General features: G+C 68.3%; 48 protein-coding genes (1 of these 48 running past the window's edge). 18 read left to right on the top strand and 30 right to left on the bottom strand.

The genetic code is table 11. The features are described 5' to 3' along the window. The 3 genes from ABD172_RS07110 to dprA all read right to left on the bottom strand — a co-directional run. On the bottom strand, window positions 1-68 hold the 5' end (the start) of the coding sequence (locus tag ABD172_RS07110) for a helix-turn-helix transcriptional regulator (RefSeq protein WP_344308257.1). 808 nt of this gene lie to the left of the window's left edge; 68 of the gene's 876 nt are visible here — the first part of the coding sequence; the start codon lies at window positions 66-68; its stop codon lies off the left edge, out of view. A gap of 109 nt (window positions 69-177) precedes the next feature. Then, window positions 178-1341, bottom strand: coding sequence for a Cmx/CmrA family chloramphenicol efflux MFS transporter (locus ABD172_RS07105; protein WP_344308255.1), 1164 nt, complete (start codon window positions 1339-1341; stop codon window positions 178-180). Window positions 1342-1602: 261 nt separating this feature from the next. After that, entirely contained in the window at window positions 1603-2604 is a 1002-nt protein-coding gene (gene dprA, locus ABD172_RS07100) for a DNA-processing protein DprA (protein ID WP_344308254.1), read from the bottom strand. Window positions 2605-2815: 211 nt separating this feature from the next. On the opposite strand from dprA, the gene ABD172_RS07095 reads away from it, so the two are divergent. The 3 genes from ABD172_RS07095 to ABD172_RS07085 are packed head-to-tail and all read left to right on the top strand — an operon-like array spanning window position 2816 to window position 7284. Then, complete coding sequence (locus tag ABD172_RS07095) at window positions 2816-3145, top strand: sulfate permease (protein WP_344308252.1); 330 nt, start codon at window positions 2816-2818, stop codon at window positions 3143-3145. A gap of 57 nt (window positions 3146-3202) precedes the next feature. Beyond that, window positions 3203-3982, top strand: a complete 780-nt coding sequence (locus ABD172_RS07090) for a hypothetical protein (protein WP_344308251.1) — start codon at window positions 3203-3205, stop codon at window positions 3980-3982. Further along, window positions 3979-7284 carry a DEAD/DEAH box helicase gene (locus ABD172_RS07085; RefSeq protein WP_344308250.1) on the top strand — a complete coding sequence of 1102 codons (3306 nt, stop codon included), beginning with the start codon at window positions 3979-3981 and terminating at the stop codon, window positions 7282-7284. The genes ABD172_RS07090 and ABD172_RS07085 overlap by 4 nt, the downstream gene beginning before the upstream one ends. Before the next feature lie 857 nt (window positions 7285-8141). On the opposite strand, the gene ABD172_RS07080 is transcribed toward ABD172_RS07085, so the two are convergent. After that, complete coding sequence (locus tag ABD172_RS07080; RefSeq protein WP_344308248.1) at window positions 8142-8750, bottom strand: MarR family winged helix-turn-helix transcriptional regulator; 609 nt, start codon at window positions 8748-8750, stop codon at window positions 8142-8144. Window positions 8751-8774: 24 nt separating this feature from the next. Next, the gene (locus ABD172_RS07075; RefSeq protein WP_344308246.1) at window positions 8775-10145 is read right to left on the bottom strand and encodes a cysteine desulfurase-like protein; all 1371 of its coding nucleotides are present in this window, start codon (window positions 10143-10145) and stop codon (window positions 8775-8777) included. Between the two features lie 157 nt (window positions 10146-10302). Between ABD172_RS07075 and ABD172_RS07070 the strand changes: the two genes are divergently transcribed. The 3 genes from ABD172_RS07070 to ABD172_RS07060 all read left to right on the top strand — a co-directional run bounded on the left by ABD172_RS07070 (window position 10303) and on the right by ABD172_RS07060 (window position 14924). Next, complete coding sequence (locus ABD172_RS07070) at window positions 10303-12306, top strand: alpha/beta-hydrolase family protein (RefSeq protein WP_344308245.1); 2004 nt, start codon at window positions 10303-10305, stop codon at window positions 12304-12306. 160 nt (window positions 12307-12466) lie between these two features. Then, window positions 12467-13657 (top strand): M20 metallopeptidase family protein, encoded by a 1191-nt coding sequence (locus ABD172_RS07065; RefSeq protein ID WP_344308243.1) that lies wholly within the window; start codon window positions 12467-12469, stop codon window positions 13655-13657. Window positions 13658-13733: 76 nt separating this feature from the next. Beyond that, a complete protein-coding gene (locus ABD172_RS07060) occupies window positions 13734-14924 on the top strand; it encodes a hypothetical protein (protein ID WP_344308241.1) in 1191 nt (396 codons plus the stop codon). Between the two features lie 101 nt (window positions 14925-15025). Here the strand turns inward: ABD172_RS07060 and ABD172_RS07055 are convergent, their stop codons facing one another. After that, entirely contained in the window at window positions 15026-16243 is a 1218-nt protein-coding gene (locus tag ABD172_RS07055; protein WP_344308239.1) for a metal-dependent hydrolase family protein, read from the bottom strand. Between the two features lie 182 nt (window positions 16244-16425). Between ABD172_RS07055 and ABD172_RS07050 the strand changes: the two genes are divergently transcribed. After that, window positions 16426-20388, top strand: a complete 3963-nt coding sequence (locus ABD172_RS07050) for a Pls/PosA family non-ribosomal peptide synthetase (RefSeq protein ID WP_344308237.1) — start codon at window positions 16426-16428, stop codon at window positions 20386-20388. A 16-nt stretch (window positions 20389-20404) separates the two neighbouring features. Next, window positions 20405-21844, top strand: a complete 1440-nt coding sequence (locus ABD172_RS07045; protein WP_344308235.1) for a M1 family metallopeptidase — start codon at window positions 20405-20407, stop codon at window positions 21842-21844. Window positions 21845-22068: 224 nt separating this feature from the next. On the opposite strand, the gene ABD172_RS07040 is transcribed toward ABD172_RS07045, so the two are convergent. The 10 genes from ABD172_RS07040 to ABD172_RS06995 all read right to left on the bottom strand — a co-directional run bounded on the left by ABD172_RS07040 (window position 22069) and on the right by ABD172_RS06995 (window position 34352). Then, window positions 22069-22719 carry a GNAT family N-acetyltransferase gene (locus ABD172_RS07040; RefSeq protein WP_344308234.1) on the bottom strand — a complete coding sequence of 217 codons (651 nt, stop codon included), beginning with the start codon at window positions 22717-22719 and terminating at the stop codon, window positions 22069-22071. A gap of 53 nt (window positions 22720-22772) precedes the next feature. After that, window positions 22773-24083 carry an MATE family efflux transporter gene (locus tag ABD172_RS07035; RefSeq protein WP_344308232.1) on the bottom strand — a complete coding sequence of 437 codons (1311 nt, stop codon included), beginning with the start codon at window positions 24081-24083 and terminating at the stop codon, window positions 22773-22775. Window positions 24084-24149: 66 nt separating this feature from the next. After that, window positions 24150-25808: a class I adenylate-forming enzyme family protein gene (locus ABD172_RS07030; protein ID WP_344308231.1), complete on the bottom strand. Its 1659-nt coding sequence runs from the start codon at window positions 25806-25808 to the stop codon at window positions 24150-24152. Between the two features lie 208 nt (window positions 25809-26016). Further along, complete coding sequence (locus ABD172_RS07025; RefSeq protein WP_344308230.1) at window positions 26017-27690, bottom strand: class I adenylate-forming enzyme family protein; 1674 nt, start codon at window positions 27688-27690, stop codon at window positions 26017-26019. 121 nt (window positions 27691-27811) lie between these two features. Then, window positions 27812-29011, bottom strand: coding sequence for an acetyl-CoA C-acyltransferase (locus ABD172_RS07020; protein WP_344308229.1), 1200 nt, complete (start codon window positions 29009-29011; stop codon window positions 27812-27814). A gap of 152 nt (window positions 29012-29163) precedes the next feature. Beyond that, window positions 29164-30321: an acyl-CoA dehydrogenase family protein gene (locus ABD172_RS07015; RefSeq protein WP_344308227.1), complete on the bottom strand. Its 1158-nt coding sequence runs from the start codon at window positions 30319-30321 to the stop codon at window positions 29164-29166. Then, entirely contained in the window at window positions 30318-31517 is a 1200-nt protein-coding gene (locus ABD172_RS07010; RefSeq protein WP_344308225.1) for an acyl-CoA dehydrogenase family protein, read from the bottom strand. The genes ABD172_RS07015 and ABD172_RS07010 overlap by 4 nt, the downstream gene beginning before the upstream one ends. After that, on the bottom strand, window positions 31514-32266 hold the full coding sequence (gene fabG / locus ABD172_RS07005; RefSeq protein ID WP_344308223.1) for a 3-oxoacyl-ACP reductase FabG: 753 nt from the start codon (window positions 32264-32266) through the stop codon (window positions 31514-31516). Before fabG ends, ABD172_RS07010 begins: the two co-directional genes overlap by 4 nt. Before the next feature lie 74 nt (window positions 32267-32340). Beyond that, complete coding sequence (locus tag ABD172_RS07000) at window positions 32341-33549, bottom strand: acyl-CoA dehydrogenase family protein (RefSeq protein ID WP_344308221.1); 1209 nt, start codon at window positions 33547-33549, stop codon at window positions 32341-32343. Between the two features lie 2 nt (window positions 33550-33551). Beyond that, window positions 33552-34352: an SDR family oxidoreductase gene (locus tag ABD172_RS06995; protein ID WP_344308219.1), complete on the bottom strand. Its 801-nt coding sequence runs from the start codon at window positions 34350-34352 to the stop codon at window positions 33552-33554. A gap of 418 nt (window positions 34353-34770) precedes the next feature. Between ABD172_RS06995 and ABD172_RS06990 the strand changes: the two genes are divergently transcribed. The 8 genes from ABD172_RS06990 (at window position 34771) to ABD172_RS06955 (ending at window position 42200) form a co-directional block, all read left to right on the top strand. Continuing rightward, on the top strand, window positions 34771-35964 hold the full coding sequence (locus ABD172_RS06990; RefSeq protein WP_344308218.1) for an ABC transporter substrate-binding protein: 1194 nt from the start codon (window positions 34771-34773) through the stop codon (window positions 35962-35964). A 4-nt stretch (window positions 35965-35968) separates the two neighbouring features. Then, window positions 35969-36835, top strand: coding sequence for a branched-chain amino acid ABC transporter permease (locus ABD172_RS06985; RefSeq protein ID WP_344308217.1), 867 nt, complete (start codon window positions 35969-35971; stop codon window positions 36833-36835). After that, window positions 36832-38043: a branched-chain amino acid ABC transporter permease gene (locus ABD172_RS06980; protein WP_344308215.1), complete on the top strand. Its 1212-nt coding sequence runs from the start codon at window positions 36832-36834 to the stop codon at window positions 38041-38043. The genes ABD172_RS06985 and ABD172_RS06980 overlap by 4 nt, the downstream gene beginning before the upstream one ends. Beyond that, window positions 38040-38903, top strand: coding sequence for an ABC transporter ATP-binding protein (locus ABD172_RS06975; protein ID WP_344308213.1), 864 nt, complete (start codon window positions 38040-38042; stop codon window positions 38901-38903). The genes ABD172_RS06980 and ABD172_RS06975 overlap by 4 nt, the downstream gene beginning before the upstream one ends. Beyond that, window positions 38903-39610, top strand: a complete 708-nt coding sequence (locus ABD172_RS06970) for an ABC transporter ATP-binding protein (protein ID WP_344308211.1) — start codon at window positions 38903-38905, stop codon at window positions 39608-39610. The genes ABD172_RS06975 and ABD172_RS06970 overlap by 1 nt, the downstream gene beginning before the upstream one ends. A 6-nt stretch (window positions 39611-39616) precedes the next feature. Further along, window positions 39617-40327 carry a TetR/AcrR family transcriptional regulator gene (locus tag ABD172_RS06965; RefSeq protein WP_344308209.1) on the top strand — a complete coding sequence of 237 codons (711 nt, stop codon included), beginning with the start codon at window positions 39617-39619 and terminating at the stop codon, window positions 40325-40327. 146 nt (window positions 40328-40473) lie between these two features. Then, complete coding sequence (locus ABD172_RS06960) at window positions 40474-40803, top strand: transposase family protein (RefSeq protein ID WP_425546660.1); 330 nt, start codon at window positions 40474-40476, stop codon at window positions 40801-40803. Then, complete coding sequence (locus ABD172_RS06955) at window positions 40734-42200, top strand: type I restriction-modification enzyme R subunit C-terminal domain-containing protein (protein ID WP_344308207.1); 1467 nt, start codon at window positions 40734-40736, stop codon at window positions 42198-42200. Before ABD172_RS06960 ends, ABD172_RS06955 begins: the two co-directional genes overlap by 70 nt. A 154-nt stretch (window positions 42201-42354) precedes the next feature. Here the strand turns inward: ABD172_RS06955 and ABD172_RS06950 are convergent, their stop codons facing one another. From ABD172_RS06950 to ABD172_RS06915, 8 genes are all read right to left on the bottom strand, one after another. Then, a complete protein-coding gene (locus ABD172_RS06950; protein ID WP_344308205.1) occupies window positions 42355-43275 on the bottom strand; it encodes a zeta toxin family protein in 921 nt (306 codons plus the stop codon). A 47-nt stretch (window positions 43276-43322) separates the two neighbouring features. Further along, the gene (locus tag ABD172_RS06945) at window positions 43323-43592 is read right to left on the bottom strand and encodes a hypothetical protein (protein ID WP_344308203.1); all 270 of its coding nucleotides are present in this window, start codon (window positions 43590-43592) and stop codon (window positions 43323-43325) included. Between the two features lie 50 nt (window positions 43593-43642). Beyond that, a complete protein-coding gene (locus tag ABD172_RS06940) occupies window positions 43643-44263 on the bottom strand; it encodes an L-threonylcarbamoyladenylate synthase (protein ID WP_344308201.1) in 621 nt (206 codons plus the stop codon). A 116-nt stretch (window positions 44264-44379) separates the two neighbouring features. Beyond that, entirely contained in the window at window positions 44380-45690 is a 1311-nt protein-coding gene (locus ABD172_RS06935) for an AI-2E family transporter (protein ID WP_344308199.1), read from the bottom strand. After that, window positions 45687-47210, bottom strand: coding sequence for a ribosome biogenesis GTPase Der (gene der / locus ABD172_RS06930; RefSeq protein ID WP_344308197.1), 1524 nt, complete (start codon window positions 47208-47210; stop codon window positions 45687-45689). The genes ABD172_RS06935 and der overlap by 4 nt, the downstream gene beginning before the upstream one ends. Next, window positions 47203-47904 carry a (d)CMP kinase gene (cmk, locus tag ABD172_RS06925; protein ID WP_344308195.1) on the bottom strand — a complete coding sequence of 234 codons (702 nt, stop codon included), beginning with the start codon at window positions 47902-47904 and terminating at the stop codon, window positions 47203-47205. Before cmk ends, der begins: the two co-directional genes overlap by 8 nt. Next, a complete protein-coding gene (locus tag ABD172_RS06920; RefSeq protein WP_344308193.1) occupies window positions 47901-49064 on the bottom strand; it encodes a prephenate dehydrogenase in 1164 nt (387 codons plus the stop codon). Before ABD172_RS06920 ends, cmk begins: the two co-directional genes overlap by 4 nt. Continuing rightward, the gene (locus ABD172_RS06915) at window positions 49061-49900 is read right to left on the bottom strand and encodes a pseudouridine synthase (protein ID WP_344308191.1); all 840 of its coding nucleotides are present in this window, start codon (window positions 49898-49900) and stop codon (window positions 49061-49063) included. Before ABD172_RS06915 ends, ABD172_RS06920 begins: the two co-directional genes overlap by 4 nt. A gap of 259 nt (window positions 49901-50159) precedes the next feature. Here ABD172_RS06915 and ABD172_RS06910 point away from each other — a divergent pair, with 259 nt between their 5' ends. Together ABD172_RS06910 and ABD172_RS06905 are read left to right on the top strand one after the other, a co-directional pair. Further along, window positions 50160-50906, top strand: coding sequence for a hypothetical protein (locus ABD172_RS06910; protein WP_344308190.1), 747 nt, complete (start codon window positions 50160-50162; stop codon window positions 50904-50906). 260 nt (window positions 50907-51166) lie between these two features. Then, on the top strand, window positions 51167-51757 hold the full coding sequence (locus ABD172_RS06905; protein WP_344308189.1) for a PKD domain-containing protein: 591 nt from the start codon (window positions 51167-51169) through the stop codon (window positions 51755-51757). A gap of 96 nt (window positions 51758-51853) precedes the next feature. Here ABD172_RS06905 and scpB read toward each other — a convergent pair whose 3' ends face one another. From scpB to pyrG, 6 genes are all read right to left on the bottom strand, one after another. Next, complete coding sequence (gene scpB / locus ABD172_RS06900) at window positions 51854-52516, bottom strand: SMC-Scp complex subunit ScpB (protein WP_344308187.1); 663 nt, start codon at window positions 52514-52516, stop codon at window positions 51854-51856. Then, window positions 52513-53271, bottom strand: coding sequence for a segregation and condensation protein A (locus ABD172_RS06895; RefSeq protein ID WP_344308185.1), 759 nt, complete (start codon window positions 53269-53271; stop codon window positions 52513-52515). Before ABD172_RS06895 ends, scpB begins: the two co-directional genes overlap by 4 nt. 17 nt (window positions 53272-53288) lie before the next feature. Beyond that, on the bottom strand, window positions 53289-54170 hold the full coding sequence (locus ABD172_RS06890; RefSeq protein WP_344308183.1) for a ParA family protein: 882 nt from the start codon (window positions 54168-54170) through the stop codon (window positions 53289-53291). A gap of 84 nt (window positions 54171-54254) precedes the next feature. Beyond that, window positions 54255-55217 (bottom strand): site-specific tyrosine recombinase XerD, encoded by a 963-nt coding sequence (gene xerD / locus ABD172_RS06885; RefSeq protein ID WP_344308181.1) that lies wholly within the window; start codon window positions 55215-55217, stop codon window positions 54255-54257. Further along, window positions 55218-55868, bottom strand: a complete 651-nt coding sequence (locus ABD172_RS06880) for an NUDIX domain-containing protein (RefSeq protein WP_344308179.1) — start codon at window positions 55866-55868, stop codon at window positions 55218-55220. Window positions 55869-55876: 8 nt separating this feature from the next. Next, window positions 55877-57538, bottom strand: a complete 1662-nt coding sequence (gene pyrG / locus ABD172_RS06875; RefSeq protein WP_425546667.1) for a CTP synthase — start codon at window positions 57536-57538, stop codon at window positions 55877-55879. Between the last annotated feature and the right edge of the window lie 133 nt (window positions 57539-57671).

Here is a 57671-nt window from a genome sequence, read left to right as displayed (position 1 = left end):
CTGCCGTCGCGAACGACCGTCACGGTCACGCAGTTGAATGCCAGAGGCGCGACGGCTGCGCGGATCACTCTGGTTCGAGCTACGACTGGCTCGAACCAGAGTGATCCGCCGTGAGGACGTGACATCGTGCTGTCTAACCCCGTCGGTGCACGACGGGTCTTCTTTCCGCGGCCTGTCCTAGATGCTGGTTGCTTGGCGTCGGTTTGCGCTGCACAACCACAGGAGCAGCGCGATGCCGATGAGTACTGCGCTGGTCAGGGCGATGCCGTGGGTTCCGACGAGGTGGAGGGCAAGGCCGCCTGCGATGGGGCCGACGAACGCTCCGATGTTGAGTGCTGCGGTGGAATATGCCCCGGACATGGTTGGAGCCGACTCCGCTTCGGCCATGATCCGAGCGATCAGGGTGCTGCCGACGGCGAAGGACAACGCGCCCTGCGCGAATGCGAGCGTCCACAGCAGGGCGGGGCTGACGGGCGCGAGGCCGAGGGCGACCCAACCGACGAGCAGGATGGGACTCGCGATCCCAAGCAACGGCCGCCAGTGACGGTCCCCGAGCCGGCCGGTCACGGTGACGCCGAGAAAGGCGCCGATCCCGAACAGCGCTAGGAGTCCGGGCATCGCGGCCTCGCTTACGCCCGCCGGTTGGATAGCGATCACCGCCAGGTAGGTGAATGTGCAGAATGTCGCTGCGTTGACCAGTACCGCCAAGGTGATAGCGAGCTGTAGCGGTCTCCGGCGCAGTGCCGACAGCTCGGCGCCAAGTGTTGCCGGGGTGTTGGCTGTGGCACCGGGTTCGGTCCGGGCCGGCGTCGCCACCAGCACGGCCGCCAGCGCGGGTAGACAGATGACAGCGATCGCCCACAGGGTCATACGCCACCCCAGCATCTCGCCGACGAGAGCGCCGAGGGGGACGCCAGCGATGAGTGCAAGGGTGGTGCCGCCGAGGATCACGGCCAGAGCGCGGGCGCGCTGGCCGGCGGGCACGATCCGGCCGACCGTCGACAAGGCGACGGCGAGGAACCCGGCGTTTGCGAGAGCGGCGACGAATCGGGTCAGCAGGAGGATTGCGAAGGAGTCGGTGACAGCCCCGACGACGTGAGCGATCACGAAGATGGCGAGGAACCCGGTCATCGTCCATCGCGGCGACAGTCTCCGGCCGCCGGCGGCCATCGCGGGCGCGCCGATTACCATGCCGACCGCGAATGCGGAGGTCAGCAGACCGGCTTGGCTCAGCGACACGCCGAGTTCAGCGGCGATCGCCGGCAGCAGGCCGGCCAGGACGAACTCGGAGGTTCCCTGGGCGAAGACAGCCAGGGCGAGCAGATACAACAAGAAGGGCATGAGTGTGCTTCCGAAACATGAGAGAGCGGGTACGGGTGCGTATGGCACGACCGGTGTTTCGGATGCGCGAGCTCACACAGACGCGGCGCGAAGGAGCGCGCGAGAAGAGGATGAGGGAAAACGCCAGCATCACGGGCTACCGGTGTACCGGTAGCCCCGCTCTGTCTGATTCAGGCGATCCCATGCCGATAAGACTACCGGAGAAGCATCGCCGACACCTCGACGCCGAAACCACAACGCCTTGATGCAGGGTGACGGAAGTCAGAGCGAGGGTCCCGGTGCGCCCGAGGACGGCCGCCGGTAGCCGAGGTTCCGTCCAAGCTCCGATCGCGCAACAACGCGGTTTGGGGCGTTGGAATCGAGCAGAGCGAGCACGTCGCTGGGCTGAGCGACGAGCACGGCGAAGCCTTGCTTGATGAGTTCGTTCGGCCCCGCGCTTGTGACGCTGGTCACCGGGCCGGGCACCGCGCAGACGCCCCGGCCGAGTTCGCGTGCGGCGAGCACGGTGGTCATCGACCCGGACCGAGGGCTGGCCTCGGGGATCACGGTCGCCCCTGAGAGCGCCGCCAGCAGGCGGTTGCGAGCAAGGAACCTATGCCTGGTCGGTGCTGCGCCCGGCGGGAGCTCGCTCACCAACAGCCCGACATCCCCGATGCGACTCAGCAGCTCGCTGTGCCCGGCCGGGTAGGGGCGATCCAACCCGCCGGCCAGAACAGCGATCGTCTGACCGCTCGCGGCGAGCACGCTCTTGTGCGCGGCCCCCTCGATCCCGTAGGCGCCGCCGGAGACGACGACTCGTTCCTCATCGGCAAGACCTGTCGCCAGCTCGCCGGCGACGTACTCGCCGTAGGAGGTCGCGGCGCGTGAGCCGGTGATCGTGGCCCGATCGCTCAGCGCCGTCGTCAGGAACGAGACCGTGCCGCGTGACCACAGCAGGTACGGCGCACGCTCGCCCAGGTCGTTCAGACCGGCGGGCCATTCCTTGTCGGCCGGGATGAGCGTGCCGAACCCGTGCCGCTCCGCCTGCGCTACCTGATCCAGCAGGCCGGGCACGACCCGCGCCGCCAGCCGTTCGCGCCACAACAGCACGTCGGCGCGGGCCAGGCCAGGCATCTCATCGTCGGACTCGATCAGCCGCAGCGTCTCGACCCCGCCGTGACGAGCCAGGACGTACCCCGTGGTCGGATCATTCGGCTCGGCGATCATCGACAACGCAATCCGCGCCATCCGCTCACCCTGCACCTGCTCCGCCAACGTCGCCATGATCGGTGTCCCTTCCGCTCCAAGGTCACCGACGAGGTACACGCCCGCCTGCCGCCGGGGTTCCCTCTGTCGCGAGTCAGTCGTAGACTCGGTAGCGAGGCAGGTTCAGCAAACTACGCGGGTCCTTCGGGACGGCCCCTCGCGGGCACTCGGTTCATAGCCGCCTCCACGACGGAACACCGTCGCGCTATGACGAGAAAAGAGGCCCGCGATGCTTCGTATGTCTGTGGCGCTCAGCGCACGAGGCTATGGCGTACTCCGCTACGCACCCACCAACCTGCTGCTCAACGCCATCCGTACCAGACGCGGCCTGAAATGGGGCGTCCCTGCGATGCTCCTGGCAGTGGGCTACTTCTATGCGGCCTCGATCTGCACCACGATCATCAACGACGGCGGTCCCGGCTGGCTGTACCTGCTGGTCCTGCTGTTCGTCTGGAACGCCTTCAAGTTCCTCTGGATCGGACCGGTCAGTCTGCTCCTACTGCTTACGTCGAGGACTCGCGGGTGCCGGGAAGACTGTCTGTCGGAGGGAGCCAAGTAGACTGGCGCCAGCGGAGCCTACCCTTCCGCGCGTGGGGAGCAAGGGAGAGGTGGTGCAGTGGTCGGATCGCTGGCGTACACCGTCGATCACGGCGCAGTCTCCGCGACCGGTCACCTCCTTGAAGAGTCGGATGTCGCCGACATCGCGCCTAGTGTGCAATCGATTCTGCGAGATGACACTGGTGTCCAAGAAGCGCGCGAGGCGCTCGCCGACCTGGCAAAGACCGACTTCGAGAACCAGCGTTTGGAGAGCATCCTCACTTCTCCTGACTCCTTCGATGAATGGCGAGTAGGGGAGGCACTCGCCGAACATCATCTGGTCACGGAAGTCGGATGCGAGTTCCCATGGCCGGATAGTCGATCGACGCGAAATCCCAACAGCAGCGGAGGGGGCGTGGACCTTATTGGATTCCACGCGAGCGATCGAGTTCGATTCGTTCTTGCCGAAGTGAAGACCAGCCATCAGCAGGCATGGCCTCCCGGCTTGCTGACGAGCCGAAGCCACGGGCTTCATAGTCAGTTGTCCGGACTCAACGCGGGCGACGACCGTAGCAGGTGGGCGATTCGATATCTGACGATGAACTCGGTGGGCAAATCGTGGCTGGATAGTTTCCGTCAGGCGCTTGCGACTTACCTAGCGGACAGCATGGATGTCGTCATTTACGGCGTTCTCATCCATGCGACCGCACCAAACCAGGCAGACCTTCGTGCCAGAGCGTCCAGCCTTGCCCAATCTGTGAAAGAACCAACCAGCATGGCGCTCGTCGCGATCTACCTAACCGCCGAGCTACTGGCTCAGGTCGCAGACGCTTCGGTCGTATTGGAGACCGCGGCATGACCATCTCCCGCGAGGCAATCAGTCGTCTCAGGTCACACTGGGCAATCGAAGCCCTCGGCGCCGACCGGGTGAAGGCCGCCCACGACGCGGCTGCCTCCATGTACGTCGACTCGAACCTTGGTCGCCAGCTTCACCGCGAAGGCTCTCACGACGCCGCGACCGAGACTCTCATCCAGGACGTCGCTTTCGCCTACGAGATTGTCGCGAGCGAAGGCATCGAGGCCCTCGCCCAGGTGTCGCTGCATTCGGGCGCAGCAGAAGCCGCGGTGGCGGAGGCCGCTGCCCACGAGGCGTTCGCTCTACTTCGTGCGCTTCCGTTGAAGCTCGACTCGTTGGAGGCGCTGGTACATCAAGTCCTCCAGCTCGGCGCGCTCGCGTACTGTTCAGACCGCTGGGCGGAGTTCCGGGCCTGGATGCGCGAGCGCGAAGTCACCCCGGAACTCTTCCAGTCCGACGGCTCATGGGACACACGTGTCCTAAGTGACCTCGGGCAGGTTTGGACTCGGCTACTTCGCAAAGACGGATGGCATGACCTTGAAGGCGTTGCAGAAACCGTGGCGCGGCTGCGAGCCGAACAGAAGGAGAACGAGGAGCTTCTCTTCAACGCGCAATCACGGCCCGAAGACCTGCAAGTCGCCGGGTGGCGCCTCGTAGCCCTGTACCACTGGGCCAGGCTTTCGGAGATGGTTGCTATCTACCTGATGCAGGGGGAGCCAGCCGATGTCGCTACACAACTTGACTTCCACTTCGACCGAGCGATTTCCGCGGCACAGCAGTCTGCCGATCCAGCATTCGTAGTAGTTCTCCAGTGGCAGCGCGCGATGGCTCAGCGCATGGTGGCGGGTGCACTGTGGTCTGTCACGCGAATCGGTCCCGAGATTCGGAGCATCGTCGAAGTTGCGACCCGACAACGCTCCATGTTCGAGATGCTGCCGCCGCAGCGCATAGCGATTCAGGAACAGGGACTCTTGGACCCGGCAAGCGCGGCGGTAGTTGTCGATCTGCCTACGAGCGCGGGCAAGACCATCCTCGCCGAGTTCAAGATTGTTCAAGCGATTAGCCAGTTCAAGCAGGACAAGGGCTGGGTCGCATATGTGGCGCCGACAAGGGCGCTCGTATCGCAGATCACTCGACGGCTGAGGCGAGACCTCGGACCCAGCGGCATTCGGGTCGAGGAACTAACCTCCGCTGTGGAGATTGATGAAATCGAAGCTGGAATGCTCAACGAGTCTCCATTTGACGTGCTGGTGGCAACTCCAGAGAAGCTCCACCTGGCAATCCGCAATGCGGCAATCGATCGCCCCCTCGCGTTGTTGGTGCTCGATGAGGCGCACAACATTGAAGATTCCGACCGCGGCATCCGTATCGAGCTACTGTTGGCGACTGTCAAACGAGACTGCACCCAGGCGAACTTCTTGTTGCTCATGCCTTATGTGCCGAACGGCGACGACCTCGCCCGATGGCTGGCTCCGAGAACTGGAAAGAGCATCAGCCTTGCAACAACCCCTTGGCAGCCCAACGATCGGCTGATCGGCCTTGTATCAGCAGTAGCTCCGCCCTCTGGGCGGGGGAGAGACTGGCGACTGTCTTTCGAGCCCATGCTGACAAGCGGCTCATCAATGAATGTCTCCGGCCTTTACCAGATTGGCGACGCGCCCCAACTTGATCTTACGTTTTCTGGTATCAAGAACAGCCTCAGTAAGATCGCTGGAGCATCAGCGCTAACGCTGTCTGAGCGGGGAACCGCGATCGTTATCTGCCCCACAATCCCTACCGTTTGGACCATTGCCGAGGAGTTGTCAGGAGAGCTTCCGGAAGTCGATGATCCCGACATTGCCCTGGTGCAGCGCTATCTGGCCGCAGAAATCAGCGAGGACTACGCACTCATTGGCATGCTTGCTCGTCGGATCGGGGTGCATCATGCAGGACTCTCCGACGAAACGCGCGCACTGACGGAATGGCTCGCCGAGCAGGGAAAGCTGCGGATTCTAGTTGCCACTACGGGACTTTCGCAGGGCCTGAACTTCCCGGTCTCGTCCATCTTCCTCGCAAGCCGGAATCTCCCCAGCGGCAAGTTCAACCGTCCTATGACGGCCCGCGAGTTCTGGAACCTCGCGGGCAGAGCAGGCCGCGTGGATCAGGACAGCATCGGCGTCGTCGGGATTTCCAGCAAAGAAGGCGATCGAGAGTCGCTAGCGCAGTTCTTGTCAGAACAAGCAGGAGCGCTTGTTTCTAGGCTTGTCGTTCTCCTGGATGAACTAGAAGACGCTGGCCGACTGCTCAACCTAGAACGATCGCTCTACAACGACCAATGGGCGGACTTCCGCAGTTACGTCGCACACCTATTCGCTCAAAAGAAGAACCTTGACGCTGTTCTATCCGAAACAGAGCTGCTACTGCGTAACACGTTCGGATACTCGTCCCTAGCAGAGGCGAGTCCCGCTGAACGACAGAAGGGTCTTAGGCTTCTGGAGGCGACGCGGGCTTATGCTGCTGAGCTTGCACAGAACGTTGAAACAACGACGCTCGCCGATAGCACGGGATTCACTCCCGAGGGCATCCGTTCTGCTATGGGCGAGATGCGTCGGATGGACAAGTCTCTCGATGCGAGTGATTGGCAACCGGGCAGCTTGTTTGGCGATGTCACATCGAGTGCGCTCCCTGACCTCATGCGGGTCATGCTTCAGCTACCGCAGATCAGAGACAGCATCGATGAGCTGAGTGGCGTCGGCGCTGGGATCGGCGAAAGGGCAGCGAAGATTGCTGCCGACTGGGTTGCGGGCGTCTCCATCAAGTCCATCGCCGAGCGATACTTCGGCGATGCGGCGAGCCCGACCGCCGCACTTACGGAGGCGACGAAGGCCATCTACCGAAACCTTGCGACGGCTGGTACGTGGGGCATTACGGCCCTGTCCAAGTTGCCCACAAGCGGTATCGATTTTGAGAACGTCAGCGAGAGCGACCTGCGAAGCATCAACTTGCTCGGTGCGATGCTCTATCACGGGGTCAACACCGAGGCAGGCGTGGTGATGCGGATGAGTTCAGTTCCGAGAACGGCAGCTAACTCGCTCGGGGCGGAGTTCGCACAGGGTCACGAACCAGGGTCCCTTCGTCCGTCAGAGGCGCGTGATTTCCTTTCGCAACTGTCTGACGCTGATTGGGGTCGGCACGTTCCGCGCGGGTCAGACCTAGCCGGTTCTGACCTGAGAGACCTGTGGCAAGTGCTCTCAGGCAGCACCGGCGATCCCGGCGCTCGGTCTGCGGTTGGCACCGCGGAGCAACCTCGTTCAGGATCTTCGTGATTGATGAGGGGGACCAGAAGGGGACCAGAATCATGCAAACCATGCATCCCATGAGGTGTTCTGCATGATCTGACGCCCGGAATCACGCGGAATCCGGTCCGGCCGAAGTCTTCTGGACGCCTGGGGGTCAAGAGGTCGTGGGTTCGAATCCCGCTAGCCCGACAATCGAGATAAACACGCAGGAAGTCCCGAGACATCGTTCCGACGGTGTCCCGGGACTTCGTCGTTCCCGGGCGATTCCGGGTGAGTCTCTCAGCATGGTGTCACTTCCCACGGGGATCTCATCGTCGTCGACAGAGAAGAGCCGGGTTGAAGGCCGGAACGTGTGTACAGCCCGGGCGCGCCACCTGCCTCCAGCGAGTACCCCTCCTCCGCGATCCCTCTGACGGTTCCGGTTCGATGTCCCCCTGACGGTTCCGGTCCTCGCGTCGAGATCGCGATTCCCTGCTGCCGCGGCGTTCAGATCGCATTGGAATGTGCCGTTTCGCCGAAACCCAGCAGCCAATCGCTCTATGAAAGTCGACGGCCGCAGCCGATCGCTCACTGAACGCCGACGACCTCAGCCGATCGCTCACTCGACGCCGGTTGCAGGGGCCGGACGAGTTCTGCGCTACGGGCTACCGGGCAGGAGGAGCATCCTTCACCCACGTTCTGGCCTTCACCCCGCGCTTCCGTCGCAACATCGCCAAGGGATTCGCCCGGGGAAACCGATTCTCTTTCCTTCTCGCGAAACGGAAAAGGAATCTGTTTCCCTCTTCGAATCCTCGGGCGAACCGCATTCGGTGGCCGGATCACACGGCTGAGGGGCTCGGGGCCGCGGCGCCGTCACCCTTCAGTCCCCGCTGTCACCCCCGCCGTCATTCCTCGGCGCGGGACTCCTGCATCCGTGCGGTGACGGAGTCGAGCCAGGACGTCGAGAGTTCGAGCATCTGCGGGGTCACCTCGGGCGGCAGGCCCTCCCGAACGGCGTCCGCCCACACCTGCAGGAGGAGTCGGAGGTCCTCCTGGGCGAGCGAAGTGCACGAGATCCGCGCACTCCGGGCGTCCTCGAGGTCCGTCTCCCGGACGACCATGTCCTTCTTCATGAGCGTCGCGATCGCCGCGCTCACGTTCGGCCGCCGCAGCCCCGTTCCCCGCGCGATGTCCGAGGGCGAACACGTGGGATTCCGGTCGACGTGCCGGAGCACGAGTTGTTCGGTCGGGGTGAGACGGCCGAGCCCCTCGACGGCGTCGTGCCGCAGGCCGATCTCCCGGGCGAGCGCGAGCACCGAGTGGGCGAACATCGCCGCGATCCGCGTCCCGGAGTCGATGCCGTCCGTCGAATCCTTCCGGGCAGCCGCGGCCCCGTCCCCGGTAGCCGCGCTCCCGGTAGCCAGGTCACCGGAGGTCCCGTCCCCGGACAACCGCTCCCCGGCGGTCCCGGTCGTGCCGTTCCCCGTTGCGTCGTTCCCGGTCGTGCTCGTCATGTCGTCGTCCGTTCGTTCGTTCGATCATCGTGCAGCCCTCGTCCCCGCGCCGTCGGCACCGGCACCGTCGGCACCCGCGCCGTCGGCACCCACGTGCGCCGGCGGAGTCGCCTCGAGGAACGTGCGCAAACCGGCGAGCAGGCGCTCGACATCGCGGGAATCCGTGTACGGGGCGATCCCCATCCGCAGTCCCCGCAGGTCGGGCAGGCCGAGGCGCTGCACCGTCTCCCATGCGTAGAAGTCGCCGGCCGGAGCGAGCACCTCGTGGTCGCGGGCGAGAACCCGGTACGCCTCCGTGACGTCCCGCCCCGGCAGGGTGATGAGGAGCGTCGGAGTGCGTTCGTGCGCCCGCGACCAGAGCACGACCTCGTCGCCGAGGTCGCGCAGACCCTCCTCGAGCGTCGCGAGCAGGGCGTCCTCGTGGGCGTGCAGCGCCGTGAAGGACTCGCCGAGGCGGGCCCGCCGGGAGAATTCCCGCCCGGCTCCGGAGGGCGGCGCCTCGGCCGTTCCGACCGGCGTTCCGACCGGCGTTCCGGATACCCCCGGTCGTCCCCCGGTGAGGTCCGCGAGGCCGGCGAGGAAGTCGACGGCCGCGGTGACGCCGGCGAGCGTCTCGTAGGGCAGGGTGCCGCGCTCGAGCGCCTCGGGAACGACGGAGGTCTGGGGCACGAGCTTGTCGGCGCGCAGCCCGGCGAGGCGCTCCGGGTCCGCCGCGAGCACACCGCAGTGGGGCCCGAGGAACTTGTACGGGGAGCACACGAGGAAGTCCGCACCGAGCGCACCGCGGTCCGGCAGGAGGTGTGCCGCGTAGTGCACCGCATCGACCCACACGAGTGCGCCGTGCTCGTGTGCGAGGTCGGCGATCCACCGGACCGGCGCGATCGTTCCGAGGAGGTTCGAGGCGGCACCGACCGCGACGAACACCGTCGACGGACCGATCGCGTCCTCCACCGAGGCCGGATCGACCTCGGTCGTCGCGGGGTCGAACTCGATCCACCGGACCGACGCCCCGACCCGTTCGGCCGCCTGGATCCAGGGACGGACGTTCGAGTCGTGGTCGAGCCGGGAGACGACGACCTCGTCACCGGGCCCCCAGGACCGCGAGAGGTGCGCGGCGAAGTCGTAGGCGAGCGCGGTCGCCGACCGGTTGTGGACGATCCCGCCGGGATCGGAGGCGAGGAAGTCGCCCATCGCCTCCCGGAACGCGGTGATGGCCGCCGTCGCATTGCGTTCGGAGAGGATACCGACACCCTTGTTCGACACCGGCCCGGTGAGGGTGCGGGCGATCGCCTCCCCGACCTCCCGCGGCGTCTGGGTTCCGCCCGGTCCGTCGAAGTGGGCGATCCCGCTGGCCAGCGAGGGGAATTGGGCCCGCAGCCCGGTCACGTCGTACACGGTGCCTCCCGATCGGTGCTCGTCGACAAGACGGAACGCGAGCGACGGAAGCCTCGGTGATGCAGGGTGCCGGGCAGTGGTCGTGCTCACGTTTCCTGAGGAAAAGAGTAGACGCTTAGGGTGGTGCCCGGACGATCACCCCGCGGATGATCACCACGTGGCGGATCACCACCCGGCGGACGGCGGAAGGACGGACGTGAAGCGGATCGTGGCAGCGACTGCCTCGGCGGCCTCGTGGATCGCGCTCGCGCCCAGCCTCGTCCCCCGCACGTGGTGGATGACGGCGGTGAACGTCGCGGTGAACGCCTACGGCGGGCAGAAAGCGGCCGAGGCGCTCGACGGCCTCGCCGGCCCCGCCCTCGTCCGCGCCCGGTCGGTCCGTCGGTACCTCCGACCGGAGGACCCTGCGGCCGCGCTCGATGCCGCGCTCGCGCCGCACACCACGGATCCCGCGACTCCCCCGCTCGGCCTCTCCCCTGCGCAGGCCCGCCGCTGGCGGCGCCACACGCTCGCACTCGCGGTGTCCGCCGTCGGCACCGCCCTCGCCCTCCACCGGTCCATGGACCGACAGAAGGAGGTCACGCGGCTCACCGGCGGCCTCGAGTCCGACTCCGAGCTCGAACAGCTGCTCGGCTACCTCGTCGGCCTCGGCGGATGGTGGGCCCTCGGGACCGCCGCCCGCCTGTCCGCGGGATCCCGTCGGCTCCTCGAACGCCGGGTGAAGAAGCTCGCCCCCTTCGTTCCGTCCCTTCTCATCTCCGCGGGTGCCGGACTGCTGTGGTGGAGCACGTACCGGTGGCTCCTCACCGGCACGCTCACGTCGATCGCGGAGAAGGCCGTGATCTCGGACTTCGCCCGGGAATCCACCGTCGTCCCGCCGGCGGAACCCGAACGCTCCGGTTCGCGGGAGTCCCGGGAGTCCTTCGCCACGCTCGGCTTCCACGGCCGCGGTTTCGTCGCCGGCGGTCCCCGTGCCGGGCGCATCGCCGAGGTGCGGGCCCGGTTGGCCCGGCGCGGGCACCTCGGCGAACAGTCCCCCGGCGAGCGCCGCCCCGCCGAACATTCCCCCGGCATCGCTGCGCGGACCCCGATCCGCGTCTTCATCGGGCGGCTCGCCCACCCGACCCTCGAGGAGGCCGCCGAGGCCGCGGTCGCCGAGCTCGAACGCGCCGGCGCCCTCGAACGGGGGGCGATCCTCCTCGTCACCAACACCGGGTCCGGTTGGATCCCGCAGTGGTCCGTCGAGGCCTTCGAGTTCCTCACGGGAGGGAACTGCGCCTCGGTCGCCGTGCAGTACTCCTTCGCCGGTTCGTGGCTCAACTTCCTCATCGGTCGGGGCCAGGCGATCGATTCGTCCCGGTTGCTCCACGCGGCGGTCACCCGTCGCCTCGCGGCGATCCCGGCGGATCGCCGTCCGAAGCTGTACGCGACCGGCGAGTCGCTCGGTGCGCTCGGCGGCAACGGTGCGTTCGTCTCCACCGAACACATGCGTGCGGTCCTCGACGGCGCCGTGTGGACGGGCACCCCGCGCGCGACCCCGCTCGTCGGACGGCTCATCTCCTCCCGCCGGTACGGGTCCCCGGAGATCCACCCGATGATCGGCCGCGGGGACCGGGTGCGCTTCGTCGTCGGACCCGAGGACCTCGACCGCGATCCGTTCGGCGACGAGTACCCCGCATGGGAGTTCCCGCGCATCCTCTACGCCCAGCATCCGTCCGATCCGATCGTGTGGTGGGAACCGCGCGTCATCTGGCAGCGCCCCGACTGGTTGCGCGAACCCCGGGGAGCGGACGTGAGTCGGCACATGCACTGGCTGCCGTGGGTGACCTTCTGGCAGCTCGCCTCCGACATGCCGCGGTCCGTCAAGCTCCCCGGCGGCCACGGACACAACTACCACGCGGAGGTCGTCCACTACTGGAACGCGGTCCTCGGTTCCGGGGTGAGCGCGGCCGGGTGCGCCCGGATCGCCGATGCGATCGCCGCGGACATGGGTACCCGTTCCGGATCCCTGCCGCTCACCGACCCCGCCCCCTGGCAGGCCGGTGCCCAGGAGGACCGCCGCCGTAACCTCGTCCGGGCACTGCGGGAGAATCTCCGCGAGGGACTGCGCCGGCTCCGCCGTGGAATGGCGCAGGGAGCACCTGGGGATCCGACCCTCTGAGTTCGGCCGACCGCGGACGGGACGACCCCCGTGCCGGACGCTTGCGGCCCGGGCGGTGTTCCACCATGTGAAACGCGTCTCCTGCGGGTGCTAGCCTGTTCGTTTGTTGTGATCCGGGGAACACATTCCCGGGTCGGATTCCCACCGCGAAAGCAGCACCGTGACCCCTTCGTTCACTGCGGAAGCAGCCGCGTTCCTCCCCGATCTGCAGAATCTGCGCCGGGACCTCCACCGCAACCCCGAACTCGGCCTCGACCTGCCGTACACGCAGGGACGCGTCCTCGACGCCCTCGAGGGCCTGCCCCTGCGCATCATCACCGGTGATGCGCTCAGTTCGGTCGTCGCGGTGCTCGAGGGCGGCAGGCCCGGTCCCACGGTGCTGCTGCGCGGGGACATGGACGCACTCCCGGTGACGGAGGAGACCGGACTCGACTTCGCCTCGACGAACGGTTCGATGCACGCGTGCGGTCACGACCTCCACGTGTCCGGACTCGTCGGTGCGGCCCGCCTGCTCGCGGCTCACCGCGAGGACCTGCCGGGGTCGGTCGTCTTCATGTTCCAGCCGGGCGAGGAGGGCCCCGGCGGTGCCGCACCCATGATCGCCGAGGGACTCCTCGAGGTCACGGGCGAGAAGCCGGTCGCCGCCTACGGCATCCACGTCGCCCCCGGCCCGCGCGGAGTCTTCTCCTACCGCCCCGGCCCCGCGATGGCCGGTTTCGGTGCCCTCGACATCACCGTCCGCGGCAGGGGCGGGCACGGGTCGAAGCCGTACATGGCGGTCGATCCCGTCGCCGTCCTCGTCGAGATCGCCCAGGCGCTCCAGACGATGGTGACCCGGCAGTTCGACGTCTTCGACCCCGTCGTGCTGTCGATCGGGAAGATCCATGCGGGTACCGCGAACAACGTCATCCCGGACACCGCGCATCTCGAGGCCGCGGTCCGCATCCTCTCCCCCGCGAACGAGGTGCGGTTCGGTGAGGCCGCCGAACGCCTGGCGGCGGGCATCGCCTCCGCCCACGGCGCCTCGGCCGAGGTGTCCTGGCGCATGGAGTATCCCGTCACGATGAACGATCCGGAGGAGACGGCGTTCGTCGCCGACACGCTCGGCGGGATGTTCGGTCCCGAACGTCTCCTCCCCATGGAGCAGCCCCTCATGGGCTCCGAGGACTTCTCCTTCGTCCTCGCCGAGGTGCCCGGCTGCTTCTTCTTCCTCGGCACCAGCCCCGACGGCGTCGACCCGGAGACCGCGGTGTGGAACCACGCCCCGCAGGTGCTCTTCGACGACGCCGTGCTCGGCGATCAGGCGGCCGCGCTCGCGCGGCTCGCCTGGGACCGCCTCGCCCGCGGCTGAACCCGCGCCGCCATCCGGCCCCGCTCTCACATCCGCCGCATCACCCCCACCCCCGATCCGAAGGTTCCCTTTCCTCATGAGTGCAGTCCTCGCGACAGCCATCGTCCTGGCGTTCATCGCGCTCGGCGAGATCGTCTCGATCGCCACCCGCGCACGCGTGCCCGCCCTGCTCGTCGCCATGCTCTCCCTCTTCGTCCTCGCGAAGATCGGCATCATCCCCACCGAGATCGTCGAGGTCTCGACCATGGTGAGCGTCGGCGCGCTCATCCAGCCGGCGATCATGGTCCACATGGGTTCGCTCATGCCGCTGCGGACGATGCTCCAGCAGTGGCGGTCCGTCCTCATCGCGGGCGTCGGCATCATCGTCGCGACCGGCATCATCCTCGCCACCGTGTGGCCGCTGTTCGGCTTCGAGTACGCGGTCGCCGGTGCCGGTCCGATCGCCGGTGGCATCGTCTCCACCGCACTCACGACGGAGGGACTCACGGAAGCCGGGATGATCGGCGCGGTCGTCGTCATCCCCTCGCTCATCCTCATGCTGCAGTCGCTGCCCTCGATGCCGCTCACGAACTTCTTCCTGCGTCGCTACGCCGCGAAGCTCATCGCTTCCGGTGAACTCGCCACCGGCGCCGACGGCGCCGACGGTGCCGCGACAGCCGGTACCACCGCCGAGGAGCCGGTCGAGAAGAAGAAGCTCGTGCGCCTGCCGCAGGTCCTCGTCGACAACCAGCTCTTCCTCCTCTTCCTCGTCTTCGCCGCCGGTGCGCTCGCGTACTGGATCGGTGAGCTCACCGGCATCTCCTACTCGATCTGGGGCCTCCTCGTGGGTATCGTCCTCACCGCGCTCGGCGTCATCCCCGACAAGGTGATGGAACGGTCGAACTCCTTCACGATCGCCATGGCCGCGATCATCTTCATCGTCGTCGCCCCGCTCATGACCGCCTCCGTCGCGGACGTCATCGCCTCGCTCGTGCCGGTCGCATGCATCCTCGTCATCGGCCTCCTCGGCATCTGCATCGGTGGCTTCGTCGTCACGAAGCTCGTCGGCTGGGACCCGAACCTCGGCATGGCCGTCGCCCTCACCGCGATGTACGGCTTCCCCGCCGACTACCTCATCACCCAGGAGGTCGCACGCTCGACCGGCCGCACCCAGGAGGAGAGCCAGGCGCTCCTCGACAAGATGCTGCCGCCGATGCTCATCGGTGGTTTCACCTCGGTGTCCGCCGGTTCGATCCTCGTGGCCTCGGCTCTCGTGTCGTTCCTCTGACACGGCCCGCAGGAACGGACAGCGGGGCCGCACCTCCCGAGGTGCGGGGCCGCTGCCGTATTCCGGTCGCCTCCGGACGTGTCCGGCGCCGGCGCCGTGGCTCAGACGCGCACGCCGGCCTGGAACACCGCCTCGACGGTCCGCCGGATCGTGCCGACCCCGACGGCCGAGAGATCCGCGTCGTGGAGCACGAGGTCCGCGACCTTGCCGACGGCGAGGGTGCCGAAGGACTCGTCACCGATGAGAGAGGCGGCCACCGAGGTGCCGGCGGCGAGTGCCTCCTCCGCGGACAGGCCGACCTGGGCGAGAAGCTCGATCTCCTCGAGGTTCTCGCCGTGGGGGCCGACGCCGGCGTCCGTGCCCATCGCGATCCGCACTCCGGCCTCGTGGGCCTTCCGCACGGACTCGAAGTGCACCTCGGCGACCATGCGCGCCTTGTCGACGAGCGCCTTCGGCAGGGCCGCGCCGGCCTCCGCGCCCTTGATGACGGCGAGCGGTGCCTGGAGGGTGGGGACGAGGTAGACACCGCGGTCGACCATCATCGTGATCGCTTCGTCGTCGAGGTAGATGCCGTGCTCGATCGACTTCACACCGGCCCGGATCGCGTTCTTGATGCCTGCGGTGCCCTGGGCGTGGGACATGACGTACTTGCCCTGCGCCTCGGCCTCCGCGACGATGACCGCGATCTCCTCCTCGGTGAACTGGGAGTGGCGCGGGTCGTCGGCGGCCGAGAGCACGCCACCGGTCGAGCAGATCTTGATCTGGTCGGCACCGGCACGGAGGATCTCGCGGGCCTTCGTGCGCACGCCGTCGATCCCGTCGGCCACGCCCGAGGGACGACCGATGTGCGGGGTCGTCATCGGGGAGCACTGGCCGGAGGGCTGGAAACCGTCGCCGTGTCCGCCGGTCTGCGACATGATCGACACCGCGGTGAAGGTCCGCGGGCCGCGCACGAAGCCGCGTTCGATCGCGGCCTTGAGTCCCGCATCGGAACCACCCGCGTCACGCGCGGTCGTGACGCCCGCCGCGAGCGTGCGCTCCATGTGGGCGACGGACTTGTAGAACTGGAGCGTGAAGGGCTCGGTGAAGGCCTCGAGGGAGCCGGCGCCCTCGGTCGTGAAGTGGACGTGGCAGTCGACGAAGCCGGGGGTGAGGGTCTTCCCGGTCGCGTCGACGACCTCGGCGTCGGCGGGGATCTGCGCGCTGCCGGCGGGCACGATGTCGGAGATGAGGCCGTCCGTGACGAGAACGTCCTTGAGTCCGCGGACGAACTGGGTGCCGTCGTGGAGGAAGGCCTGGGTGAAAACTGTGGTGGTCATCATGTCTTCTTCATGAGGGGATATCGACCACCTCACTCTATTGCCCACGCACCCGATCGTTCACCCGCCGGTTCCCCGTCACCGCCCGTGTGTACGACTACCCTGAGAAGGTCCTGCGCCGCTCGGCCCGTGCTCACCCGGTCGCAGGACATCGTCCGCTCCACCGAACCCGTGAGGTCCGTTTGACGCACGTCGCCCAGTTCCCCGCAGGCCACCTGGCCCCCGCTCCGCGCACCCTCGTCGACATCGTCCTCGAGATCACGGCGCAGTACCCGGAGGCCCCGGCGCTCGACGACGGTACGACGGTCCTGTCGTACACCGAACTCCTCGAGGCGATGCGGGCGATGGCCATCCGGCTCGCCCGCGCGGGTGTCGGCCCCGGTGACAAGGTCGGCGTCCGCGTCCCCTCGGGCACCGTGGACCTCTACGTGAGCATCCTCGGCACCCTCATGATCGGTGCCGCCTACGTCCCCGTCGACGTCGACGACCCGGACGAGCGCGCGGAGACGGTGTTCTCCGAGGCCGCCGTCGCCGCGGTCGTCACCGCCGGTCCCGTGGAGGAGTCCGCCCCCGCGCCCGAGGCGCTCCCCGGCCACCGCGCGCAGGTCACCATCACGACGACCACCACCCGCGACTTCGCGGACCGTCCGGCGCTGCGTGCACCGGAACCGGAGGACGACTGCTGGGTGATCTTCACCTCGGGATCCACCGGCAAGCCCAAGGGCGTCGCGGTCACCCACCGTTCGGCCGCCGCGTTCGTCGACGCCGAGGCGCGGATGTTCCTGCAGGACGAACCCCTCGAGCCCGGCGACCGGGTGCTTGCGGGGCTCTCCGTCGCCTTCGACGCGAGTTGCGAGGAGATGTGGCTCGCGTGGGGGCACGGGGCGTGCCTCGTGCCGGCACCGCGGTCCCTCGTGAAGTCCGGGACGGACCTCGGCCCGTGGCTCGCGAGCCGTCGGATCACGGTCGTCTCCACCGTCCCGACGCTCGCCGCCCTGTGGCCGGCCGAATCGCTCAGCAACGTCCGTCTCCTCATCTTCGGCGGTGAGGCGTGCCCGCCCGAACTCGCCGCGCGCCTCTCCGACGGCACTCGCGAGGTGTGGAACACCTACGGACCGACCGAGGCGACCGTCGTCGCATGCGGCTCCCTCCTCACCGGCGAGGGGCCGGTCCGCATCGGGCTGCCGCTCGACGGCTGGGACCTCGCGATCGTCGACCCGGCCACGGGGATCCCGGTGCCCGAGGGCGCGACGGGAGAGCTCATCATCGGGGGTGTCGGCCTCGCCCGCTACCTCGACCCGGAGAAGGACCGCGAGAAGTACGCACCCCTCCCGACCCTCGGCTGGGAGCGGGCGTACCGCTCCGGTGACCTCGTCGTGAATGATCCGGAGGGCCTCGTCTTCGTCGGGCGTGCCGACGAGCAGATCAAGCTCGGCGGCCGCCGCATCGAACTCGGTGAGGTCGACGCCGCTCTCCAGTCCCTGCCCGGCGTCCGCGGCGGTGCCGCCGCGGTGAAGACGACCCCGGGCGGCACCCAGCTGCTCGTCGGGTACCTCGTCGCCGAGGTACCACCGGCGGACACCGAGACCGAGGACGCCGCGAAGAAGGAGTGGACCGACCGGCTCCGGGAGTCCCTGCCCCCGGCGCTCGTCCCGCGCCTCGCGCTCGTGGACGACCTGCCGACGAAGACCTCGGGCAAGGTCGACCGGAACGCCCTGCCCTGGCCGCTCGCCTCGGTCGCGGACGACTCCGCTGCCGGTGACCTTCCGGAGAACGCCCGGTGGCTCGCAGGCCAGTGGGCCGACGTCCTCGGTGGCACCCCCGGCCTCGACACCGACTTCTTCGACGCCGGCGGCGGTTCGCTCGCCGCCGCTCAGCTCGTCTCGAAACTCCGCGTCCGGCACCCGCAGGTGACGGTCGGCGATCTGTACGCCCGGCCGCGCTTCGGGGCCCTCGTGGAGATGTGCACGGGTGAGGACACCTCCGCCGAGGCGCCCGCCCCGGTGCACCCGCGGACGGTGGAGCCGGTCCTGCGTCGCACCCGGTTCTGGCAGACCGTCCTCGGGATCCCGCTCCACGTGCTCGCCGGGATGCGGTGGGTCGTCCTCGTCCTCATCGGCTCGAACCTCGCTGCGTGGGCGGGAGCCGCGACCCCGCAGGTGTCCTGGTGGTGGGTGCTCGGCCTCGGCCTCGTGTTCGTCACCCCGTGGGGCCGGATGCTCCTGTCCGCCCTGGCGGCCCGGGTCCTCCTCGCGGGTCTGCGGCCGGGCACCTACCGGCGCTCCGGCGGCACGCACATGCGCCTGTGGTTCGCCGAGCACGTCCAGGACCTCCTCGCCGCGGTCTCCCCCGCGAGCGCCCCGTGGGTCACGTGGTACGCCCGACTGCTCGGCAACGACATCGCCGACGACGTCGACCTCCACTCGGTGCCGCCCGTCACCGGCATGCTCACCCTCGCCCGCGGTGCCGCGGTCGAACCCGAGGTCGATCTCAAGGGGTGGTGGGTCGACGGCGACCTCGTGCACGTCGGCACGATGGAGGTCGGCGAATACGCGACCGTCGGAGCCCGGACGACGCTCATGCCCGGCGCGAAGGTCGGTGCCGGGGCGGTCGTCGAGGCCGGTTCCGCCGTCACCGGGAAGATCAAGAAGAACCGACGGTACTCCGGCTCCCCGGCCGTCCGCGTCGGCAACGCCCGCGGCGACTGGCCGGACCCGCCGCAGCGACGTGCCCATCTGCCGTTCCTCCTCTATGCGCTCGGTTCGCTCGTCCACGCCGCGATCCCGTACCTCGCCGCACTGCCGGCGCTCGCGCTCGTCGCTCTGGTCTCCGGGGTCGAGGTCTTCGCCCGGCCCCTCGTCCTCCTCGCGTGGAGCCCCGTCGCGGCGCTCGTGTGGTTCGCCTCCTGTGCCCTGCTCGTCCTCCTCGCCGTCCGGTCCCTCGGGATCGGGCTCACGGAGGGCGTGTATCCCGTGCGGTCCTTCATGGCGTACCGGGTGTGGGCGACCGAACGACTCATGGACCTCGCCCGGGACCTCCTCTTCCCGCTCTACGCCGGCATGCTCACCCCCGTGTGGCTGCGCCTGCTCGGGACGAAGGTGGGCCGCGAGGTCGAGGCGTCGACGGTCCTCCTCATCCCCCGCATGACACAGATCGCCGATGGCGCCTTCCTCGCCGACGACACGATGATCGGCTCCTACGAACTCGGGCACGGGTGGATGCGGATCGGCCGGGCGAAGGTCGGGAAGCGGGCGTTCGTCGGCAACTCCGGGATGACCGCGGCCGGTCGCAAGGTCCCGAAGAACGCGCTCGTCGCCGTGCTCTCGGCGGCCCCGGCGAAATCACGCAAGGGTTCCTCGTGGGTCGGCTCGCCGCCGGTCGAGATGCGCAGGACCGAGGTCGCCGCCGACGAATCCCTCACCTATGCGCCGCCCACCCCGCTCAAGGTCCTGCGCGGCATGTGGGAGACCCTCCGGGTCCTCGCGGTCCTCGCCGCCGGCGTCCTCCTCGTCGGCGTTCTCGTCGTCCTCCTCGAACTCCTCGAACTCCTCGGGGCGCCGCTCACCGTCGCGGTGTCCGGGATCGTCATGATGGCCGCCGGTGCGGTCGCGGCGGGACTGGCCGTCCTCGCGAAGTGGGTCTTCATCGGCCCGATCCGCTCCGGCGACCATCCCCTCTGGTCGGCGTTCATCTGGCGCACCGAGGTGGCCGACTGCTTCGTCGAACTCGTCGCCGCGCCGTGGTTCACGCGACTGGCATCCGGCACCCCCGCACTCGTGTGGTACCTCCGGGCGCTCGGCGCGCGGATCGGCCACGGGGTCTGGTGCGAGTCCTACTGGCTGCCCGAGGCGGACCTCGTCCACCTCGACGACGCCTCGACCGTGAACCGTGGTTGCGTCGTCCAGACCCACCTCTTCCACGACCGTGTGATGTCGCTCGACACCGTCCACCTCGCACCCGGCTCGACGCTCGGCCCGAACTCCGTCATCCTCCCGGCAGCCGAACTCGGCGAGTCCGCGACCGTCGGCCCGGTGTCGCTCGTCATGCGCGGGGAGTCCGTGCCGGCACACACGCATTTCACCGGGAATCCGGTCGTCCCGTGGACGGACGCCCCGCGCCGACACGTCCTCGACACACAGAACTGAGAGTGTTCTTCCCACGATGCCTACCTCCACACCGCTCGATCCCTATACCCCGCAGTCCGGTACCACGGCCTTCGCCGTCCGGCACTACGACCTCCACCTCGACTACAAGGTGCTGCCGAACCGGCTCGCCGGAACCGCGACGCTCACGCTCGAGGTGCGCGAGGCCTGCCGGTCGTTGAACTTCGACCTGCGGGGCCTGCGGGTGTCGAAGGTGCGCGTGAACGGAAGGCGGTCCCGCTTCAAGCAGACCGAGGCACATCTGAACGTGAAGCCGGAGTCGGCCCCGGAGATCGGGGACGTCCTCGAGGTCGCGGTGGAGTACGCGGGGAACCCGGCACCGGCCGCCGGTCCCTGGGGCGATGTCGGCTGGGAGGAACTCGAGAACGGTGTCCTCGTCGCCGGGCAGCCCAACGGCGCCGCGACGTGGTTCCCCTGCAACGACCATCCGAGTGACAAGGCGACGTGGCACCTGAAGATCCTCGTCGACACCGACTACACGGCGATCTCGAACGGCGTGCTCCTCGGCACGAAAAGGCGGGCGGGGCGCACGCTCTGGGAGTGGCGCTCGACCGAACCCCTCGCGACGTACCTCGCGACGGTGCAGATCGGTCAGTACCGGACGGACGTTGTGGAACCGGGCACCGACCGGTCCGGTGAACGGTACCCCGAGTCACCGGTCCCCCTGAGTGCTGCGGTCCCGGCCCAGCTGTGGGACCGTGCGAGTACGCACCTGGGCTCCCAGCACGGGATGATGACGTTCTTCTCCGAGGTCTTCGGCCCTTTCCCCTTCGACCGGTACTCGGTCGTCGTCACCGAGGACGAACTCGAGATCCCGCTCGAATCACAACCGCTGTCGATCTTCGGGCCCAATCACCTCACGGCCCAGTGGAGCGCCCAACGGCTCGTCGCCCATGAGATGGCCCACCAGTGGTTCGGCAACTCCCTCACCCCGGCCCGCTGGCAGGACATCTGGCTCAACGAGGGGTTCGCGTGCTACGCCGAGTGGCTGTGGAGCGAGCACGCCGGCGAGGGGACGGCCGAGAAGCGGGCGACCGAGTACCGGAAGCGGCTCACGAAGGCGGGCTCGTCGAAGGCCGAGGCTGCGAAGGTGGGCTCGTCGAAGGCCGAGCGAGCGGGTGGGGGCGCGGCGGCCGGCGTCGGCACGTACCGGGAGGACCACGGGATCGGTGCGCCCAGCGGTGCCGTCCTCGCGGATCCGGGGCCGGACCACATGTTCGACGACTGGGTCTACAAGAAGGGCGCGCTCACCCTCCACGCGCTGCGCGGACACACCGGGGACGAGGCGTTCTTCGACCTCGTGCGCGGCTGGACCGCCGCGCACCGGCACGGTTCGGTGACGACCGAGGACTTCCTCACGCACGTCGAGGAGTCGGCCGATCGCGCGGCCGCGGACCTCGTGCGCCGGTGGGTGTACGAACCCGGTCTCCCCGACTGAGGTCTCGGCACGGCGCCGTCTGCTGTGCAATTCGGAACGAATCCGGCATCAGCTGTGCGATCCGGCACGACGCTTCGATCAGTTGTGCGATCCGGCACGACGCTTCGATCAGTTGTGCGATCCGGCACGAAAATCCGGCTCGGAATCGTGCCACATCGCGCAGTTGATCGCGCGCGGGCGTGCGGCGGCAGTTGCGGAGCGAGGATGCGGCTCCGCCGGTGCGGTCAGTCCGTGAGTGAGCGGAGCATGAGGACCTCGTCGTGGCCGCCCCGACCGATCGAAGCGAAACCGAGCTTCTCGAAGAGCGCGAGGGCACCGTTGGCCTCGTCGACCGCGAGGCTCACCGCCTCGACACCCGTGAGCTTCGCGAGTCCGAGGAGCGTCTGCACGAGTTTCCGGCCGAGGCCCTCCCCCTGATGTTCCGGGTGCACCGCGACGAGGAGTTCGGGAACGTCCGCGGACACCCAGCCGGCTCCGGCCTCCTCGGCCGGGAGGCGACGGATCCAGGCCGCGCCGACGGGCGCCTCGGCGGAGGAAGTGGCGGGGCCTTCAGCGGTGGGTTCCGCTGAGCGCTCCGTGGTGGGGGCAGCGGAGTCGTTCTCGCCCTCTTCCGGAACCGAGTACCCGAGCACTGCGAGGTCACCCTCCCGGCCCCAGTCGGTGACGTACCGGGCGAGCGGCCCGGCGAGGACCGGCTCTTCTCCGGCGCTCGGGGAATCGAGCGACCAGCCGTCGACGAGGACGAGGAACGGCAGGAGATCGGCTGTGCCGAACGAGGGAGCGCCGAAGGAAGCGGTGCCGACAGGGTTACCGTCGGAGGCACCGTCGGAGGGGGCAGGCGATGCGGGCGCGGGAACGATACGGAAGTCACTCACGGAGGGGAAGTCTAGTCACCGAGGCACCCCACCCGGTCCAGCGCCCAGCGCTATCACCCCAGCGCCTCCGCCCGGACGATCCATCGCTCACCGCGCACCCGCCACCACAGGCCGACCGCGCGCAGGAGCATGAAACCGATGCTGAAGCAGCCCCAGAGAACGGCGGCGCTGCCGGTCGCGGGGACGAGGACGAGCATGAGCGCGACGGACCCGAGCATCGCGAGGAACATGGCGATGCCCAGATATCGTTGGTCCTCCGCGCCGACGAGGATCCCGTCGAGGGTGAAGACGTAACCGGCGACCGGCAGCCCGAGCGCGAGGACGAGGACGAGCCCGGTGACGGTCGCCCCGACCGCGGCGTCCGAGGTGAAGAGCCGCCACAGGACCGGTGAACTCGCGGCGAGGAGCACCCCGACGAGGACACCGAATCCGATCCCCCACTGCACGAGGCGCCGTGTGATCCGGAGGACCTGCCCCCGGTCCCGGCGTCCGAGTTCGAGCCCGATGAGTGCCTGCCCGGCGATCGCGAGGGAGTCGAGGACGAGGGCGAGGGAGTTGAAGAGCGTCTGCGCGACCTGGATCGCCGCGAGCGAGGCGGTCCCCATCGCGGTCGCGAGGACGACGAGCGTGATGATCGCCCCGCGCAGGCCGAGGCTGCGCAGCAGCAGCCACCCGGACTTCCGCGCGGAGAACCACACCCCGTCCCAGTCGGGCTTGAGCGAGGCCCGGTGGCGGGCGGCGGCCCGCCCTGCGGTGACGAGGTAGACGGCGCACATCGCGACGTTCGCGAATGCGGAACCGAGCGCGGATCCGGCGACGCCCATGTCGAAGCCGTAGATGAACACCGCGTTGAGGACGATGTTGAGGCCGAATCCCCCGACCGCGACGACGAGCGGGGTCCGCGTGTCCTGGAGGCCGCGCAACAGTCCGGTCGCCGCCACGACCATGAGCATGAACGGCAGCGCCCACCACGAGATCGTGAGGTAGTCGCGGGCTCCGGCGCTCACCGCCTCGGATGCACCGAACCACCCGACGACGGTCGGCAGCAACGGCAGCCCGACGACGAGGAGCACCGCGGACGTGAGGAGCGCGAGCCAGATCCCGGAGAATCCCGCCGTGATCGCACCCGGGGTGTCCCCCGCCCCGAGGCGCCGGGCCACCCGCGGAGTCGTCGCGTACGCGAGGAACACCATCATCCCGAGGACCGTGCTCATCACCGTCGTCGCGATGGCCATGGACCCGAGCGCGTCCGGCCCGAGGTGCCCCACCATCGCGGTGTCGGCCATGAGGAAGAGGGGTTCGGCCGCGAGGGCCCCGAGGGCCGGGACGGCGAGGCGGAGGATGTCTCGATCGAGCGTGCGCACGGGACGGAACACTACCGCGCGTGTGTTTCCGCCGGGGCCGAGGCGTTCCTCACCTCCCGGCGCCCCTCACCTCCCGGCAGCGGCTGCCTCGCGCATCTCGCGGCGGAGGATCTTGCCCGAGGCGGTCTTCGGCAGCGCGTCGACGATCCGTACCTCGTGCGGTGCCTTGTAGGCGGCGAGGTGGGCACGGCAGTGGGCGACCACCGCCTCGGGGGTGATCTCCTGCCCCTCACGCAGGGTGATGTACGCGACGACGCTCTCGCCGCGGTACTCGTCGGGAACACCGACCACGGCGGCCTCGAGCACCTCGGGGATCCCGTAGAGGGTGTCCTCGACCTCGCGCGGCCACACCTTGAAACCGGAGGCGTTGATCATGTCCTTCTTGCGGTCGACGATGAAGAGCCATCCCTCGGGATCCATGAAACCGACGTCGCCGGTGCGCAGTTCGCCGCCGGGGATGTTCTCCGCGGTGGCCTCGGGGTTGCCGATGTACTCCTTCACGACCATCGGTCCGGACACGCAGATCTCACCGACCTCGTTCGGACCGAGCTCGGTGCCGTCCTCGTCGCGGATCCGGATCATCGCGGTCTCGAGCGGCAGTCCGCACGAGAGGTTGCCACTGTCCGGATCGACCGGCGCCCGCAGGCCCCGTGGGACGGCGGCGCACTGGGCGGTCGTCTCCGTGAGGCCGTAGCCCTGGCCGATGTACCGGTCGGCCTTCGCCTCGAAACGTTCGACGATCGCCTGCGGCAGCGCGGCTCCCCCGGACATCGTCGAGATGAAGGGAGCGAACACCTCGGGCCCGAAGTCCGGGTGGGCGAGCAACGCCATGTACGCGGTCGCCGGGCCGGCCATGTACTGCGGTCCGTACTGCCGGAAGAGGGCGAGCGCGGTCCCGGTCTCGAAGCGGTAGTTCATCACCAGACCCGCGCCGGAGGCGATGGACGCCATGAACTGCGCGACGAATCCGGTGATGTGGAAGACGGGTGCGAGGGTGAAGATCCGCATGTCCGCGGTGAGACCCTGGTTGCGGGCGACGAGCCCGGCGTTCGAGGACAGCCCGCGGTGGAGGACCGCTGCGCCCTTCGACCGTCCCGAGGTGCCGGAGGTGAAGCCGATGAGTGCCGCGTCGTCGGCGGTGAGCACGGCCGGTTCCACGGTGCGTCCGGAGTACTCCTCGAGGACGGTGCGGAAGTCGGGGCAGCCGGTGGCGATCTCCTCCGGGAAGGACCCGAAGACGGCCTCGGGCAGATCGGTACCGAAGTCCCTCTCCCCCGTCGTCACGACGAGGTCGAGTCCTGCGGTGAACGGCTTCACGCGGGACGCATAGGCCGCCGAGGAGACGACGAGCGCCCGGACGGACGCGTCCTCGAACACGTGGACGAGTTCGTCCTTGTACATGGGGTTGAGCGGAACGACGACGCCCCCGAGCTTCCACGCCGCGAAGGTCGCGATCGCGTAGTGCGGGACGTTCTGCAGATAGATGCCGAGCCGGTCCCCGCGGCCGAACCCCTGGTCCTGCAGGTACGCGGCGAATGCGTCCGTGAGCCGGTCGAACTCCTCCCACGTCGCGCTCCACCCGAAGTACTCGAGTGCGGGGCGTTCCGGGTGTGCGGCCACCGTCCGGGTGAGCACCTCGAGCATCGAGGTCTCGGGCACCGGGACGAGGGTGTCGAGGGATTTCCCGGCCGTCGCCAACCAGGGTCGTTCGTCGAACCAGCTCATGTACTTCCGTGTCCTTCCACATCATCGTGAGTCCCTCGTCGTCGAGGGAGACCTTCGGATCCTACGCCCGTGTCCCGCGGCGGGAAGAATCCGGCGGGCGCGGTCGGGGAAGGTTTCACACGGAGGACACACACGCCCGAGGCGCCGGCCCCCGGGCGGGGTCCGGCGCCTCGGGCGCGGGGATGCCGGGCAGTGTGCCCGGCGCGGATCAGGCGGAGGCGGTCTGCGCCTCGGCGGCGGCGACCTGCCTCATCTCCCGGCGGAGGATCTTGCCGGAGGACGTCTTCGGCAGGGCCTCGACGAACCGGACGATCCGCGGTGCCTTGTACGCCGCGAGGTGCTCGCGGCAGTACGCGACGATGTCGGCCTCCGTGACGGAGGCGCCCGGCTGGAGGGAGACGAAGGCGACGACGTTCTCGCCCCGGTACTCGTCCGGGACACCGACGACGGCGGCCTCGAGGACGGCCGGGTGGGTGTAGAGGGCGTCCTCGACCTCGCGCGGCCACACCTTGAAACCGGAGGCGTTGATCATGTCCTTCTTGCGGTCGACGATGAACACCCAGCCGTCCTCGTCCATGAACCCGACGTCACCGGTCTTCAGCTCGCCGTTCGGGATGTTCTCCGCGGTCGCCGGCGGGTTGTTGATGTACTCCGGTACGACCATGGGGCCGGTCACGCAGATCTCGCCGACCTCGCGGGGCCCGAGTTCCTCCCCGTTCTCCCCGCGGACACGGACCATGACCGAGGACAGCGGCAGACCGCACGAGAGGTTGCCGCTCTCCGGGTCCACCGGGGCACGCATGCCCTTGGGAACGACGACGCACTGTGCCGTGGTCTCCGTGAGCCCGTAGCCCTGACCGATGTAGTGCCCGGTGCGTTCCTCGAACTTCTGGACGATCGCCTCCGGCAGGGGTGCGCCGCCGGACATCACCGAGGTGAACGACGCGAAGGCGTCCGCGCTGAAGTCCGGATGCGCGAGGAGCGCCATGTACGCGGTCGAGGGACCTGCCATGTAGTTCGGCTGGTCCGTGCGGAAGGTGCGCAGGGCGCTCGCGGGGTCGAAGCGGTAGTTCATCGACAGGGCCGCCGCACACGCGGTCGCGGCGAGGAACTGACAGACGAATCCGGTGATGTGGAAGACCGGGGCGAGGGTGAAGATCGTGTTCGTCTCGTTGTAGCCCTGGTTGATCCCGAGCATCTGCGAGTTCACGGACAGTCCGCGGTGCGTCACCTGCGCACCCTTCGACCGGCCCGAGGTGCCCGAGGTGTAACCGATGATGCCCTCGTCGTCCGGAGTGAAACCGGGGTCCGGGACGGACTTCCCCGTGTACTCGGTGACGACCGTCGCGAGGTCGGGGCAGCCGGTCGTGTAGGTGTCCGCGAAGGCGTCGAAGATCGCTTCGGGGAGGTCGACGCCGTAGTCCTTCTCGTTGCACGTGACGACGAGGTCGAGGCCCTCCGTGTAGGGCTTCACCCGGTCGAGGTACGCGGCGGCGGAGACGACGATCGCCTTCGCTCCGGAGTCCTCGAGGACGTGGGCGAGCTCGTCGCGGTACATGGGGTTGAGGGGGACGACGGTGCCGCCGGCCTTCCAGATCCCGTAGCAGGCGATCGAGTAGTGCGGGACGTTCTGCAGGTAGATGCCCACCCGGTCACCGCGCGTGATCCCGCGGTCCGCGAGGAACGCGGCGAAGGCGTCCGCCATCGTGTTCAGTTCCGACCACGTCGCGGTCCAGCCGTAGTACTTGATCGCGGGGCGGTCGGGGTGGTTCTGCACGGCCCGGTCGAACAGTGCGGTCGTCGTGCTCTCGGGAATGGGGCGCAGGAGTTCTTCCCTGTCCCCGTAGGTCTTCATCCAGGGACGGTCGTCGAACCAGCTCATGGTGTCCTCCACGTCGTTGTGGTGTTCAGGTGGGAGAAGAGTAACCGAAGCGGCAGGTCCGTGGCGCCGATGCCGCGGACCTGCCGTCCGGGGGCGGGGCGGGGGTGGTACGGGGTGCGGGTCAGAGGACCTCGAACAGACCCGCAGCGCCCATGCCGCCGCCGACGCACATCGTGACGACGACGTACTTGTCGCCCCGGCGCTTCCCGGCGAGGAGTGCGTGACCGACGGCGCGGGCACCGGTCATGCCGTAGGGATGGCCGATCGAGATCGCGCCACCGTCGACGTTGAACCGTTCGGGGTCGATACCGAGACGGTCACGGCAGTAGAGCGCCTGGACCGCGAAGGCCTCGTTGAGCTCCCACAGACCGATGTCGTCGATCGTGAGTCCGTGCTGCTTGAGGAGCTTCGGCACCGCGAACACCGGGCCGATGCCCATCTCGTCCGGCTCACAGCCGGCGACCGCGATCCCGCGGTACACGCCGAGCGGCTCGAGGCCACGCCGGGAGGCCTCGGCGTCGGACATGAGGACCGAGGCCGAGGCGCCGTCGGACAGCTGCGAGGCGTTACCCGCGGTGATGCTCGGGTGCGTCGAGGCGACACCGGGCTCGAGCACCGGCGTGAGGGAGGCGAGGCCCTCGAGGGTCGTCGAGGGACGGTTGCCCTCGTCCTTCGTGAGGGTGACGACCTCCTCGGAGACCTCCTTCGTCTCCTTGTTCATCACGAGCTTCGTCGACTCGAGCGGGACGATCTCGTCGTCGAAGTAACCGGCTTCCTGGGCAGCGGCGGTGCGCTGCTGCGAGAGGAGCGAGAGCTCGTCCTGTGCCTCACGGGAGACGCCGTAGCGTTCGGCGACGATCTCCGCGGTGTGGAGCATCGGCAGGTAGAGGCCGCGGACGTTCTCCTCGAGCCACGGATCCTTCGCACGGAACCTGTTGATGTGCTCGTTCTGGGTGAGGGAGATCGACTCGGCACCGGCACCGATCGCGATGTCCATGCCGTCGTGGACGATCTGCTTCGCGGCGATCGAGATCGCCATGAGGCCCGAGGCGCACTGGCGGTCGACCGTCATGCCGGACACCGTGACCGGGAGACCGGCCCGGAGCGCGGCCTGCCGGCCGAAGTTACCGGCCTGCGTGCCCTGCTGGTTGGCGGCACCGAGGATCACGTCCTCGACCTCGCCGCCCTCGAGACCCGCCCGCTGCACCGCGTGCTTGATCGCGTGGCCGGCGAGCTCCTGGGCCTGGGTGTTGTTGAATGCACCGCGGAACGCCTTGCCGATCGGCGTGCGCGCAGTGGAGACGATGACTGCGTCTGTCATGAGAGTCCTTCGTGGTTCCGGGGCCCATGGGCCCCTGGGAGTGTCACCGGTGGGGAACCGGTCGCACCTGACGGTTTCCAGCTTAACGAGTGTTCAGCCCTGAAGTGTTCAGTCGTACAGCGGTGTACGGGGGCGGGGCACGGGGTACTGCGTCACTCGACCGTGAGTCCGACGAGCGGGGCGAGTTCCGCCTGCGCGTGTTCGGGCAGACCGAGGATCTGTTCGTCCTGCTTCGCCCGCTTGAGCAGCAGGTGGAGCGGGTACTCCCACGTCATGCCGTTACCGCCGTGCATCTGGACGGCCTCCTCGGTCGCGTGCACCGCGACCGGCCCGACGTAGGCGGCGGCGACGAGGGAGACGAGTTCGGCCTCGGAGAGGGACTCCTCCCCCGCCTGCCAGGACGCCACGGTCCGTGCGGCGTAGGTCGCGGCCGCACCGGCCTGTTCGACCTCGAGCCACAGGTCCGCCATCCGATGCTTGATCGCCTGGTACGAGCCGATCGTGCGGCCGAACTGGCGGCGTCCCTTGATGTACTCGAGCGCGATCTCGAAGGCGCGGGACGCCGCGCCGGCCTGTTCAGCAGCGAGGACGGTGCGCCCGATGAGCACGGTCTCCCCCACCGCCTGTGCGGCCTCGGCGCCGGTCGCGAGGACCGTCCCTGCGGAGTCGTGGAAGTCGACGTCTGCAAGCGGGCGGGACATGTCGAAGGTGAGGAACGGGTGGATCTCCGCGTTCTCGGCCGGCACCGCGATGACCGCGGTGTCCTGACCGGTCCCCACGACGACGAGGAGGGTGTCGACCCCGGAGGCTTCCATGACCCCGGGAACGGACCCGGAGACGGTGACCTCGGAGCCGATCTCCGGGACCCCACCGAGGGCGAGGTCGGACACGAGCGACGAGGAGGTGGCGGTGAACGCGATCGCGGCGAGCGCCTCGCCCGAGGCGAGTGCCGAGGCGAGGTCGTCCGCGCCGGCGCGCACCGCGAGGGAGGTCGCGAGGACCGCGGAGCTGAGGAACTTCACGGGGGCGACGGCGCGGCCGATCTCCTCGGCGACGACGGCCGCCTCGGAGACGGTGGCACCCACACCGCCGAGCGCCTCGGGGACGAGGAGTCCGGCGAGGCCGAGTTCGGTGCCGAGGGCCGTGTCGTACTCCCGGGTGTCGGTGCCGGGGGCGTCGTAGAGCGCGGCGACGGCGTCGAAGGGGATGCGGTCGGCCAGGAGGGCCCGGACCGAGGACCGGAGGTCGTCCTCGAGTTCGGTCGGCAGGAGGTTCGGAATCTGCAGCGTCTGCGTCGTGTCGGTGGTCATTTCGGCAGGTCCTTGAAAGCCACGTCCTTGTCGACCCGGTGCTCGCCGGGCAGTCCGAGGACTCGTTCGGAGATGATGTTGCGGATGATCTCGCTCGTGCCGCCCTCGATCGAGTTGCCCTTGGCGCGCAGGTAGCGGTAGCCCGCCTGGCGGCCGGTCATCGAGTACTCGGACGGGCGGCGGAACTCGTAGACGTCGTAGCGGAGGCCGTCGGCACCGCGCATCTTCATGTCGACGAGTGAGAGTTCCTGGTTGTTCCGGGCGAAGGAGAGCTTCGCTCCGGCACCCTCGGGGCCCGGCTGACCGGCGGCGAGGCGCTGGGCGAGGCGTTCGTTCGTCATGCGGGCGACCTCGGTCTCGACCCACAGGCGGAGGAGTTCGGCGTGCAGTGCGGGATCCCGGTACTCGGGGTTCTTCCGCCAGGCGTCCGCGACGACTCCCATGAACCCGCCCTCACGTGGTGCGCCGGCACCGATCGAGACGCGTTCGTTGTTGAGCGTCGTGTTGGCGACCTGCCAGCCCTGCCCGAGTTCGCCGAGCAGGTTCTCCTTCGGCACCTTCACGTCGGTGAGGAAGACCTCGTTGAACTCCGCCTCGCCCGTGATCTGGCGCAGGCCGCGGGTCTCGACGCCGTCGGCGTGCATGTCGAGGAGAAAGTAGCTGAGTCCCTTGTGCTTGGGCACCGAGGGATCCGTGCGGGCGACGAGGATCGCCATGTCCGCGTTGTGCGCGGAGGACGTCCACACCTTCTGCCCGTTCACCCGGAAGTGGTCGCCCTCGTCGACGGCGCGGGTGGCGACGGCGGCGAGGTCGGATCCGGCGCCGGGTTCGGAGAACAGCTGGCAGAAGATCGTGCGCAGCGTGTAGATGTCGCGGAGGACCTTCTTCTGGTCCTCGGTGCCGTAGGTGACGATCGTCGGGGCGGCCATGCCGAAGCCGATCGTGTTGCAGCCGCGGGCCGGCGCCTCGAGCCCGGCGGCGGCGACGGCCTCCGCGGCGTGGTCACGCAGGGAGCGGGAGACCCCGAGTCCTCCGGCGCCGACCGGGAAGTCGACCCATGCGAGGCCGTGGTCGTAGAGGACCCCGTACTTCTGGGCCTCGGTCATGCCCTCGGTGGTCGCGGCGCGGGCGGCGGCGACCGCCTCGTCGATGAGCGTGGTCTCGTCGGTGACGGTGTCCGTCTTCGTCGCGGTCAATTCTTCGGCCCTCCTGCCACGTAGATCACCTGGCCGGAGACGAAGCCGGCACCCTCGGAGGCGAGGAACGACGCGGTGTGCGCGATGTCCTCGGGCTTGCCGGTGCGGGCGACCGGGATCGCCTTCGCGGCAGCGGCGGTGAAGTCCTCGAAGGAGACGCCGATGCGCTCGGCGGTCGCCTTCGTCATGTCGGTCTCGATGAAGCCCGGGGCGATCGCGTTCGAGGTGACGCCGTACTTGCCGAGCTCGATCGCGTAGGTCTTCGTGATGCCCTGGATGCCGGCCTTCGCCGCGGAGTAGTTCGCCTGACCACGGTTGCCGAGTGCGGAGGTCGAGGACATCGAGATGATGCGGCCGAACTTCTCCTCGACCATGTACTTCTGGACGGCCTTCGTGATGATGAAGTTGCCGTTGAGGTGCACCGCGAGGACCGCCTGGAACTCCGCGAGGCTCATCTTGAAGAGCATGTTGTCCTTGATGATGCCGGCGTTGTTCACGAGGATCGTCGGCGCGCCGAGGGTCTTCGCGACCTCCTCGACCCCGGCGTTCACCGAGGCCTCGTCGGTGACGTCGGTGCCGAGGGCGAGCGCCTCACCCCCGGCAGCGGTGATGCGGTCGGCGACGACCTGGGCGTCCTCCTGCTTGAGGTCCATGACGGCGACCTTGTGGCCGTCGGCGGCGAACCGCTCCGCGATGGCGGCGCCGATGCCGCGAGCTGCACCGGTGACGATGGCGACGCGCTGGGTCATGTGAGTGTGTCCTTCCGTTGCGGAACTCCGGCGGGAGTCCGGGTGGTGGGGTGATTCGTGGGGTGGGTGGCGCCTCAGCGCTTGCGGTACTTCTTGAGTTCCGCGCGGGCGATCCCGCGCTTGTGGACCTCGTCGGGCCCGTCGACGATCCGCAGCGTGCGGGCGTGGGCGTACATCTCCGCGAGCGGGAAGTCGCCGGTGACACCGCCGCCGCCGTGCACCTGGATGGCCCGGTCGATGACCTTGAGGGCGACCTTCGGCGCGGCGATCTTGATCTCGGAGATGAGGGTGCGGGCCTCCTTGTTGCCGACCTTGTCCATCATGTCGGCGGCGTGGAGGGTGAGGAGGCGGGCCATGTCGATCTCGGTGCGGGACTCCGCGATCCAGTCCTGGATGTTCGCCTTCTCGGAGAGCTTCGAGCCGAAGAGCACGCGGGACTCGGCACGTTCGCACATGAGCTCGAGGGCCCGCTCCGCCATGCCGATCGCGCGCATGCAGTGGTGGATGCGGCCGGGGCCGAGGCGCGCCTGGGAGATCGCGAAGCCCTCACCCTCGCCCTTGAGGACGTCCTTCGCGGGGACGTAGACGTTGTCGAACACGACCTCGGCGTGGCCCTCGCGGTCCTCGTACCCGAACACGGAGAGGTTGCGGAGGATCGTGAGACCCTCGGCGCCGACGGGGACGACCATCATCGACTGCTGGCGGTGGACCTCCGCCTCCGGGTCCGTCTTGCCCATGACGATGAGGACGCCGAGGTAGGGGTGCATGCCGTTCGAGGTGAACCACTTGCGGCCGTTGAGGCGGTAGCCGTCGCCGTCGCGCTTCATCGAGAGTTCGATGTTCGTCGCATCCGCCGAGGCGACCGCCGGTTCCGTCATCGCGAACCCGGAGGCCATCGTGCCGTCGAGCAGCGGGTTGAGGTACTTCTCCTTGTGCTCCTCGGTGCCGAAGAGGGTGAAGACCTCCATGTTGCCGGTGTCCGGGGCGTTGCAGTTGAAGGCCTCGGGCGCGATCCGCGGCGACCGTCCCATGAGTTCGGCCAGGGGCGCGTACTCGAGGTTCGTGAGGCCCGGGCCCCACTCGGGGTGCGGGTGGAAGAGGTTCCACAGGCCGCGTTTCTTCGCCTCGGCCTTGAGGTCCTCGAGGATCTGCGGCTGGTGGTGCGGGTTGCCGGCGGCGCGCATCTGCTCGTCGTACACCCGTTCGTTCGGGTAGACGAGTTCCTCCATGAAGGCGCTGACCCGCTCGTGGTACTCGCGGCCGCGTTCGGTGGTCTCCAACATCCTCAGATGGTCCCTTCGTCGAGTTTCTTCTGGTAGCGGCGCATCCCGCGCAGCCAACGGTCGTAGTCGGAGCCCTTCATGCGGTACATGTCGAGGACCTCCGGGTGCGGGAGGATGAGGAAGGTCTCCTCCTCGATCGCGGCGAGGACCACCTCGGCGACCTCGGCGGGTTCGAGGACCCGCCCGGCCTTCGTCACGGCCTTGTTCGCCGAGCGGTCGTTCGAGGAGTCCGCGTGTGCGCCCCCGTTGAGGAGAGGCGTGTTCACTCCCTGCGGGCAGAGGACGGAGCAGTGGATGCCCGCGTCCCCGTACGTGATGTTCAGCCACTCCGCGAAACCGACGACGGCGTGCTTCGTCACCGAGTAGGAAAGTTGCCCGATCTGGGTGAGGAGGCCGGCCGCGCTCGCCGTGCTCACGAAGTAGCCGCCTCCGCGGGCCTGCCACTTCGGCACCATGATCTTCGCGGCGCGCACGTGCTGGCGGAGGTTGATGTCGAGCACCGTGTCCCAGGCGCTCTCGTCCTCCCCGAGGCCGGGAGGTCCGACGATCCCCGCGTTGGCGAAGAAGAAGTCGACCTCGCCGAGTTCGGTCTCCGCCTTCGCGACGAGGTCCTCGAGCCCGGCGACCGCGGAGCAGTCGCCTTCCCAGGCGCTCGCGCCGATGGACGCGGCGACCTCGTGGACGCTCGGGGCGAGATCGGCGATGAGGACGCGGGCGCCCCGGGCGAGGAGCGCCTCGGCGACGGCCCGGCCGATGCCGCTGGCGCCTCCGGTCACGATCGCGACGGTGTCCGACACCTGCATGGGTTCTCCTGTTCCCCGGTGGCTCCATTGCCACCGGCCTCCCTCATCCTGCCGCCCGTCCCGCCGGATTTCAAGCGGGCCGAACGTTCGTTCGGACCGGAGGCGGCGTCCCGCCCCGGGATTGCACGTCTTTTCGGTATCGATCCGATCTGGTTGTTGACGAGGTCCGTGCTCGCGGAGCAGAGTGTGCTCCAGAAACCCGACGACGACGTCGGTTTCGGATTTCGCAGTACTCCTGTGCACCACCCATTCCCGGTTTCCTCTTCCACCTCTGAAGCACCCGTCCCGCAACGGCGCGGAACGGTTTCCTCGGCCGGGGGACGGACGCTCGGCACCGTGTGACGGGTGCGCGGACACCCGCGCACCCCCACCGGGCCGACGCCGTACCGGCCACGATTCGCAAAGGAGCGAACACGTGATGTCGAAGCGCATTCTCACCCTCACCACCGCCGCACTCGCGGTCCTCGGACTCACTCTCGCCGCCTGTTCCGGTGGCGGTTCCGGATCCGGTGGCGGCACCATCACCATCGGGTATTCCGGCCCGCTCTCCGGCGGTGCCGCGGCCTACGGACAGAACGCCCTCGACGGGCTCGAGATGGCGGTGCAGACGATCAACGAACAGGGCGTCACCGTGAACGGTGAGTCCTACACCGTCGAAGTCGCATCCCTCGACGACCAGTACCTGCCGAACAATGCCGCGACGAACGCCCAGCGCCTCGTCGAGCAGGACGACGCCTCGGTCGTCTTCATCCCCCATTCCGGTGGAATCCTCGCCGCCCAGCAGCTCAACGCCGGGCGCACGCCCTTCGTCATCGGCGCGTACTCCTCCGACCCGGCGATCCTCGAGACCGGGAACGAACTGTCCGTGATGATCCCGCCGAACTTCGAGTCCTATGCGACGCCGTTCGTGCAGGAGACGATGTCGCGCTACGGGAAGAAACTCGGGCTCATCGGTACGCAGTCGGAGTACGGCCAGAACTGGGCCTCGCTCGTCACCGAGGAGTGGGGCGCCCAGGGCGGTGAGGTCCTCACGAACAACGGTGTCGACTACTCGACCGTAACGGACTTCGCCTCGACGGTGTCGAAGGCGCTCGCGGAGCAGCCGGACGTCATCTTCGTCGGCGGTCCCTCGCAGCCGACGGCACTCGTCATCGCCGAGGCGCGCAAGCAGGGGTTCGAGGGCGGTTTCATCGTCATGGACCAGGCGAAGTTCGAGGAGATGGAACTCATCACGGATCCGGCGAACCTCGTCGGTTCGGTCGGCGTGCGCCCCCTCCGCGACGGTGACGACCCCGGGGTCGCGGACTTCGTCGAGCGGTACACCGCGGAGATCACGGACGAACGTCCCGCAACCTCGGAGGTCGGGTACCACTTCCAGACCCTCGCGATCATGGTGAAGGCGATGGAGGTGGCCGGCACGACCGACGACCCGGCCGCGATCCACGACGCCGTCCAGGAGGCCCTCGGCCAGGTCGACGACGTCTTCAAGGTGTCGCAGTTCCCCGACCGGATGACCGAGGGCGGACACCTCATCGCCGACGACCTCCTCGCGGTCTACGTCGACGAGGGCAACGCACTCACGACCTTCCCGATCCCCCAGTCCGAGGAGTGAGTCGATGGATCTCCTCCTCCAACAGGTCTTCAACGGCCTCGCGCTCGGGGGCGTCTACTGCCTCGTCGCGATCGGCCTCACGCTCGTGTTCGGTGTGCTCCGCATCCCGAACCTCGCGCACGGTTCGCTCTACATGCTCGGCGCGTACGTCACCTATTTCGCGCTCACCACGCTCGGTGTCCCCTACATCGCGGCCATTGGCATCGCGATCGTCGTCCTCGCGGGCGTCGGCGTGCTCATGGAGCGGCTCATCTTCCACCCGCTGCGCAACAAACCGCACACGCACCACATGATCGCCGCGATCGGGGCGATGTTCTTCTTCCAGGCACTCGCCCAGGCCATCTGGGGAGCGGACTTCCGGCAGATGCCCTCCCCGGTGTCCGGCAACGCCACGATCCTCGGCGCCCAGGTCGACTGGCAGCGGATCATCATCGTCGTCACCGCGGTGCTCATCCTCGGACTGCTCGCGGTCTTCATGAAACGCTCCGTGCACGGGCAGTCGATCGAGGCGATCGAGCAGGACCGTACGGGCGCCTCGCTCGTCGGGATCAATCCCGACCGGGTGTCGATGCTCACCCTCGGTCTCTCCGCGGCCCTCGCGGCGATCGCGGCCGGCCTCGTGGCCCCGATCAACCTCCTCTCCCCCACGATGGGCGTCGCCCTCGACACGAAGATCTTCGCGATCATCATCCTCGGCGGACTCGGTTCCGTCCCGGGGGCCATCGTCGGCGGATTCGCTCTCGGTGTCGCGGAATCGCTCGCCTCCACGTACATCTCCTCGGGGGTCGGTGAGGCGATCGCGTTCCTCGTCCTCATCGCGGTCCTCGCGATCAAACCCCAGGGCCTGTTCACGAAGGCGGTGGCACGATGAGGAAGGCAGGTGCTCTCTCCCAGGTGAACATCACCCGGGGGCTCGTCGTCCTCGGGGCCCTCGTCCTCGTGCTCGCACCGCTGCTGCTCTCGGGCAGCGACTACACGTTGCGGCTCGTCACCACCGCCGTCGTGTATGCGATCGCGGCGTACGGCATGAACATCATCCTCGGCCTCACCGGGCAGCTGTCGCTCGCGCATGCGGGATTCTTCGGGATCGGGGCGTACATCGTCGGCATCCTCACGGTCGACCACGACTGGTCGTTCTGGGCCGCGTTCGCCGTGGCGATCCTCGGGACCGCGGTCGGCGGATACCTCGCGGGCCTGCTCGCCCTGCGGACGAAGGAGGAGTACTTCGCGATCTACACGATGGCTGTCGGCACGGTCATCTACCTCGTCATCGGTCGCTGGGACGCGGTCACGCACGCCCACAGCGGCATCATCGGGGTGAAGTTCCCCGAGGGCGCGGGGATCGTCGACTTCTCGAGCCCCGTCGCCCTCTACTACCTCGCCGTCGTGTTCCTCGTCCTCGTCGTCTACGCGACCTGGGCGATCAAACGGTCGACGGTGGGCCGGAACCTCATGGCGATCCGCACGTCCGAGGACCTCGCGCGGTCGATCGGCGTGAACGTGGGCCTCGGCAAGCAGCTCGCGTTCGCGGCCTCGACGACGGTCGCGGGCCTCGCCGGTGGGCTCTACGCGACGACGATGGGGTTCCTCGGCCCGGCGTCCGCGAGCGTGAACCTCACGTTCGAGATGCTCATGTTCCTCCTCGTCGGAGGGATGGGCACGGTCTTCGGCCCGCTCATCGGATCGGTGCTTGTCGTGTTCCTCTTCGAGCTGTTCCAGGACTTCCAGTCCTACCGGTTCCTCGTGCTCGGGCCGATCATCATCCTCCTCGTCATCTTCGCCCCGCGCGGGATCGCCGGTGCGTGGAGCGCGCTGCTCGGCCGCCTCGGCGGCGGGCGGGTGGGGTCGGCCACCGGGACGGGCGCCTCGGCCCGGGTGGTGCGGAAGGCGGCCACGGCCGCCGGCACACCGGAGGGCGCCGAGGCGCCACTCGCCTCGGCGGACACGGCCCCCGGGCAGGGAGCCGGTGCCTCGGACGGGACCGACTCCGCGGACGGAGTGGGCTCCGCGTCCGCGGACGCACCGACCGAGGACACCGCGCCGAGGGCCGGCGCGTCGACACGAGGAGGGACGTCATGACGATCCTGCGGACCGAGGGCCTCGGGAAGAGGTTCGGTGGACTCGATGCGGTGAAGGACGTGAGCCTCGCGGTCGAGGAGGGGTCGATCACCGCGATCATCGGCCCGAACGGCGCCGGGAAGTCGACGTTCTTCAACCTCCTCGCCGGGTACTACACGCCGACGTCCGGCCGGGTGACCTTCGAGGGTGAGGACATCACGGGGATGGCGCCGCACCGGACGGTGAAGCGCGGGATCGCACGGACGTTCCAGACGACGCACCTCTTCGAGGAGGCGACGGTGCTCGAGAACGTCCTCGCCGGACGGGTCGTGCGGTCGCGGTCGACGGTCTTCGACGCCGTCCTCCACACGCCGCGGAACCGGCGGGAGGAGAAGGAGAACCTCGCGGTGGCGATGGCGGAGCTCGAGTTCGCCGGGATCGCCGGGTTTGCGCACGAACCGGCGGCCGAGGTGCCGCAGGAGGTGCAGAAACGCACCGCGGTGGCCCTCGCTCTTGCGACGGAACCCCGGCTCGTGCTCCTCGACGAACCGGCGGCGGGCATCACGGAGGAGGAGACCGCGGGATTCGCGGACCTCATCCGGGCGATCGCCGCACGCGGGATCACGGTGTGCCTCGTCGAGCACAAGATGTCGATGATCATGTCGCTCGCCGATCACATCCTCGTCCTCGAACGCGGGCGGATGCTCGCCGAGGGCACGCCCGCCCAGATCCGTTCGGACGAGCGCGTCATCGAGGCGTACCTCGGGCGGGACGAGGACGCGGAGGAAGCAGCCGTTGCCGAGGCGGCCGGCGCCGGTCCGACCGGGGCCGGCAGTTCCACAACAGGACCGACGGCACCGGCACAGGAAGGGGCACGCTGATGCTCGAGATCAATGGGCTGAGCACGGGGTACGACGCGATCGACGTGCTCGAGGACATCACGATCACGGCGCCCCCGGGTGAACTCACGGTCATTCTCGGGGCGAACGGTTCCGGGAAGTCGACGTTGTTCCGGACGGTGTCCGGGCTGTTGCGGGCCCGCCGTGGGTCCATCACCTTCGAGGGCCGGGAGCTCACGCGGGCGCGGGCGAGCGCGATCGTGCGGGCCGGGATCGCCCAGGCTCCGGAGGGCCGGCACCTGTTCGCGCGGATGTCGGTCGAGAAGAATCTCACGCTCGGGGCGTACACGCACCACCGGGATGCCGGTCGGATCCGGGAGGGCCTCGAGCGGGTGTTCGCGCTCTTCCCGATCCTCGCGGACAAACGGAAGGACCCGGCCGGTTCGCTCTCGGGCGGGCAACAGCAGATGGTGGCGATCGGGCGGGCGCTCATGGCCGACCCGAAGCTCCTCGTGCTCGACGAGCCGTCGATCGGCCTGGCGCCGCTCGTCACCGCGGAGGTCATGGATGCCGTGAAACGGGTGAACGAGTCCGGGATCGCGGTGCTCCTCGCCGAGCAGAACGCCCGGCTCGCCCTGCGGATCGCGCATTCGGCGTACGTGCTCTCCGAGGGGCGGGTCGTGCAGTCGGGAGCCGCTGCGGGCCTCATGGAGAACGAGGACGTCCGCGCCGCGTACCTGGGGGTGTGAGCGCCCGTGGCACGCGGTGACAAGGGACGTCGGACGCGTGCCGAGCTCGTGGCGGCGGCCCGCGCGGTGTTCGCGGAGAAGGGGTATGCGGATACCCGTCTCTCGGACATCACCGCGCGGGCCGGCTGCTCGACCGGCACGCTCTACACGTACTTCCGGAACCGGGAGGAGATCCTCGCGGCCGTCATCGACGGTACGACGGACCGGGCGATGCTGCCGGGGCCGTCGGTGGAGTCGGGGGCGGGTTCAGGGTTCGGCGCGTCTGCGAGGTCGAGTGCGTCGCCGGACGCACACCCGGACTCCCCCGAGGGCAGGATCCGGGAGGGCAATCGGCGGTACGTCGAGGCGTACGTGCAGGACGCGGACCTCATGCATCTCATGGAGCAGGTGGCGCACGTCGTGCCCGGCATCCAGGAGCAGCGGATGATGCGGGCCAAACGCTTCGTCGACCGGAACACGCGGAGCATCCAGCGACTCCAGGCGGCCGAGTCCGTCGACCCGCACCTCGACGCGCGGCTCACGGCGCAGGCGCTCTCCTCGATGGTGAGTCGCCTCTGCTATCACATCTACGTCGACGACCCGGATCCGTACTACGCGACCGAGGAGGGGAAGGCCCGCCTCGTCGACACGCTCACCCGGATCTGGGTGAACACGCTGGGGTTGCGGGAGTACGCGGGGCAAAAATGGCTCACGCGGCAATCAAGTGCGAACCACTAACGCATTCACTCGGAAGTAATCCGGCTCTTCGCAGTTGAGGGTGTAGCGAGGTAGTCGGCTCGGCCGGCGCGCCGTTGAGAGGAAAGACGTCGAGGTCTCCTCGAAGATGGAAGTTCCTACACAAACCATCCGAGAAAGACCTCGACATGCACCACGGTACCTTCGATCCAGTCGATCTTGCTGCTTTCACGAACCTTCACGAACTCGGCCTGCACGCGACCGGTCAGCGCATCACTGCCTCGCGGGCGTTCCTCGAGTGCAGGCTCACCACCCCTGATCCGTGGTGCACCTTGTGCGGGTGTGAAGGAATCCCGCGCGGGACTCGCACCCGCAGGCTCGCCCACGCTCCGTTCGGACACCGACCCACCACGGTCATCCTGCGGATCCGCCGGTACACCTGCTCCGGATGCGGACGATTCTTCACCGAGGACACCACCTGCCGGGAATCGACGTCCCCGAGGTCGTCAACCTCGTGATGTTCAAGCCCGTCCACTCGAAGACGAAGTTCTGGCAGATGGTGGGGCGCGGCACTCGGCTTCGGCCCGATCTCTTCGGCCCTGGCCTCGACAAGACCGGGTTCAAGGTCTTCGACTTCTGCGGCAATCTTGAGTACTTCGGACAGGACCCGGCCGATGTCCGCTCGTCCCCCTCACCGTCCGTGTCCACGCGAATCTTCGCCGCCCGTGCGAGGATCATCGGCGCGATCGATGATGCGGGTACGGGTCCAGGTGTTCCCGAGGCCCCCGGCGCACCGGCCCTTCGTGCACTCGCCGTCAGTGCCCTCCGCGGTCGGGTGAACGGGATGACGGCCGACAACCTTCTCGTGCGCAAACACATGCGCGAGGTCGAACGGTGGCAGGAGGACTCAGCGTGGACCTCTCTGTCGAACGGTGATGTCGACTCACTCATCGAGGACGTCGCGTCACTTCCGTCGACCGACGAAGACCGTTCTGACGCGCAGGCGAAGCTCTTCGACCTCTCGCTACTCACCCTCCAGCTGGCCGTCCTCACCGGTGAGGAGAACGGCGCGGATTTCGCAGCGCGCAGGGAGCGGATCCGCACGCAGGCGGAGAACCTCCTCTCGCCGACGAAGCAGCGGATCCCGTCCGTGAAAGCCGTGCACGATCTGCTCGTGGAGATCGCCGACGCGGAATGGTGGACGGACGTCACCGTCATGGAACTCGAGAACGTCCGGGCCAAACTTCGCGGCGTCATGAAGTACGTCGATACGATTCTTCGCAAAGCAGTGATCCTCGACTTCGACGACGAGGTGGTGCCGTCCGAGGCCGGTGCGGACGGCCTCGGCGGGACCGGGTTGCCGGGTGCCGGTGGAGCAGCCGTACCGCAGGGAACCCCGGGCGTCGACACGGCGAAGTTCGAGGAGAAGGCCCGTGCCTATCTGAAGGCGCACCTCGACACGCTCGCAGTACAGAAGCTGTATCGGAATCTCCAGCTCCTTCCGCACGACCTCACGGTGCTGTCCGGGATTCTCGTCGACAACGGGATCGGAACACCCGATGACGTCGCGGCGGCGTCCGGGGAAGGGCTGGGAATCTTCCTGCGGCGGCTCGTCGGACTCGACAGGCAGGCGGTCAACGAGGAGATCGAGCGGTTCATCGCCGGCCGGTCACTCACCGACGTCCAGCTGCATTTCCTGCGCTTCATGATCGACCAACTCACGGCGAACGGCGTCATGGAGATGCAGCAGCTCTTCTGCCCGCCGTACACCGGGCTGCACTCCGGTGGCCCCACTGCGGTGTGGAGCGATGACGACATGGAAGGGCTGGCCGAGGTCATCGACATCTTCCGCGCGCGTGCGGCGGTGGATGACAGTACCGAGCCGACTGAGCCGCTGCACCGGTTGGAGGCGTGAGGTTGTACCGTCCCTGCCGCGTGCAGAAAAGCAAAACCCCGGCCGTGTGATCGGCCCTCCGCACAGGGCTACAGGGACGGTTCCGGGGTGTTCAACATCAACGGTACGAGATCCGAGCGAGAAGCGCGAACCGTATTCCGCGGAGTTCAGCACGCTAAGGCAGGCCGCGCCTCGGTGGTTCCCCCACGGCTGATGAGCCGAGTTCGCGCACGACCTCTCGAGCACGCTTGGGGTCCTCGGGATAAGCGCGGGCGGCGAGGGCCGGCGCATCGACCGTCCTCACACGGTCGAGCGTCGCGAGAAGATCACGGTCACGTTGTCCCAGCTCGTGTACGCGCGTGATCTGTTCCGAGGCCAGGGCGATCCACGACTGTGCGGCCGTCGGCGTCATCTGATCGACAGCACGCGCGCCCTCGAACGCGACAGCGGCCTCCGCGCCTGCGCTCTGCAGCCCGTCATCGCGGATGCCGAAATAGCTTCGATCGAACAGCACCGTTCCGGCCCGATCCTCGATAACAAACCGATCAACGGCCCCGGATGCCACCAGGCGTTCGACCGTAGTCACAGCACGGGCGAACGCCTCGTCGTGCGCCGCCGACGGTGTCCACCGGCCTACGCCATTCGCTTCGACCTGACCCGTGTAGCGCTCGATCATCGACAGACGCGAAACCTCGTGCGGCACCGCGACGACACGGAGCTCGACGACGTAACCCGACTGCCGGAAACTCGCAATCGTCGATGCCATCGCGTCCGGCGACCGCAGCGTGGTCTCGATGAGCACATCTGCGCGCTGCTCACGCAAATACTCCGCCGACATGCCGATCCATGTCCGCGAAGCGTGAGCCGTCGCCGCGGGCATTGACAGGGGGTCCTCCCTCATGAGCCGAGCATAGGGAGGATGGAACTGCCGAAGATCGTCGCCAATGATCGGCACCAGTGAAGGTCGCGCTTGTGATGCGCGTTCATTCGCTCGGCTCTTTCCCGCTCCCGGTTGACCTCCCGTATAGACGAGAACGGGCGGCCATTGCTGACCGCCCGTGAACGACGAACGTTCTGCATCGAGATAAGGGATCACACGTCATTCGAACCGCGCTTTCAACTCTTCCGCGGTGAGTTCGGCGCTCATGCGAGGACCGGAGCGTGCAACGGCATTTTCTCCAACTCGACCCGCAACTTCGCCGTGTGCGCTTCAATCGCGGACCGGCTATCGGGATCGACGGCTCGAACCTCGCGCATCACCCGAAAATGCTCGGCTTGCCAATGAGCTTCGTCTGCCTCGGTCGCCGCCTGGTCCATCCACTCGACGTAGCGGCCACTGAATTGCGTCGCCAGCTCACGCATGACGTCGTAGAGCATGGGGCTGAAGTCACGGTCGTCGTTCTCGACACTCATGGAGACTCCCTTCCTGGGCTGCTACAAGTTGACCGGTCGGCCGTGCGCCTCTACAGGAACCGGCTCACGTCGCCGGCGCCCTCGCGGCGGACCTCCACTCCCCCACCGGTGAAGTCGATGACCGAGGTCGGCACGGTACCGGGCACACCGGAATCGACGATGATGTCGACCTCGTGCCCGATCGCGGCGTCGACATCGTCCGCGTGCGTGAGCGGATCCTCGTCACCCGGCAACAGGAGCGTCGAGGAGAGGATCGGTTCGCCCACCTGCGCAACGAGGGCGAGTGCCGTCGCGTTCTCCGGGATCCGAGCGCCGACCGAATGCTTCCTCGGATTCATCATCCGGCGCGGGACCTCCTTCGTCGCCTTCATGATGAAGGTGAAGGGGCCCGGAGTGAGCGACTTGATCGTCCGGAACGCGTGGTTGTCGACGACGACGAACTGCCCGAGCTGCGCGAAGTCATGGCACATGAGCGTGAAATGGTGCTTCGAATCGAGCTTCCGGATCCGGATGATCCGCTCGATGCCCGCCTTGTTGTCGAGCGCGCACCCGAGCGCATAGCAGGAATCGGTCGGGTAGGCGACGAGCCCGCCGTCGGCGAGCACATCTGCCACCTTGGCGATGAGCCGGGGCTGTGGGTTGTCGGGATGGATCTCGAGGATTTCGGCCATACCTCACTGTAGGCGCGAAACCGCGGCCCCGGCACCACCTGCGGGGAACTCGCTTTTGTCCCCAGATCGCCCGAACGTTCGGTGGGTCAGCGTACTTTCCGGAGGAACGCCTCGGACTAGCTCTCGGACGCTCTCTCGTTGACGACCGGGAACTCCCCGGTGGCGGGGACGACGACGTCGCGGCGCCTCGGCCGGTGCATTCCGGGCACCCGGGTGCCGTCCGCCCCCGCCTCAGCTGACGCCTCTCCCCCGTCATCGGCCGACGGCACCGTGCCGTGCACCCCGGTCACGGCCACGGCCTGCCGGGAGGGAAACCCGATCGCGCCGCGCACCGGCAGACCCGAACCCGTCGTGAGGTCGGAGGCGATGAGGTTGTTCACCCAGGTCGCACGCGGGTCCGCATCGACGAGGAACGCCTTGACGAGGAGCGTCGACGGCAGTGCGAGGAGTGCGCCGAGGGGGCCGAGCACCCAGGTCCAGAAGAACAGCGAGAGGAAGGAGATGAAAGGCGTGACGCCGACGGACTCGCCTGTGAACTTCGGCTGGATGATCGATTGGATGACGAAGTTGAGGACGCAGTACGCGATGACGACCCAGAGGGCGTCGATCCACCCGCCGTCGATGAGCGCGATGAGCGCCGGCGGGACGAGCCCGACGATGAAGCCGACGTTCGGGATGTAGTTCGTGAGGAACGCGAGGACGCCCCACACGAAGAGGAGCGGGACTCCGATGATCGCGAGCGCGACCATGTCGAGGACGGCGACGATGAGGCCGAACACCGTGGCGACGACCCAGTACCGACGGACGCCGTCGGCGAAGGAGAACATGGCGGCGGTGAACTCGGGGCGCACCCGACGGGTCATCGCGACCCGCTGCGGGAAGGACATCGAATCCATCGCGATGAAGAACACCGCCATGATCGCGGTCGTGAGGAGACCGACGACCGAGGTCGCATTGCTCAGCACGGAGGTCGCCACACCGGTGAGGCTCGAGAAATCGAAGTTCTCGAGCTGATCGGCGATGTACTCCGGGCTCACACCCCACGAGAGCACGAGCGCGAGCAGGTCGTTCCACACCTCGGTGAGCTGCTCGGTGTACTGCGGCATCACGAGCACGAGTTCTGCGAGGCACCACACCGTGATCGTGAAGAACCCGACGATGATGACGAGGACGATGAGCACCGTCACCATCGCCGCGAGGAACCGCGGCACCCGCGCCGCCTGCAGACGCCGCTGCACGGGGTACGCGACGATCGCGAGGTTGAGCGCGAGGAACACCGGGGCGATGAGTTCCTGGATCCCGCTGACGAACTGGACGGCGAACGCCAGGCCGGCGAGCCCCAGGACAACGAGGAGGAACCGGGGCCACGGCGCAGCCGGTGAAGAACCGGGCCCGCCGTGCTTCCCGGTGTCCACCTCGTCGGTCACTTCCGCTTCCTCTTCTCCCGGATCCTCATGCTGATCTCGATGGGGGTGCCCTCGAAGCCGAAGGTCTCCCGGAGACGGCGCGCGATGTACCGGCGGTACCCGGGGTCGAGGAACCCGGTGGTGAAGAGGACGAAACGCGGCGGACGGTTCGACGCCTGCGTGCCGAACAGGATGCGCGGCTGCTTACCGCCACGCAGGGGGTGCGGGTTCGCGGCGACGAGTTCACCGAGGAAGGCGTTGAGGCGGCCCGTCGAGATCCGGGTGTCCCAGCTCTCGAGCGAGGTCGTCATCGCCCGGACGATGCGATCGGTGTGCCAACCCGTCATCGCCGAGAGATTCACGCGCGGCGCCCAGGACACGTGCGCGAGATCCTGTTCGATCTCCCGCTCGAGCTGCCAGCGCCGGTCCTCGTCCATGAGGTCCCACTTGTTGAAGACGATGACGAGGGCCTTGCCGGCCTCCGTCACGGTCTTGATGATGCGGACGTCCTGCTCGCTCAGGCGGGCGTTCGACTCGAGGAGGACGAGGGCGACCTCGGCCCGTTCGATCGCGGTCTGCGTGCGCAGGGCCGCATAGAAGTCCGCACCGGTGGACTGCTTGGCGCGCTTGCGGATGCCGGCGGTGTCGACGAAACGCCACTGCCGACCCCCGAGTTCGACGAGTTCGTCGACCGGGTCACGGGTGGTCCCGGCGAGGTCGGAGACGAGCACGCGCTCGGACCCGACGAGCTTGTTGAGCAGCGAGCTCTTGCCCACGTTCGGCCGGCCGACGAGGGCGACGCGGCGCGGTCCGCCCTCCTCCCGCTTCTGGTCGATCGCGGAGACTTCGGGCAGGGTCTCGAGGGCGACGTCGAGGAGGTCGGCGACGCCTCGGCCGTGCATCGCGGAGACCGGGTGCGGTTCGCCGAGCCCGAGGGACCACAGTTCGGCGGCCTGGAGCTCACCGCGCTCGTCGTCGACCTTGTTGGCGACGAGGATGACGGGCTTCTTCGAACGGCGCAGCATGCGGACGACGTGTTCGTCCGTCGCGGTCGGTCCGGTCGTCGAGTCGACGACGAAGAGGACGGCGTCCGCGAGGTCGATCGCGATCTCCGCCTGGTCCGCGATCCGCGAGGCCATGCCATTCACGTCGATGTCCCACCCTCCGGTGTCGACGAGGGTGATCTTCCGACCGCCCCAGAACGCCGAGTAGCTCACCCGGTCACGGGTGACACCGGGGACGTCCTCGACGACCGCCTCGCGGCGGCCGAGGATGCGGTTGACGAGCGTCGACTTGCCGACGTTCGGGCGGCCGACGATCGCGAGGACCGGCGGAGCGCCCTCGTCGACCTCGTCCTCGTCCTCGAACCCGTGGGCCCGCAGGAGGGAGAGGTCCTCCTCCTCGAGGTCGTAGTCCTCGAGGCCCGAGCGCAGGGCCTCCGCACGCTGGGCCGCATCCTGTTCGTCGATCGCGGCGACGCGGCTCGCGAGGTCCTCGTCCGGTGCGGCGTCGAATTCTTCGATGTCCGGGGTATCAGCCATTGTCGGTTCCCTGCTCTCCTGCCGCCGCCTGTGCCGACTGCGCTGCCTCGACGAGGCCGAGCACGGCGGCGACGGACTCCTCGAAGGTGATGTGGGTGGTGTCGAGCGTGTGCACGCCGTCCGAGGCGGTGAGGAAGGACGTCGTCGCGGAGTCCTTCGCATCACGGTCGGCGATCTGGGCACGGGTTGCGGCGATGGCGGCGGCGTCCGCCCCGCCCGTGTTCTCCTTCGCGCGACGGGCGATGCGCACGGCCTCGTCCGCCGTCATGAGGATGCGGACGGGGGCGTCCGGGCTCACGACGGTGGTGATGTCGCGGCCCTCGACGACGATGCCCGGTGCCGTGGCGGCGATGACGTCGCGCTGCATCTGGATGAGTTCGTCCCGGGCGTCCTGCACCGCGGAGACGACCTGCACGTTCGTCGAGACCTCCGGGGAACGGATCTCCTCGGTCACGTCGATCCCGTCGACCAAGATCTCCCGGACGTCGGGGTCGGTGGAGATCTCGAGATCCGCGCCGCGCACCTGCTCGACGACGTCACCGGCGTCGGTGACGCCGCGTGAGAGGCACAACCACGCCATCGCGCGGTACATCGCTCCGGTGTCGAGGTATCCGTACCCGAGGCGCCGCGCGACCTCGCGCGAGACGCTCGACTTGCCGACGCCGCTGGGTCCGTCGATCGCGATGACTGTCATCGTTGTCCTTCTTCCGTAGTCGTCCCGACTAGTGGGGAGTCGTGAGTGGCAGTGGTGGAGCCGCCTGCGGGGTCCTCCGCGGCGGCTTCGAGTTCCGATTCGGGCACCCACCAGCCCCGGGCCGTGAGTCCCTCGACGAGGGCGTGGGCCTGGGCCGGGAGCACCGAGATGTCGACGCTTCCGAGCATAATGCCCGGCGCGTGGTCCATCCGCACGTCCTCGACGTTGATGCCGAGGTCCCCGACGTCCGCGAAGAGCCGCGCGAGCGAACCGGGTTCGTCGTCCATGTACACGGTGATGTCGGCGTACTTCGCCGGTGCCTGTCCGTGCTTGCCGGGGATCCGATCGTGGCCCTCGTTGCCGGCGGCGATCGCACCCGCGAGCGTGCGGAGGGCGCCGTCGCGCAGATCGAGAGCCTCGATGACGGCGTCGAGGTCCGCGCGGATCCCCTTGAGGACCGTGGCGACCTCAGGGGCATTGCCGGCGAGGATCTGGGTCCACAGTCCCGGATCCGAGGCGGCGATGCGGGTGACGTCGCGCAGACCCTGCCCGGCGAGGGCAACACCCTCGTCCGGCATCTGCCGCAACTGGGCGGCCATGAGCGAGGCGACGACCTGCGGGGCATGGGAGACCCGGGCCACGGAGGCGTCGTGGAAGTCCGGGTCGAGGTGCGTGACGACGGCGCCGACCGCCTCGGCGATGGCGACGACCTGCGCGAGGCGCTCGGGTGGGGTGTCCTCGTCCGAGCACACGACCCACGGTCGGGCCGTGAAGAGGTCGGCACGGGCGGCGATCGCGCCGGAGCGTTCACGCCCGGCCATCGGGTGCGAGCCGATGTACCGGTCGAGATCGGGCCGGCCGACGTTCCGCCGGACCGCCTCGAACACGGCGGACTTCACGCTCGCGACGTCGGTGACGGTCGCGTCCGGCCAGCGACGCAGTGCGTCGACGATCATGGGGCCGGCGACGTCCGGCGGAGTGCACACGACGACGACCGCGGGAGCCTCGGGATCGGAGACCGTCCCGGCGCCCATGTCCGCGGCGAGCCGCTGCGCGGTCGGCGAGGCGTCCGCGAGGGTGACGGTCCACCCGGCGCGGGTGAGCGCGAGTCCGAGGGACGTGCCGAGAAGGCCCGTCCCGATGACGTGTACTCCGGTCACAGCCCGACGGCCTCCATGAGCGCGGTGATCTCGTCGGGACGGAGATCGCGCATCTTGCCCTGGCGCTGTTCGGCGAGGTTGATCGGCCCGAACTTCGTCCGCACGAGGCGGGTCACCGGGTTGCCGACGGCCTCCATCATGCGGCGCACGACCCGGTTGCGGCCCGAGTGGAGCACGATCTCGACGAGCGAGTACCCGGGGGTCGCGTCGAGGAGCTTGAAGGAGTCCGCCCGCGCGATGCCGTCGTCGAGTTCGATACCGGCCTTGAGGCGGGCGCCGACGTCCTTCGCCACCTGCCCCCGCACCTCGACGAGGTACGTCTTCTGGATCTCGTACCGCGGGTGCGTGAGGCGGTTCGCGAGTTCGCCGTCGTTCGTCACGAGGAGCAGGCCCTCGGTCTCGTAGTCGAGGCGCCCGACGTGGAACAGCCGCTCGTGGCGGTTCTTCAGGTAGTCACTGAGGTTCCGCCGGCCCTCGGGGTCGCTCATCGCCGAGACCACCTGGCGCGGCTTGTTGAACGCGAGATACACCTTGTCGGTGTGCGCGGTGATCACCATCGAATCGACGTGGATGCTCTGGGCCTGCGGGTCCACGCGGGTCCCGAGTTCGCGGACGACGACACCGTCGACCTCGACCCGACCGTCCTGGATGAGCTGTTCGCAGGCACGCCGGGAGCCGAGGCCGGCGTCCGCGAGGACCTTCTGCAACCGCACCCCGTCCTGGCGGTGGACGTCCGGGTGCGGACCGGCGGACTCCGTTGCCGCCTTCATCGCCCGCTGCTTGCGGGTGGGACGCTTGGACTTGTGTCCGGGAGAACGCGGATCTGTGGGTTTCATGGTTCCTATTCTCGCATCCATTCGGACGCCGAGGCGTGTATCCGGGCCCGGAGCGACCCAGGTCTCATTCCTCGCCGGACAGGGACGGGTGACGACCGACGGCAGCACTTTGCCGTCCGAGGCACGGAATGAACCGGTGCCGAGAGAGCAAACCGCTGGAACGGTCCAGTCGCCGAGCGGCTCACCCCCGGCGGTGGCTTATCCACAATTTACGGATGGAGTCTGTTCCTGCCCGAGGCCCGTCGCTAGTGTCGTGGCCATGACCCCGCCGTGCTCCCCGAACTCGCGCCCAGCTTCCGAATCCGCCGCCATCGGCCTGTCCGCGGGTGGACGTGCCGCCGCGGGTCTGGCCGTCGTACTCGCTCTCGCTGCGTGCGGCACCCGCGATGCGGAACCGCACGCGCTCGTCACCCCGACCACGTCGGAGGGCACGTCGGAGAGCACGTCCGTCTCGGTAGCGCCCGGCGTCGACTCCCCCGCCGAGGCGCCCCACACCTCCGGCACCGGCGTCGACTCCGATCGCGGCGGCGACGGGGCAGGCCGCGACGACACGGGTGATGCGCCGGAATACACCACCGACCTCGCGCTGTCGGTCAAGGAGAAGGAAGCCGCCGACGCAGCGGTGACCGCCCTCGAGGAATACATCGCGGTGTCGAACGAGGTGTTCAGTTCCGGCGGCGAAGGAGCCGAGAAGTTCGAGAACGTCGCGAGCGATGCGGTCCTTCTTGAAACCCAACAAACAGCGGCCGACCAGCGTGACAAGGGCACGGTGTTGGAGGGCGAGATCTTCCATGTCAGCCAGGCCGTCAGCTACGTCGATCTCGAGATCGCTGATGAAACGCCGCTTCCCTTTGTCGTCATCGAAGGTTGCGTACCAGAGGCCGCATACACATTCTCGAATAACCCTGAGTTCACCGCCGCTTCGCTTTTCGAGTACGTTGCAGCGAAGTACGACGATCAGTGGCTGATCTCAGAACAAGCCCTAATCGGAGATTCGTGTTCATGACCCGTTCCGCCCGAGCAGTCATCATTGCGCTGATCCTGATGCTCGGCATTACGACTTCGTTCATCCCTGTGCCAGCGTGGGGAGTCCCTTCTGGAGGCTGTGGGTTCGGCCCGAGAACCGGTGGCGGCTGTGGAGTCGAGAGCAAGTTCCAGCCTCCCGCACGCTCGTCTGCGAACGACTCATCAGCTGGAGGCGTATCCAGTAAGAATTCCGAAGGTGGCTCGACCAGTTCCGGATCGGCAAGCTCCTACGACGGTCCCATGCAACAACTCGACACCATGTGCGGGATCGTGAACGTCCCTTCCACCGGCGAACCCGTCGCCTACCTCTGCGATCCCACCGAGGACGGCGGTCCTGCACCCGAACCCGTCGTTCTCCCCTGGATCACCACCACGGACTTCCAGTCCTTCGACATCCCCGCCAGCGACTTCCACGCCGTCCCCGCCTCCTGGGCCGTCACGAATCGCGAAACCGGTTTCTACGCCGACGGCAACACCCGCTACATCGACCTCGAACTCCTCGGCTTCCCCGTCCAGGTCCGCGCCACACCCATCCGATACGAATGGGACTTCGGCGACGGCACCACCTACTCCACCACGAACACCGGCGGCACCCCCGAAACCGTCGACGAGGCCACCATCACCCACAGCTACACCGAACCCGGACCCGTGACCGTCCGACTCACCACCGTGTACTCGGGCATGTTCTCCATCGCCGGCGGCAACTGGATCATCATCGAAGGCACCGCCTCCGTCGAGAGCGAACCACTCCCCCTCGAGGTCTTCCGCTTCCACAAATACCTCGTCGACGAGAACTGCCTCGAGAACCCCGACGGCCCCGACTGCGGCTGACCCCGTCCCACCGGCGAACGACTCGTGCCGGCGAACGACTCCTGCCGGCAGCGCAAAGCCCTGGATTCGCCCGCCGCCGAGGCGCACGGACCGCCCTCATTCCTCGCCCGGCAGGTCCTCCTCGGACGGGAGGAAAGGAGCGATGTCGGGGAGGTCCTCGAGCGACTGCAGTCCCATCGTTGTGAGGAACTCGGGCGTGGTGACATAGCGCGTCGCTCCGCTCACCTCGTCGACCCCGGACTCGACGACGAGGCCGCGCAGGAGCAGCGTCCGCACGACACCGTCGACGTTGACACCGCGGATCGCGGAGATCCGGGCCCGCGTCACCGGCTGGCGGTAGGCGACGACCGCGAGGGTCTCGAGAGCGGCCTGGGAGAGCTTCGACGTCGCTCCCCCCAGAACGAAGTCCTTCACCACATCGTGGTGCTCGGCCCGCGAATGGATGCGCCAGCCCCCGGCCACCCGGCTCAGTTCGAACCCGCGAACCCGGCCGTCGAGGTCACCGTCGTAATCGGCGGACAGGTGGGCGAGCGCGTCCGCGATCGCCGCCGCCGGGATGCCGAGTGCCGGTTCGAGGTCGTTCGGTTCGAGCGGCCGATCGGCCACCATGAGCACCGCCTCGAGAGCGGAGAGCACCTCGGGGGTGACGACGCCGGCGCGCACACCCTGTTCGGCCCCGGTGAGCTCGGTGGACCCCGTGGATCCGCCGGCCCCGGCACCCGTACCGGGGCCGGTACCTGCACTGCTGTCGGTGGTCATGCGGCCTCCTTCTCGGTCGCCTCGACCCACAGCTCCCCGAGCGGGGACGACTGGTCGAGAGTGCACAGGCGGGCGGAGAACAGTTCGAGGAGCGCGAGGAAGCGCCCGATGACGATGAGCGTCGACTCCGCGTCCGCAACGAGCTCGGTAAACTCCGTGCGCCCGTGTTCCTGCAGGTGGGAGAGCACGATCGCCCGTTGTTCGGGCACGCTCACCTGCGGCAGGTGGAGGTGTTCGGTGCTCACGGTCGGTGGCATGTGGTCCCGTTGGAGCACCGCGGCCATCATCTCCGCGAGCACCTCGGGGCCGGCGGTCATCCGCAGCGGCGGCAGCAGTCCGCGGAACTCCTCGGGCGGCCCGATGCGCCTCGGCACCTTCGCACCGGCGGATTCGAAGGCCGCCCGGAGCACCTGGGAGACCGCCTTGTACGCGCGGTACTGGAGGAGCCGGGCGAACAGCAGGTCACGCGCCTCGAGGAGGTCGAGATCGAGTTCGTCCTCGACCTCACCGCCGGGCAGCAGTCGCGCGGTCTTGAGATCGAGCAGGGTCGAGGCGACGAGGAGGAACTGCGAGAGCTCCTCGAGGTTCTCCCTCCCCCGCAGCCCGGCGACGTACGCGAGGAACTCGTCCGTGACCTCGGCGAGGGCGACCTCGGTGATGTCGAGCTTGCGCTTTGCGATGAGCCCGAGAAGGAGGTCGAAGGGTCCCGAGAAGTTCTCGAGATCGACGTGGAACCCGGTGGTCCCGGTTTCCACCTCGTCCGTGCTGGTGCTCAGGGCGCCCCTCCGCGGGCCACGAGTTCCCGGGCGAGACGGCGGTACGCGTCCGCACCCGGGTGGGTCGGGGCGAAGGTCGTGATCGGTTCGGCCGCGACGGAGGAGTCGGGGAACTTCACGGTCCGGCGGATCGCAGTCTCGAAGACCTTGTCACCGAACGCGCTCACGACGGACTGGATGACCTCACGGGCGTGGAGCGTGCGCGGGTCGTACATCGTCGGGAGGATGCCGTCGATCTGCAGACCGGTGTTGAGACGGTCCTGGACCTTCTCGATCGTCTCGACGAGGAGGGCGACGCCACGGAGGGCGAAGTACTCGGTCTCGAGCGGGATGATGACACCGTGCGCGGCGGTGAGCGCATTCACGGTGAGCAGCCCGAGCGAGGGCTGGCAGTCGATCATGATGACGTCGTACTCGTCGGCGACCTTCTCGAGGACGCGCGCGAGCACCTGCTCGCGGGCCACCTCGCCGACGAGCTGGATCTCCGCGGCAGAGAGGTCGATGTTCGCCGGCATGACGTCGACGTTCGGCGCCTCGGTGTGCACGATGACCTCGTGCGGGTCGAGGCGCGGCGACATGAGGAGGTTGTAGACGCTCTTCTCGAGCTCGTGCGGGTTGATCCCGAGGTTCACCGACAGGGCACCCTGCGGGTCGAAGTCGACGAGCAGCACCTTCCGGCCGTATCCGCCGAGCGCCGCGCCGAGGTTCACGGAGGACGTCGTCTTGCCGACACCGCCCTTCTGGTTCACCATCGCGATGATGCGCGCAGGGCCGTGGGACTCGAGAGGTGCGGGTTCAGCGAAGACCGTCCGCGGACGTCCGGTCGGACCGAGGTCCTCGGTTCCCGGGATATCCAACTTCTGCTGAGAGTCGACCACGGAGGTTCCCCACCCTTTCTGTCCGTCGAATGCGCTCGTCACGAACGCACTCACGATGAATGCACTCCACACTATCGCGCCCGCTCAGTGTCTCGCGCGCGGGTGGGTGAGGGCGTACACCTCCCGGAGCGTGTCCCCTGTGACTTTCGTGTAGATCTGGGTCGTCGTCACGGAGGAGTGCCCGAGGAGTTCCTGGACGACCCGGATGTCGGCGCCGCCCTCGAGCAGGTGCGTCGCGAAGGAATGACGCAGCGAGTGCGGGGACACGTGCCCCTCGAGACCCGCGAGTTCCGCGGTGTGCACGAGTGCCGTCCACGCGGACTGCCGGCTCAGCCGCCCGCCCCGCCGGTTGAGGAACACCGCCCCCGCTCTGTCCCGCGCGTGGACACCACGGGCGCGCGCCTTCTCGAACTCCGGCCTGCCCCGGACGATCCAGGCACCGAGCGCGTCCCGAGCCATCGACCCCACGGGCACGAGGCGTTCCTTGTTGCCCTTGCCGTACAAGCGCGCGACACCCTCGCTGAGATCGAGATCGTCGATGTCGAGACCGACGGCCTCGGAGATCCGGGCGCCCGTCGCGTAGAGGAACTCGAGGAGGGCACGGGTCCGCAGCTGGGCCGGTTCGTCCCCCACGACGGCGCCGAGGAGCCGTTCGACCTCGGAGACCGAGAGCGCCTTCGGCAGTCGCTCGGTGTCCGAGGGGGGCGCGACCTCGGCGCCGGGGTCCGTGGGCGTGCGGCCCTCCGCGTGGAGATACGCGTGGAGCCGCCGCACCGCGACGAGTGTGCGGGCGCGGGAGCGGACCGCGAGTCCGGACTCCGCGAGCACCGCGGAGAAGGTCCGGATGTCGTCCTCGCCCACCGCGGCGAACTCCCGCACGTCCTGCTCCGTGAGCCACGTGAGGTACTTCGCGAGGTCACGGGCGTACGCGTCGAGTGTGTTGAGCGAGAGTCCCCGCTCGAGCTCGAGGTGGGTGAGATACGCCGAGGCGTCACGCAGGAGACCGGCCGGCGCCTCGGGCAGGAGTTCGGTGCCGTGGCGCGCCACTCAGGCCCCGTCCGGCAGCGGGGCGACCTCCCGCGCCGGCCACGGTGCGTCCGCCGGGCGCAGACCCGTCCACCCGCGGGCGCGGGCGTGATGGGCGTGGAGGATCGCGAGGGACGCGGTGGCGTTCGCGATCCGACCGCTGAGGACGGCCTCGAGCGCCTCGTCGAGGGGGACCCAACGGGGCACGATGCCGGACTCCTCGGCATCCCGGGCGAACGCCTCGGGCAGGGCGCTCACGTCCCGGGCGAGGAAGATCCGGATGCACTCGCTGATCCCCCCGGGAGAGGACAGCTGATCGGTGAGGACGTGCCAGTTCTCCGCCCGGAGGTCGGCCTCCTCCGCGAGTTCGCGGGAGGCGGCGAGCCGGGGTTCCTCCCCCGCCACGTCGAGGAGACCGGCCGGGATCTCCCACTCCCGCGCACGCACCGGGTGACGGTACTGCTGGATGAGGAGGATCCGGTCGGTCTCGTCGATCGCGGCGACGGCGACGGCCCCGGGGTGCCGGACGAAGTCCCGCGTGAGGGGACGGTCGCTCTCGGGCAGGACGAAGGTCTCCCGGACGACGTCCCACACGAGTCCCGTGTACACGGTCTCGTGGTCGCGGATCTCGGGGACTCCGAACGTATCGGCGAGCGGCGCTTCGTCCTGCACGGCGGCGCTCAGCCCTTGCGTGCGAGAGCGGCGGCGGCGAGACCGGCGAACAGCGGGTGCGGGTTCGTCGGACGCGAGCGGAGCTCCGGGTGCGCCTGGGTGGAGACGTAGTACGGGTGGACGTCCGCCGGGAGCTCGACGAACTCGACGAGCTCACCGTTGGGCGAGGTACCGGAGATCACGAGTCCGGCCTCCTCGAGCTGCGGACGGTACGCGTTGTTCACCTCGTAGCGGTGACGGTGACGTTCCTGGATCTCCTCGGAACCGTAGGCCTGCGCGGCCACGGAACCCGGCAGCAGGTTCGCGGTGTAGAGGCCGAGGCGCATCGTGCCACCGAGGTCGCCCTCACCGTCGACGATGTCGAGCTGCTCCGCCATGGTCGCGACGACCGGCGACGGGGTCTCCGGGTCGAACTCGGAGGACGAGGCATCGGCGATACCGGCCTCGTTCCGCGCGTACTCGATCACCATGCACTGGAGGCCGAGGCACAGACCGAGGGTCGGGATGCCGTTCTCCCGGGTGTACCGGAGCGCACCGAGCTTGCCCTCGATGCCACGGACTCCGAAGCCACCGGGCACGCACACGGCGTCGAGGCCGGCGAGCTGTTCGGCGGCGCCCTCGGGGGTCTCGCAGGTGTCGGAGGCGATCCAGCGGATGTTCACCTTCGCATCGTTCGCGAAACCACCGTGACGCAGGGCCTCGGTGACGGAGAGGTAGGCATCCGGCAGGTCGATGTACTTGCCGACCAGGCCGATCTCGAGCGTGTGCGCGGGGTGGTGGACGCGTTCGAGGACCTCGTCCCACTTCGACCAGTCGACGTCGCGGAAGGGCAGGCCGAGCTTGCGGATCGCGTAGACGTCGAGTCCGCCGCCGTGGAGGACCTTCGGGATGTCGTAGATGCTCGGGGCGTCGACGCACGGCACGACTGCCTCGGGGTCGACGTCGCAGAATGCCGCGATCTTGCCGCGGATCGAGTCCGGGAGTTCCCGGTCGGCGCGGAGCACGATCGCATCGGGCTGGATACCGATCGACCGGAGGGTCGCGACCGAGTGCTGCGTGGGCTTGGTCTTGAGCTCGCCGGAGGGGGCGATGTAGGGCACGAGCGACACGTGGACGAAGATGACGTTCTCGCGTCCGATGTCGGTGCGGATCTGACGGGCCGCCTCGAGGAAGGGCTGCGACTCGATGTCGCCGACGGTGCCGCCGATCTCCGTGATGATGACGTCGGGCGCCTCACCGTCGGTGCGGTTCGCCTGCGCCCGCATGCGTTCCTTGATCTCGTCGGTGATGTGCGGGATGACCTGCACGGTGTCACCGAGGTATTCACCGCGGCGTTCCTTCGCGATCACCCGCGAGTACACCTGACCGGTGGTGACGTTCGCCGAGGCGTCGAGCGGACGGTCGAGGAATCGCTCGTAGTGTCCGATGTCGAGGTCGGTCTCCGCGCCGTCGTCCGTGACGAAGACCTCGCCGTGCTGGAACGGGTTCATCGTTCCCGGGTCGACGTTGAGGTACGGATCGAGCTTCTGCATGGCCACCTTGAGGCCCCGCTGCGCGAGGAGGTGTCCGAGGGACGAAGCCGTGAGTCCCTTGCCCAGGGAGGACACGACGCCTCCCGTGACGAAGATCTGCCGTGTTGTCTTCTGCTCGCCTGAGCTCAACCGATTCACCACGGACCACTATTCTAACAGGCCCGATCCGTCCGTGGGTGGGGTCGGAATGAATGCCGCGACACCTTCCCCGGCGGCTGCTCCCGCCGCACGCCCCCTGCACGTACACGCGCCGAGGCGCCGCGGAGGTGAG

Origin of the sequence: Brevibacterium samyangense, assembly GCF_039529845.1 — a bacterium.
GTDB lineage: Bacteria > Actinomycetota > Actinomycetes > Actinomycetales > Brevibacteriaceae > Brevibacterium > Brevibacterium samyangense.
This window is presented reverse-complemented; position numbering and strand designations above follow the sequence as displayed.

Excerpts from the sequence above, each read along its gene's own strand:
- dprA (WP_344308254.1), bottom strand. The coding sequence starts at position 2,604 with ATGGCGACGTTGGCGGAGCAGGTGCAGGGTGAGCGGATGGCGCGGATT.
- ABD172_RS07060 (WP_344308241.1), top strand. The coding sequence starts at position 13,734 with ATGAGTGCAGTCCTCGCGACAGCCATCGTCCTGGCGTTCATCGCGCTC.
- ABD172_RS07020 (WP_344308229.1), bottom strand. The coding sequence starts at position 29,011 with ATGACAGACGCAGTCATCGTCTCCACTGCGCGCACGCCGATCGGCAAG.
- ABD172_RS06995 (WP_344308219.1), bottom strand. The coding sequence starts at position 34,352 with ATGCAGGTGTCGGACACCGTCGCGATCGTGACCGGAGGCGCCAGCGGC.
- ABD172_RS07105 (WP_344308255.1), bottom strand. The coding sequence starts at position 1,341 with ATGCCCTTCTTGTTGTATCTGCTCGCCCTGGCTGTCTTCGCCCAGGGA.
- ABD172_RS07095 (WP_344308252.1), top strand. The coding sequence starts at position 2,816 with ATGCTTCGTATGTCTGTGGCGCTCAGCGCACGAGGCTATGGCGTACTC.
- ABD172_RS06905 (WP_344308189.1), top strand. The coding sequence starts at position 51,167 with ATGCAACAACTCGACACCATGTGCGGGATCGTGAACGTCCCTTCCACC.
- ABD172_RS07000 (WP_344308221.1), bottom strand. The coding sequence starts at position 33,549 with ATGTTGGAGACCACCGAACGCGGCCGCGAGTACCACGAGCGGGTCAGC.
- ABD172_RS06980 (WP_344308215.1), top strand. The coding sequence starts at position 36,832 with ATGAGGAAGGCAGGTGCTCTCTCCCAGGTGAACATCACCCGGGGGCTC.
- ABD172_RS06970 (WP_344308211.1), top strand. The coding sequence starts at position 38,903 with ATGCTCGAGATCAATGGGCTGAGCACGGGGTACGACGCGATCGACGTG.
- ABD172_RS06915 (WP_344308191.1), bottom strand. The coding sequence starts at position 49,900 with ATGAAACCCACAGATCCGCGTTCTCCCGGACACAAGTCCAAGCGTCCC.
- ABD172_RS07080 (WP_344308248.1), bottom strand. The coding sequence starts at position 8,750 with ATGACGAGCACGACCGGGAACGACGCAACGGGGAACGGCACGACCGGG.
- ABD172_RS06910 (WP_344308190.1), top strand. The coding sequence starts at position 50,160 with ATGACCCCGCCGTGCTCCCCGAACTCGCGCCCAGCTTCCGAATCCGCC.
- fabG (WP_344308223.1), bottom strand. The coding sequence starts at position 32,266 with ATGACCCAGCGCGTCGCCATCGTCACCGGTGCAGCTCGCGGCATCGGC.
- ABD172_RS06955 (WP_344308207.1), top strand. The coding sequence starts at position 40,734 with ATGCGGACGATTCTTCACCGAGGACACCACCTGCCGGGAATCGACGTC.
- ABD172_RS06985 (WP_344308217.1), top strand. The coding sequence starts at position 35,969 with ATGGATCTCCTCCTCCAACAGGTCTTCAACGGCCTCGCGCTCGGGGGC.
- cmk (WP_344308195.1), bottom strand. The coding sequence starts at position 47,904 with ATGACAGTCATCGCGATCGACGGACCCAGCGGCGTCGGCAAGTCGAGC.
- scpB (WP_344308187.1), bottom strand. The coding sequence starts at position 52,516 with ATGACCACCGACAGCAGTGCAGGTACCGGCCCCGGTACGGGTGCCGGG.
- ABD172_RS07085 (WP_344308250.1), top strand. The coding sequence starts at position 3,979 with ATGACCATCTCCCGCGAGGCAATCAGTCGTCTCAGGTCACACTGGGCA.
- der (WP_344308197.1), bottom strand. The coding sequence starts at position 47,210 with ATGGCTGATACCCCGGACATCGAAGAATTCGACGCCGCACCGGACGAG.
- ABD172_RS07055 (WP_344308239.1), bottom strand. The coding sequence starts at position 16,243 with ATGACCACCACAGTTTTCACCCAGGCCTTCCTCCACGACGGCACCCAG.
- ABD172_RS06960 (WP_425546660.1), top strand. The coding sequence starts at position 40,474 with ATGCACCACGGTACCTTCGATCCAGTCGATCTTGCTGCTTTCACGAAC.
- ABD172_RS07045 (WP_344308235.1), top strand. The coding sequence starts at position 20,405 with ATGCCTACCTCCACACCGCTCGATCCCTATACCCCGCAGTCCGGTACC.
- ABD172_RS06990 (WP_344308218.1), top strand. The coding sequence starts at position 34,771 with ATGTCGAAGCGCATTCTCACCCTCACCACCGCCGCACTCGCGGTCCTC.
- ABD172_RS06975 (WP_344308213.1), top strand. The coding sequence starts at position 38,040 with ATGACGATCCTGCGGACCGAGGGCCTCGGGAAGAGGTTCGGTGGACTC.
- ABD172_RS07030 (WP_344308231.1), bottom strand. The coding sequence starts at position 25,808 with ATGAGCTGGTTCGACGAACGACCCTGGTTGGCGACGGCCGGGAAATCC.
- ABD172_RS06940 (WP_344308201.1), bottom strand. The coding sequence starts at position 44,263 with ATGGCCGAAATCCTCGAGATCCATCCCGACAACCCACAGCCCCGGCTC.
- ABD172_RS06945 (WP_344308203.1), bottom strand. The coding sequence starts at position 43,592 with ATGAGTGTCGAGAACGACGACCGTGACTTCAGCCCCATGCTCTACGAC.
- ABD172_RS07015 (WP_344308227.1), bottom strand. The coding sequence starts at position 30,321 with ATGACCACCGACACGACGCAGACGCTGCAGATTCCGAACCTCCTGCCG.
- ABD172_RS07025 (WP_344308230.1), bottom strand. The coding sequence starts at position 27,690 with ATGAGCTGGTTCGACGACCGTCCCTGGATGAAGACCTACGGGGACAGG.